This is a genomic window from Pseudomonas sp. 31 R 17, assembly GCF_900004915.1.
Taxonomy (GTDB): Bacteria; Pseudomonadota; Gammaproteobacteria; order Pseudomonadales; family Pseudomonadaceae; genus Aquipseudomonas; species Aquipseudomonas orientalis_A.
The window spans coordinates 1-52844 of sequence record NZ_CVTN01000039.1 but is presented as its reverse complement, the minus strand read 5'-3'; the positions used below and the strand labels follow the sequence as shown (position 1 = coordinate 52844).

Annotated in this window: 50 protein-coding genes and 3 pseudogenes; 24 read left to right on the top strand and 29 right to left on the bottom strand. The window is 60.5% G+C overall.

Annotated features, from left to right (window positions below):
- The 4 genes from BFP89_RS03380 to BFP89_RS03370 form a co-directional block, all read left to right on the top strand.
- Positions 1-1534, top strand: a 1534-nt coding sequence (locus BFP89_RS03380; protein WP_256097311.1) for an RHS repeat-associated core domain-containing protein, incomplete at its 5' end; no start/stop codon positions are given.
- Complete coding sequence (locus BFP89_RS29210; RefSeq protein WP_370671197.1) at positions 1450-1869, top strand: RNase A-like domain-containing protein; 420 nt, start codon at positions 1450-1452, stop codon at positions 1867-1869. The genes BFP89_RS03380 and BFP89_RS29210, both read left to right, overlap by 85 nt.
- Complete coding sequence (locus BFP89_RS03375) at positions 1866-2174, top strand: contact-dependent growth inhibition system immunity protein (protein ID WP_065884081.1); 309 nt, start codon at positions 1866-1868, stop codon at positions 2172-2174. Before BFP89_RS29210 ends, BFP89_RS03375 begins: the two co-directional genes overlap by 4 nt.
- A gap of 284 nt (positions 2175-2458) precedes the next feature.
- Positions 2459-2788, top strand: a complete 330-nt coding sequence (locus tag BFP89_RS03370; RefSeq protein ID WP_065884080.1) for a hypothetical protein — start codon at positions 2459-2461, stop codon at positions 2786-2788.
- Between the two features lie 85 nt (positions 2789-2873).
- Here the strand turns inward: BFP89_RS03370 and hemB are convergent, their stop codons facing one another.
- The 3 genes from hemB to BFP89_RS03355 form a co-directional block, all read right to left on the bottom strand.
- Positions 2874-3848, bottom strand: coding sequence for a porphobilinogen synthase (gene hemB / locus BFP89_RS03365; protein ID WP_065884079.1), 975 nt, complete (start codon positions 3846-3848; stop codon positions 2874-2876).
- Positions 3849-3965: 117 nt separating this feature from the next.
- On the bottom strand, positions 3966-4796 hold the full coding sequence (locus tag BFP89_RS03360) for a PhzF family phenazine biosynthesis protein (protein ID WP_065884078.1): 831 nt from the start codon (positions 4794-4796) through the stop codon (positions 3966-3968).
- A gap of 2 nt (positions 4797-4798) precedes the next feature.
- On the bottom strand, positions 4799-5497 hold the full coding sequence (locus BFP89_RS03355; RefSeq protein WP_065884076.1) for a glutathione S-transferase N-terminal domain-containing protein: 699 nt from the start codon (positions 5495-5497) through the stop codon (positions 4799-4801).
- A gap of 249 nt (positions 5498-5746) precedes the next feature.
- Here BFP89_RS03355 and BFP89_RS03350 point away from each other — a divergent pair, with 249 nt between their 5' ends.
- On the top strand, positions 5747-6448 hold the full coding sequence (locus BFP89_RS03350; protein ID WP_065884075.1) for a histidine phosphatase family protein: 702 nt from the start codon (positions 5747-5749) through the stop codon (positions 6446-6448).
- Between the two features lie 58 nt (positions 6449-6506).
- Positions 6507-7562, top strand: a complete 1056-nt coding sequence (locus BFP89_RS03345) for a permease (protein ID WP_065884073.1) — start codon at positions 6507-6509, stop codon at positions 7560-7562.
- Positions 7563-7733: 171 nt separating this feature from the next.
- Here BFP89_RS03345 and BFP89_RS29205 read toward each other — a convergent pair.
- The 5 genes and pseudogenes from BFP89_RS29205 to BFP89_RS03325 form a co-directional block, all read right to left on the bottom strand.
- A pseudogene (locus tag BFP89_RS29205) lies at positions 7734-7889 on the bottom strand (hypothetical protein); the annotation flags it as partial.
- 53 nt (positions 7890-7942) lie between these two features.
- Positions 7943-9046 carry a tRNA 2-selenouridine(34) synthase MnmH gene (mnmH, locus tag BFP89_RS03340; RefSeq protein WP_065884072.1) on the bottom strand — a complete coding sequence of 368 codons (1104 nt, stop codon included), beginning with the start codon at positions 9044-9046 and terminating at the stop codon, positions 7943-7945.
- Positions 9046-10080, bottom strand: a complete 1035-nt coding sequence (selD, locus tag BFP89_RS03335; protein ID WP_065884071.1) for a selenide, water dikinase SelD — start codon at positions 10078-10080, stop codon at positions 9046-9048. Before selD ends, mnmH begins: the two co-directional genes overlap by 1 nt.
- Before the next feature lie 93 nt (positions 10081-10173).
- Entirely contained in the window at positions 10174-10923 is a 750-nt protein-coding gene (locus tag BFP89_RS03330; RefSeq protein WP_065884069.1) for a TerC family protein, read from the bottom strand.
- A gap of 28 nt (positions 10924-10951) precedes the next feature.
- A complete protein-coding gene (locus BFP89_RS03325; RefSeq protein WP_065884068.1) occupies positions 10952-11203 on the bottom strand; it encodes a hypothetical protein in 252 nt (83 codons plus the stop codon).
- A 134-nt stretch (positions 11204-11337) separates the two neighbouring features.
- On the opposite strand from BFP89_RS03325, the gene nhaR reads away from it, so the two are divergent.
- Together nhaR and sstT are read left to right on the top strand one after the other, a co-directional pair.
- A complete protein-coding gene (gene nhaR / locus BFP89_RS03320) occupies positions 11338-12240 on the top strand; it encodes a transcriptional activator NhaR (RefSeq protein ID WP_065884067.1) in 903 nt (300 codons plus the stop codon).
- A 159-nt stretch (positions 12241-12399) separates the two neighbouring features.
- A complete protein-coding gene (gene sstT, locus BFP89_RS03315) occupies positions 12400-13620 on the top strand; it encodes a serine/threonine transporter SstT (RefSeq protein ID WP_065884065.1) in 1221 nt (406 codons plus the stop codon).
- A gap of 65 nt (positions 13621-13685) precedes the next feature.
- On the opposite strand, the gene BFP89_RS03310 is transcribed toward sstT, so the two are convergent.
- On the bottom strand, positions 13686-14195 hold the full coding sequence (locus tag BFP89_RS03310) for a DUF1993 domain-containing protein (RefSeq protein WP_057726249.1): 510 nt from the start codon (positions 14193-14195) through the stop codon (positions 13686-13688).
- 115 nt (positions 14196-14310) lie between these two features.
- On the opposite strand from BFP89_RS03310, the gene BFP89_RS03305 reads away from it, so the two are divergent.
- Positions 14311-14961, top strand: coding sequence for a YceH family protein (locus BFP89_RS03305; RefSeq protein WP_065884064.1), 651 nt, complete (start codon positions 14311-14313; stop codon positions 14959-14961).
- Between the two features lie 154 nt (positions 14962-15115).
- Here BFP89_RS03305 and BFP89_RS03300 read toward each other — a convergent pair whose 3' ends face one another.
- On the bottom strand, positions 15116-15934 hold the full coding sequence (locus BFP89_RS03300; RefSeq protein ID WP_065884062.1) for a shikimate 5-dehydrogenase: 819 nt from the start codon (positions 15932-15934) through the stop codon (positions 15116-15118).
- A 165-nt stretch (positions 15935-16099) separates the two neighbouring features.
- Here BFP89_RS03300 and BFP89_RS03295 point away from each other — a divergent pair, with 165 nt between their 5' ends.
- The 3 genes from BFP89_RS03295 (at position 16100) to BFP89_RS03285 (ending at position 17157) form a co-directional block, all read left to right on the top strand.
- Positions 16100-16453: a hypothetical protein gene (locus BFP89_RS03295; RefSeq protein ID WP_065884089.1), complete on the top strand. Its 354-nt coding sequence runs from the start codon at positions 16100-16102 to the stop codon at positions 16451-16453.
- Between the two features lie 235 nt (positions 16454-16688).
- Complete coding sequence (locus BFP89_RS03290; RefSeq protein WP_057726255.1) at positions 16689-16883, top strand: hypothetical protein; 195 nt, start codon at positions 16689-16691, stop codon at positions 16881-16883.
- A gap of 91 nt (positions 16884-16974) precedes the next feature.
- Positions 16975-17157: a hypothetical protein gene (locus BFP89_RS03285; RefSeq protein ID WP_065884060.1), complete on the top strand. Its 183-nt coding sequence runs from the start codon at positions 16975-16977 to the stop codon at positions 17155-17157.
- Here the strand turns inward: BFP89_RS03285 and BFP89_RS03280 are convergent.
- Positions 17154-18221 carry an AI-2E family transporter gene (locus BFP89_RS03280; RefSeq protein ID WP_065884058.1) on the bottom strand — a complete coding sequence of 356 codons (1068 nt, stop codon included), beginning with the start codon at positions 18219-18221 and terminating at the stop codon, positions 17154-17156. The two genes, BFP89_RS03285 and BFP89_RS03280, sit on opposite strands and share 4 nt — an antisense overlap.
- Positions 18222-18477: 256 nt before the next feature.
- Here BFP89_RS03280 and flgE point away from each other — a divergent pair, with 256 nt between their 5' ends.
- On the top strand, positions 18478-19788 hold the full coding sequence (gene flgE, locus BFP89_RS03275) for a flagellar hook protein FlgE (RefSeq protein WP_065884057.1): 1311 nt from the start codon (positions 18478-18480) through the stop codon (positions 19786-19788).
- Positions 19789-19856: 68 nt separating this feature from the next.
- Here flgE and BFP89_RS29640 read toward each other — a convergent pair whose 3' ends face one another.
- The 3 genes and pseudogenes from BFP89_RS29640 to BFP89_RS03265 all read right to left on the bottom strand — a co-directional run bounded on the left by BFP89_RS29640 (position 19857) and on the right by BFP89_RS03265 (position 23033).
- A complete protein-coding gene (locus BFP89_RS29640; RefSeq protein WP_370671199.1) occupies positions 19857-20612 on the bottom strand; it encodes a methyl-accepting chemotaxis protein in 756 nt (251 codons plus the stop codon).
- 102 nt (positions 20613-20714) lie between these two features.
- Positions 20715-21446, bottom strand: a pseudogene (locus BFP89_RS29635) (cache domain-containing protein); the annotation flags it as partial.
- Between the two features lie 267 nt (positions 21447-21713).
- Positions 21714-23033, bottom strand: coding sequence for a Na+/H+ antiporter family protein (locus tag BFP89_RS03265; protein ID WP_163002846.1), 1320 nt, complete (start codon positions 23031-23033; stop codon positions 21714-21716).
- A gap of 241 nt (positions 23034-23274) precedes the next feature.
- Here BFP89_RS03265 and BFP89_RS29630 point away from each other — a divergent pair.
- Both BFP89_RS29630 and BFP89_RS29625 read left to right on the top strand, forming a co-directional pair.
- Positions 23275-24564: pseudogene (locus BFP89_RS29630) on the top strand (HAMP domain-containing protein); the annotation flags it as partial.
- Between the two features lie 102 nt (positions 24565-24666).
- Positions 24667-25422 (top strand): methyl-accepting chemotaxis protein, encoded by a 756-nt coding sequence (locus BFP89_RS29625; protein ID WP_370671198.1) that lies wholly within the window; start codon positions 24667-24669, stop codon positions 25420-25422.
- Between the two features lie 486 nt (positions 25423-25908).
- Here the strand turns inward: BFP89_RS29625 and BFP89_RS03255 are convergent, their stop codons facing one another.
- The 4 genes from BFP89_RS03255 to BFP89_RS03240 are packed head-to-tail and all read right to left on the bottom strand — an operon-like array spanning position 25909 to position 28500.
- Entirely contained in the window at positions 25909-27222 is a 1314-nt protein-coding gene (locus tag BFP89_RS03255; protein WP_065884048.1) for a sensor histidine kinase, read from the bottom strand.
- On the bottom strand, positions 27219-27887 hold the full coding sequence (locus tag BFP89_RS03250; RefSeq protein ID WP_065884046.1) for a response regulator transcription factor: 669 nt from the start codon (positions 27885-27887) through the stop codon (positions 27219-27221). Before BFP89_RS03250 ends, BFP89_RS03255 begins: the two co-directional genes overlap by 4 nt.
- Positions 27887-28198, bottom strand: a complete 312-nt coding sequence (locus tag BFP89_RS03245) for a PepSY domain-containing protein (RefSeq protein ID WP_065884044.1) — start codon at positions 28196-28198, stop codon at positions 27887-27889. Before BFP89_RS03245 ends, BFP89_RS03250 begins: the two co-directional genes overlap by 1 nt.
- Positions 28198-28500: a PepSY domain-containing protein gene (locus tag BFP89_RS03240; protein ID WP_065884042.1), complete on the bottom strand. Its 303-nt coding sequence runs from the start codon at positions 28498-28500 to the stop codon at positions 28198-28200. Before BFP89_RS03240 ends, BFP89_RS03245 begins: the two co-directional genes overlap by 1 nt.
- A gap of 138 nt (positions 28501-28638) precedes the next feature.
- On the opposite strand from BFP89_RS03240, the gene BFP89_RS03235 reads away from it, so the two are divergent.
- From BFP89_RS03235 to codA, 4 genes are all read left to right on the top strand, one after another.
- Positions 28639-29718, top strand: coding sequence for a patatin-like phospholipase family protein (locus tag BFP89_RS03235; protein WP_065884041.1), 1080 nt, complete (start codon positions 28639-28641; stop codon positions 29716-29718).
- A gap of 76 nt (positions 29719-29794) precedes the next feature.
- On the top strand, positions 29795-30151 hold the full coding sequence (gene queD / locus BFP89_RS03230) for a 6-carboxytetrahydropterin synthase QueD (protein WP_065884039.1): 357 nt from the start codon (positions 29795-29797) through the stop codon (positions 30149-30151).
- Positions 30152-30367: 216 nt separating this feature from the next.
- Positions 30368-31636, top strand: coding sequence for a cytosine permease (codB, locus tag BFP89_RS03225; RefSeq protein ID WP_065884037.1), 1269 nt, complete (start codon positions 30368-30370; stop codon positions 31634-31636).
- Positions 31637-31701: 65 nt separating this feature from the next.
- On the top strand, positions 31702-32937 hold the full coding sequence (gene codA / locus BFP89_RS03220) for a cytosine deaminase (protein WP_065884035.1): 1236 nt from the start codon (positions 31702-31704) through the stop codon (positions 32935-32937).
- Positions 32938-32944: 7 nt separating this feature from the next.
- Here codA and BFP89_RS03215 read toward each other — a convergent pair whose 3' ends face one another.
- The 5 genes from BFP89_RS03215 to BFP89_RS29620 form a co-directional block, all read right to left on the bottom strand.
- Positions 32945-35083, bottom strand: coding sequence for a lipase family protein (locus BFP89_RS03215; protein WP_065884033.1), 2139 nt, complete (start codon positions 35081-35083; stop codon positions 32945-32947).
- Positions 35084-35097: 14 nt separating this feature from the next.
- The gene (locus BFP89_RS29200) at positions 35098-35877 is read right to left on the bottom strand and encodes a hypothetical protein (protein WP_065884028.1); all 780 of its coding nucleotides are present in this window, start codon (positions 35875-35877) and stop codon (positions 35098-35100) included.
- Entirely contained in the window at positions 35870-36706 is an 837-nt protein-coding gene (locus tag BFP89_RS03205) for a DUF4123 domain-containing protein (RefSeq protein ID WP_065884026.1), read from the bottom strand. The genes BFP89_RS29200 and BFP89_RS03205 overlap by 8 nt, the downstream gene beginning before the upstream one ends.
- Positions 36706-38724 carry a type VI secretion system tip protein TssI/VgrG gene (tssI, locus tag BFP89_RS03200; protein WP_065884024.1) on the bottom strand — a complete coding sequence of 673 codons (2019 nt, stop codon included), beginning with the start codon at positions 38722-38724 and terminating at the stop codon, positions 36706-36708. Before tssI ends, BFP89_RS03205 begins: the two co-directional genes overlap by 1 nt.
- A 292-nt stretch (positions 38725-39016) precedes the next feature.
- Positions 39017-39283: a hypothetical protein gene (locus tag BFP89_RS29620; protein ID WP_065884022.1), complete on the bottom strand. Its 267-nt coding sequence runs from the start codon at positions 39281-39283 to the stop codon at positions 39017-39019.
- Between the two features lie 167 nt (positions 39284-39450).
- Between BFP89_RS29620 and BFP89_RS03190 the strand changes: the two genes are divergently transcribed.
- Complete coding sequence (locus tag BFP89_RS03190) at positions 39451-40602, top strand: MFS transporter (RefSeq protein WP_065884020.1); 1152 nt, start codon at positions 39451-39453, stop codon at positions 40600-40602.
- Positions 40603-40656: 54 nt separating this feature from the next.
- Here the strand turns inward: BFP89_RS03190 and BFP89_RS03185 are convergent, their stop codons facing one another.
- From BFP89_RS03185 to bglX, 3 genes are all read right to left on the bottom strand, one after another.
- Positions 40657-41580 carry a hypothetical protein gene (locus BFP89_RS03185; RefSeq protein ID WP_242527105.1) on the bottom strand — a complete coding sequence of 308 codons (924 nt, stop codon included), beginning with the start codon at positions 41578-41580 and terminating at the stop codon, positions 40657-40659.
- Positions 41581-42179: 599 nt separating this feature from the next.
- On the bottom strand, positions 42180-42977 hold the full coding sequence (locus tag BFP89_RS29195; RefSeq protein ID WP_256097309.1) for a hypothetical protein: 798 nt from the start codon (positions 42975-42977) through the stop codon (positions 42180-42182).
- Between the two features lie 279 nt (positions 42978-43256).
- Positions 43257-45527: a beta-glucosidase BglX gene (gene bglX / locus BFP89_RS03175; protein ID WP_065884084.1), complete on the bottom strand. Its 2271-nt coding sequence runs from the start codon at positions 45525-45527 to the stop codon at positions 43257-43259.
- 179 nt (positions 45528-45706) lie between these two features.
- Here bglX and BFP89_RS03170 point away from each other — a divergent pair, with 179 nt between their 5' ends.
- Genes BFP89_RS03170 through BFP89_RS03160 form a run of 3 tightly spaced genes read left to right on the top strand, consistent with a single transcriptional unit; the run spans position 45707 to position 49254 of the window.
- Complete coding sequence (locus tag BFP89_RS03170) at positions 45707-46507, top strand: glucose 1-dehydrogenase (RefSeq protein WP_065884017.1); 801 nt, start codon at positions 45707-45709, stop codon at positions 46505-46507.
- The gene (locus tag BFP89_RS03165; protein WP_065884014.1) at positions 46500-48326 is read left to right on the top strand and encodes a glycoside hydrolase family 15 protein; all 1827 of its coding nucleotides are present in this window, start codon (positions 46500-46502) and stop codon (positions 48324-48326) included. Before BFP89_RS03170 ends, BFP89_RS03165 begins: the two co-directional genes overlap by 8 nt.
- 25 nt (positions 48327-48351) lie before the next feature.
- Positions 48352-49254, top strand: a complete 903-nt coding sequence (locus BFP89_RS03160) for an alpha/beta fold hydrolase (protein WP_065884013.1) — start codon at positions 48352-48354, stop codon at positions 49252-49254.
- On the opposite strand, the gene BFP89_RS03155 is transcribed toward BFP89_RS03160, so the two are convergent.
- Entirely contained in the window at positions 49243-50208 is a 966-nt protein-coding gene (locus BFP89_RS03155) for a GlxA family transcriptional regulator (RefSeq protein WP_065884011.1), read from the bottom strand. The genes BFP89_RS03160 and BFP89_RS03155 overlap by 12 nt on opposite strands.
- 92 nt (positions 50209-50300) lie before the next feature.
- Here BFP89_RS03155 and BFP89_RS03150 point away from each other — a divergent pair, with 92 nt between their 5' ends.
- A complete protein-coding gene (locus tag BFP89_RS03150; protein WP_065884009.1) occupies positions 50301-50981 on the top strand; it encodes a DJ-1/PfpI family protein in 681 nt (226 codons plus the stop codon).
- Between the two features lie 654 nt (positions 50982-51635).
- Here BFP89_RS03150 and BFP89_RS03145 read toward each other — a convergent pair.
- Together BFP89_RS03145 and BFP89_RS29190 are read right to left on the bottom strand one after the other, a co-directional pair.
- Complete coding sequence (locus BFP89_RS03145; RefSeq protein WP_241088524.1) at positions 51636-52442, bottom strand: IS3 family transposase; 807 nt, start codon at positions 52440-52442, stop codon at positions 51636-51638.
- Positions 52443-52468: 26 nt separating this feature from the next.
- Positions 52469-52774, bottom strand: a complete 306-nt coding sequence (locus tag BFP89_RS29190; protein ID WP_241088523.1) for a transposase — start codon at positions 52772-52774, stop codon at positions 52469-52471.
- Between the last annotated feature and the right edge of the window lie 70 nt (positions 52775-52844).

Below are 52844 nucleotides of genomic sequence, written 5' to 3'. Positions count from 1 at the left end.
ACTGGACTACCACCCCAACGGCCTGATCCGACAGGAAACCGGCTTCGACGGCCAACGCACCGCCTACGCCTACGACCTCAACGGCAACCTGCTGGAAAAGACCGAACACGGCGACGACGATAGTCAGCTGGTTACCCAATACGAGCGCGACCACGCCGGTCGTCTTGTAAGAAAAACCCTCCCCGATGGCAATACGGTCGACTACACCTACGACCGCCAGGGCAACCTCCTCAGCGTCGAAGACGGCCACTGGGCGCTGGCCTACGAGTACGACAAACAAAACCGTCTCACTGCTGAACATCAGGGCTGGGGCACCTTGCGCTATGGCTATGACGCCTGCGGCCAACTTCAGCATTTACGCCTGCCGGATAATAACTGTCTGACCTTCAACCACGACAAAGGCGGCCACCTGGCCACCGTCGAGCTAAATGGCTCACTGCTGACCTCCCACCTGTTCCATGCAGGTCGCGAACACCAACGCCAACAAGGCCAACTGCTCAGCCACTACCACTACGACGACCAAAACCGCCTGCACGCCCACGCCGTCACCCAGCAAGGAAACCACCTTTACCAACGCCAATACGACTACGACAAAGCCGGCAACCTCACCCGCCTGCTCGACACCCGCAAAGGCGAACACCGTTACCGCTACGACCCGCTAAACCGCCTGACCCGCGCCGATCACTCGCAAGACGTACAGGAGCGTTTCGGCCACAACCCCGCCGGCAATTTGCTTATGCAAGACAGGCCGGGCCCCGATATCGTGGCTGGCAATCGCCTGATGATCCAAGGCGATCACCATTACGACTATGACGCTTTTGGAAATCTAATAAGAGAACGGCGCGGCAAAGGTCATTCACTCGTCACCGAATACCGCTACGACTGCCAGCACCGGCTGATCGGCGTCACCAAGCCCAACGGCCAAACCGCGAGCTATCGCTATGACCCGTTTGGTCGACGTATCAGCAAAACCATAGAAGAGAAAACCACAGAGTTCTTCTGGCAAGGCGACAAGCTGATCGCCGAACACCATGCGGAACGCCATCGCAGCTACCTATACGAACCCGACAGCTTCCGTCCGCTGGCACTGCTGGAAAGCTTCGGGCCGGAAGAAACCACGCCCTATCACTACCAACTCGACCACCTCGGCACACCGCAGGAACTCACCAACCCCGACGGCGACATCGTCTGGTCCGCCCACTACCGCGCCTATGGCGAAATCAGCCGCCTCGACGTAGGCAAAATCGACAACCCGCTACGTTTCCAAGGCCAGTACTACGACCAGGAAAGTGGCCTGCACTACAACCGGCATCGCTACTACCACCCGAATATCGGTCGTTACCTGACGCCGGACCCTGTGAAGCTGGCGGGTGGGGCCAATGCATACCAGTACGCACCGAATCCTACAGGGTGGGTTGATCCGCTGGGGCTTAGCTGTAAGGTTGGCACTTGTCCTGGCTCAAAAGTAAGCGACCCAACAAAAAAAAATCCAATAGCTTACTCAATTCGCATGAAAAAGCGGGTGGTCACCTGATCAGGAAACACGTAAAACAGACTGACTCTCAGTTGGTAGAACGGCTTGAGGCGGAACCAAATATACCTGCCGCATCTACCTTCAAAACCCTAGACGACGCAGAAGCTCTTGTATCCAAAAGCTTGGCCTCGCGTAGCCAAGAAATATCAAAATTCCTAAAAGGAACGAAGGACAAGCATATTATTAGAGAACAATCGAGCCAACCCGTAGGATTGAGCGTTATAAGAGGCACTACAGATTCCATACCTGTTTATAAATTTTTACTCATTCTAATTCGAAAGCCCAAAATGCCAGATGGTTACCTTTTACTGACAGGATACCCAATAGAAAAATGAACAAACAACTAACTGAACTTCAACAATTTTTTGGAGCTTACTTTCATCAGGACTGGGTAGATGAACACGCCACAGCAGACGAGGTCATTGATAAATTTCTATTAGACTCATCTAGAGACATAACCATCACCGTAAAAAATGAAATTCTAGAGCTGATCGACTCCTATACAAACGAATCCAACTTCTTGGATAATTTGCTACATGAGCAGTACTGCTATTACTACTACCCAAACGAGTGGGCATCAGGTCTACTATGGTTGAACCATATCGTGAAAAAATTCGACACCTACTTACTCAATGAATAAATTCAGCGGATGTTCAAACAAAAGAAATGATGACTGAAAAAACTGAAAGCGCGGGCTGATTTGCTCGCTCTTTATCAAAACGATACTTGTGAGGCAGAGCGTCTAGCGTCGCCGCCCCAAACGCCACAGATGGGCTTAGTGGGCCGCGCCCTTAAATCCCCACGGATACCCTCAAAGCATCGGCGCCAGCGATGGCCTACCCAGTGTTGGATACGCATTGAATTGAGTGCTGGAACAATTCATGGCCATCCTATCTCAGAGCAAGAATTTCGGAGACTAACCAAATGATCTCGTTAGACTTCCTAAAAGGCAAAATCACTTACGATGAGCTATCTATGTTGCAGGATTGCGCGATTGAGCATCAAGCTCACCATCTGAAAGAGGACATGCTGCAGGTGGAATATCCAGACGGTTTCCTCATAGATGTGGGTTGGTATCCTTCGTTCGACGCAAATGGCCACTTTCAAATCAGGGTTGTCAGGGACTACGAGTGGGACCTGCCAGCGTTAACACTGACTGCGCAATCAATTGACGCACTAAAAGAAGTACTGGTTCTCGCACAAGGTTCGATTAATACAGGACGTCAAAAAGAAGCCACTTCACTGATCGCCTGATACCACACTCAATTGATTGCCTTTCTGCACGCCTCTACCTGTGACGAGAACGCTCGCTCGCCACAGGCAGATTAATTCAGCGCCCTTAAATCCCCGCCAACGCCAAATCCATCGCAAAATACGTAAATATCAAATCCGCCCCCGCCCGCTTGATCGAGCCCAGGGTCTCGCGCACTACGCGATCCTCGTCAATCGCCCCTGCCTGTGCGCCGAACTTGATCATCGCGTACTCGCCGCTCACTTGATACGCCGCCACCGGCAGGCGCGATGCCTCGCGGATGTCGCGGATGATGTCGAGGTAGGCGCCGGCCGGTTTGACCATCAGCGCATCGGCGCCTTCCTGCTCGTCGAGCAGCGATTCGCGTATGGCTTCGCGGCGGTTCATCGGGTTCATCTGGTAACTTTTGCGGTCGCCCTTGAGGGCGCTGCCGCCGGCTTCGCGGAACGGCCCGTAGAGGGCCGAGGCGAATTTGGTGGAGTAGGCCATGATCGGGATGTGGGTGAAACCGGCATCGTCCAGGGCGCGGCGGATGGCCTGGACCTGGCCATCCATCGCCGCCGAGGGCGCGATGACGTCGGCACCGGCGCGGGCGGCGGCCACGGCTTGTTTGCCGAGGTTGACCAGGGTCGCGTCATTGTCGACGTGGGCGCCGTGCATCACGCCGCAGTGGCCATGGTCGGTGTATTCGCAGAAGCAGGTGTCGGACATCACGATCATTTCCGGCACGGCGTCCTTGATGATCGACGACATGCGCGAGACCAGGCCGCGCTCCTTCCACGTATCACTGCCGCTGGCGTCCAGGTGGTGGGAAACGCCAAAGGTCATCACAGACTTGATGCCGGCACGGGCATAGCGCTCGATCTCGCCGGCCAGCTTTTTCTCAGGGATACGCAACACGCCCGGCATGCTGGTGATCGGCACGAAATCGTCGATTTCTTCTTCGACGAAAATCGGCAGCACCAGGTCGTTGAGCGTGAATTCGCTTTCCTGGAACAGGCCACGCAGCTCCGGAGAGCGGCGCAGGCGACGGGGGCGGGCTTGGGGGAACTGGCTGGTCATGGCTTTCCTGAAAAAGTGGCTGAAATCTTTGGGGCCAAAGCTTATGCCCCAAGCCCCGGCGGCACAAATGCCGAGGGGCCAACAGTGTATTGCGCAGCACGTAACAATTGCATTGATCTAGAGCTGTAAATGCCCTTCGATGCAGACGGCAACGGCGCCGCCCACCCAGATTTCACTGCCCTGGCGCTCGATGCGAATACGCCCCGCTCGCCCCATGGCGGTGCCTTGGCTGACCACGTAGCGCTCCGGCGCCAGGCCCTCGCCGAGCAGCCATTGGGCAAGCCCGGCGTTCAAGCTGCCGGTGGCCGGGTCTTCCTGAGCACCGTCGCCGGCGATGAAGGCGCGCACCTCAAACTGTGCGTCGTCCCCTGTGCCGGGCGCGATGACGCCAACCGCCAGTCCGAGCAACTGCGAGTAGTCAGGCCGCAGCGCCAGCACAGCCTGTCGATCAGCCAGCATCACCGCCAGCCAACCCGCGCCGTTATCCACCCACTGGCTGCGCACAATAGCGCCGGGCGCCAGGCCCAGCCCCACGCGCACACGCTCCAGCAGCGATGCCTCGACAACGCCGGAACGCAACAGCGGTGGCGCGATGAACGCCAGCTCGTCGCCTTCGCGTCGAATGCGTACCAGGCCGATTTCGCACTCCTGAATGATCTCTTGCCCAAGCGCAACACCGCCTGCCTGCAACCACGCGTGGCAACTGCCCAAGGTCGGATGCCCGGCAAACGGCAGTTCCTGCAAAGTTGTGAAAATTCTTACCCGGTAGTCGGCTCGTGGGTCACGGGGCGTCAGCAAAAACGTGGTTTCGCTGAGATTCGTCCACTTGGCGAAGTCGGCCATCTGCTGGTCCGTCAGGCTGTCGGCCCCGAGCACCACGGCAACTGGGTTGCCTTTGAGCGGCACACGGCTGAAGACATCCAGTTGTTTGAAATCGAAAATCGGCATGCTCAGCTCGGAATATTCAGGCCACGAATCACCGCTGGGCGTGCGACAAAACCGTCCAGCGCGCGCAGTACATTAGGGAAATCGGCGATGCCCACCAGGTCGCCCGATTCGTAGAAACCGATCAGGTTGCGAATCCAGGGGAAGGTGGCGATGTCAGCGATGCTGTAATCGTCACCCATGATCCAGGTGCGGCCCAGCAGGCGTTTTTCCAGTACCTGGAGCAAGCGCCGCGACTCGGCGGCATAACGGTCGCGCGGGCGCTTGTCTTCATAGGCCTTGCCGGCGAACTTGTTGAAGAACCCCAACTGGCCGAACATCGGGCCGATCCCGCCCATCTGGAACATCAGCCACTGGAGGGTTTCGTAGCGAGTGGCCGGGTCTTCGGCGAGCAACTGGCTGGTCTTTTCCGCCAGGTAAATCAGGATCGCGCCGGACTCGAACAGCGCCAGCGGCTGCCCGCTGGGGCCATTGGGGTCGATGATTGCGGGGATCTTGTTATTGGGGTTCAGCGACAGGAACTCGGGGGATAATTGGTCCTGGGTGTCGAAGCTGACCTTGTGCGCCTCATAAGGCAAGCCCAGCTCTTCGAGCATGATCGAGACTTTTACACCGTTGGGCGTAGGCAGCGAGTACAGTTGCAGGCGCTCCGGGTACTGCGCGGGCCATTTGCTGTTGATCGGGAAAGCGGCGAGTGCGTTCATCGAGGAAGTTCCTGAGCGGAAAATCCCCATGATAGTCATCTGCCCGGCGTCGTGCATGCGTCATCATCGAGCAACATTGCCTGGCTAGAATCCCCGTGGGCGAACCAAAATGCCCGAATGCACTCATAAGTGCGCTTGTTCGGTGAATGGAGGCACCTGGCTATACCGACATGGAACACCCTCAGACGCGCACCGCGCCACTGGGCCGGGCCTGTCAGCCTTAACCCGACGCAAGAAGACTCGAACCTAATGAAGATCAAGCCTCTGCGCCTTGTGCAACACATCAAACGTTATTCATACATCATGTTACCGCTGCTGCTGGTCACGGCGGGTATTGTCACGGCACTGGATGCCCGTGAAAGCCGCGCGCAACCGGTAGACGGCGTGCAAACCCTGGTATTTCTGCGCCACGGCGAAAAACCTGCCGGGGGCCTGGGCCAACTCAATTGCCAGGGCCTGAACCGTGCGATGAACCTGGCCAGCGTATTGCCGGAAAAATTCGGCAAGGCCGATTTCGTGTTCGCCGCCAACCCGACGCGCAATGTCGAGGAAGGTGAGCACGACAACTCCTACAGCTACATTCGCCCGCTGATGACCATCAGCCCCAGCGCAATCAAGCTGGGCCTGCCGGTCAACATCAAGTTCTCGGCAAACGACACCAGCGCCCTGGCCGATGAACTGGTCGAAGACAAGTACCACAACGCCACGATCTACACCGCCTGGTCCCACGGTTACCTGCCGGAGTTGATCAACAAAGTCGCCAGTGAAGCGGCGGGCGAAAAGCACACCATCACCGAAGACTGGTCCGGTAACGACTATGACTCGCTGTACGTGCTGACACTCACCTGGCACAACGGCAAGGCCTCCCTGCTCAGCCGCAACTACAAGCAGGGGCTCGATAATGGTGTGCAAACCTGCCCGGATCCAACCCAGGTCAGCGCAGATATCTGAAGGTTGAGCGTCAGGCGCGTATGATGCTGCGCTATTGACTCATCGGCGGAACATCTTCATGTCCAACCTCCCTTCTGCCCAGCCCAACCGGGGCTGGTCGTTCTGGTGCAAACCTGCGCTTTTTCTCCTGGTGGCCTGCGTCGGCCTCTACTACGTGAAATGGTCGCCCTACTACCTCAAGGCCTTTGTCGCGGCTGACAACCACAGCATCGGGGCCTCGATTCTCAATGACCAGCAAAGCTCGCCCCTCGCGGCGGCGCTGGCCTATGCCCAGGTGTATTTCCTGGCGATCTGGAAAGCCGCCGTGCTGGCGGTGATCCTCGGTTCGCTGCTGCAAGTGCTGATCCCGCGCGACTGGCTGCTGCGCCTGTTTGGCCGGGCCGGGCTGGGCTCGACCCTGCGTGGCGGGCTGTTCGCCTTGCCGGGGATGATGTGCAGTTGCTGCGCGGCGCCGGTGGCGGCAGGCATGCGCCGTCAGCAGGTGTCGGTGGGCGCGGCGCTGGCGTTCTGGATTGCCAACCCGGTGTTGAACCCGGCCACGCTGGTGTTCATGGGCTTTGTGCTGGGTTGGGGCTTTACCGCGTTGCGGCTGGTGGCGGGGATTGTGCTGGTGGTGGGTGTGTCATTGATCGCGCAGCGTATTGCGCGCCCGGACCAAGTGCCGGAAGCGGCGCTGGAGGCCGTGGCCGAGGTCAGCACTGCTGAGTCCGAACCCTTCCTGACGCGCTGGTTACGGACGTTGTGGCAGCTGTTCTGGAGCACCATCCCGGTGTATATCCTCGCGGTGCTGATCCTCGGCGCGGCACGGGTCTGGCTGTTCCCCCATGTGGACGGGGCGATGGCCGACAGCCTTGTGTGGCTGGTTCCGCTGGCGATAGTCGGCACGTTATTCGTGATTCCTACGGCGGCCGAGATTCCCATCGTACAAACCATGATGACCCTGGGCATGGGCACCGGCCCGGCCGTCGCCTTGCTGATGACCCTGCCGAGCATAAGCCTGCCGTCGCTGCTGATGCTGCGCAAGGATTTCGATGCGCGGGTGCTGGTGACGGTGGCCGGGCTGACCATGCTGATGGGAGTGGTGTGCGGGCTGATCGGGGCGGTGATTCTTTAGATTTCAAATGGGCTGACGACCCTTTCGCGGCCGTCGCCGTACCGCCATTTACTGTGGGAGGGGGCTTGCCCCCGATAGCGGTACATCAGTCGCAACATCAGTGGCTGACACTGCGCCATCGGGGGCAAGCCCCCTCCCACATTTTGATTTGCATGCATCCAGCGCAGTGCTTTACAACCAATGCCAGAACCGGCTCCAGACCCCTCGCCCCAACTCATCCTTGCATCCGGCATATTGCCGCGCGTACAGCTGCGAACGCGCCTGCACCTTGCTTGCCACCGGTAGCAGCCAGGCTTTGCCGGCGTAGGTGCGCTGGCGGTAGCCGCCCCTACAAAAAATCCTTAAGGCTTGCCCGCGAAGGGGTCTTTGAAACCTGCCAATCAACTGCGCCGAACACTACGCTCACGCAAGTATTCCACCACCGCCCCCTGCTCCCCGGCGAACTCGATCCGCGCGCCTTTCTTTTCACGCTGAAACGCATACATCGGGTCGTAATACTCGCGCAACAAGCCTTCGATCCACACGCGGTGCAGGTCCACTGCCCCGCTGCGTGCCTGTTCCGCCAGGGCGTCCTGCAAAATCGCCTGCAGCCGCTGAAAGCGTTCGCCGCCCAGGCGCTTATGGATATTGGCAAGGCTTTGGGTCAGACGTTCGGCAAACAGTGCCTGGCCATTTTCACCCAATACCTCAATGAACTCGGCGCACAGGTCGACCACATAATCGCGCAGGATGCGCTCGACGCGACCTTCAACGCTGTCTTCGAGCCACACCATCGGGAATGTCTGCATACCTTTGTGCAACGGCAGCGGCAGCGCGCAGCTGCCGATCATGCGGCTCTCGTCCTCGACCACGAACTGTTCGATGCCCGCCGCGCGTTTTTTGAGCACGTCCACCGCGAGGCGGTTTTCGAAGTCGATAGTGGAAGGCTGCGCCGTGGCGCGCTTGCCGAAGCTGGAGCCGCGATGGTTGGCATGGCCTTCCAGGTCCAGGGCGTTGCATAACTGACCGAGCACTTCGGTCTTGCCGGTGCCGGTCATGCCGCCAAGCAGCACAAAATCACAATGGGCAGTCGCCTGGTCCAACGTATCCAATAGGAAAGTACGCATGGCCTTGTAGCCACCACCGACACGCGGATACTCGATACCCCCTTCGGTTTTCAGCCATTGCTGCACAATCTGCGAGCGCAACCCGCCGCGAAAGCAGTACAGGTAGCCCTGTGGATTGGCCTGGGCGAACTGTGCCCATTGCTCGATACGCACGGCCTTGACCGCCCCCGACACCAGCTCGTGGCCCAAGACAATTGCAGCTTGCTGGCCTTGCTGCTTGTAGCGGGTGCCGACCCGCTGGCGCTCTTCGTCGGTCATCAGCGGCAGGTTGACCCCGCCGGGAAACGCGCCCTTGGTGAACTCGACCGGCGCGCGGGTATCCATCATCGGCCGGTCGTTGAGGAAAATGTCGCGGTAATCGGTGATATCAGTCGCCATCAAATCACCTCTACCGCGTTGGTCTGTCGCTCAAGCAGTTCGCCAATGGACTCGAGGACCAGGCCCAGTTCAGCGGCCACCGCGTGGAACTCGGCGTCGCCTTCGGGCGTGACGGCGATCAGCAAGCCACCGCTGGTTTGCGGATCGCACAGCACGCGCTTGTGCAGCTCCTGCACACGCCCGACCTTGCTGGCGTAGCTGTCGAAGTTGCGCAAGGTGCCACCGGGTACGCAGCCCTGGTCCAGGTAGTACTCGACGCCTGGCAAGCGTGGGACTTTTGCATATTCGATGCGGGCCGTGAGGTCGCTGCCGTCGGCCATTTCCACCAGATGGCCCAACAGGCCGAAACCGGTGACATCGGTCATCGCAGTCACCCCGGCCAGCTTGCCGAAGCGGCTACCGGGTTTGTTGAGGGTACACATCCAGTCGCGGGCCAGGCCGATGTCGGCCTCGCGCAACTTGCCCTTCTTTTCGGCAGTAGTGAGGATGCCGATGCCCAAGGGTTTGGTCAGGTACAGCTTGCACCCTGCGGTGGCGGTGTCGTTGCGCTTCATATGGCGTTTTTGCACGATGCCGGTCACGGCCAGGCCGAAGATCGGTTCCGGCGCGTCAATGGAATGCCCACCCGCCAGCGGAATGCCCGCAGCGTCGCACACCGCACGGCCACCGCGGATCACTTCGCGGGCGATCTCCGGCGCCAGCACATTCACCGGCCAGCCAAGAATGGCAATAGCCATCAACGGGTCGCCGCCCATGGCGTAGATGTCGCTGATGGCGTTAGTGGCGGCAATGCGGCCGAAGTCGAAGGGATCGTCGACAATCGGCATGAAAAAGTCCGTGGTGGATACCACGCCGCGTTCGTCGTCGATGGCGTAAACCGCCGCATCATCGCGTGAAGCGTTGCCCACCCAGAGGTTGGGATCGAGGTTTTGTGCGCCACTGCCGGCCAGAATCACCTCCAGCACCTGAGGCGAGATCTTGCAACCGCAACCCGCACCATGGCTGTACTGCGTAAGTCGAATCTGCTCGCTCATGGGAAACCTCTGACTATCGTGTAGGAAAATTCTACCAGATAGCCAAAAGCCAACCGCGCTCTAATGAACGCGGCCGGCTTTTCAGGTCAAGCGTTACTGCCGGGCAGCAAGCAAACGCGCGTGCCGGTTACGTCGGGCAATGTTCAGGCATTCGATTGCCGCCGAGAACGCCATGGCCGCATACACGTAGCCTTTTGGTACATGGGCGCCGAAGCCTTCGGCGATCAGCGTCATGCCGATCATGATCAGGAAACCCAGGGCCAGCATCACCACGGTCGGGTTGTCGTTGATGAACTTGGCCAAGGGTTCGGCCGCCACCAGCATCACGATGACCGAGGTCACCACGGCAATGATCATGATCGGCAAGTGTTCGGTCATGCCCACTGCCGTGATGATGCTGTCGATGGAGAACACCAGGTCGAGCAGCAGGATCTGCCCGATGGCGGCAGCAAAGCCGATGGCCACCGTATTGCCAACGCTGGCTTTCTCTTCGGGCGCCGGGTCCATGCTGTGGTGGATCTCGGTGGTTGCCTTCCACACCAGGAACAGGCCACCGGCGATCAGGATCATGTCCTTCCACGAAAAGGCCTGGCCGAACACTTCGAACACCGGCGCCGTCAGCTGCACGATAAACGCAATGGTGCTCAGCAAGCCCAGGCGCAATATCAGCGCCATGCTGATGCCAATGCGCCGCGCCTTGGCCCGATGCTGCTCGGGCAGTTTGTTGGTGAGGATCGAGATGAAGATCAGGTTATCGATGCCCAGCACGATTTCCATGACGATCAAGGTGGCCAGCGCGATCCACGCGGTGGGGCTGGCGGCCAGTTGTAAAAGATAATCCATAGGTCAGTCCTGACGTTGTGCTGGGAAATTAGGTTTCTTGGGTGGTCGATTCAGCGTCTTTTTCTGCCGGGTCATCCTTTTTTTGCGGACTGATCAAGCCTTGGGTCGCTTCACTCAATGCCTGTTCGGCGGCCTTCTGGGTGTCATCGATGGCTTGCTTGGCCGATTCGGTGGCCTTGCCCAGCACCTGCTGCGCGCTTTTCTCGACCTGATCACAACCGCTGATCATCACCAATGAAAGCGCAAGCAGCGACGCCGCGCCCAGGGAATTGAGTTTCATGATGTATTCCTCGTTAGAACCCCTGGGGCCAAATAGTGGCCCCGCGATAGCGAGGCATTCTATGCAGATGAACAGTTCAGAAAAATTCGTATTTTTCTCAGGTATACTTCGGTTTTTACGAAGTGTAGACGGTGATGCTCAATTATCGACAGTTGCATTACTTCTGGGTGGTGGCGAAGACGGGCAGCATCGTGCGCGCCTGCGAACAACTGAACCTCACGCCCCAAACCATCAGCGGGCAGATCAGCCTGTTGGAACAGACCTTTGGCATCGCCCTGTTCCAGCGCGTAGGGCGCCAGCTGGAGCTGACCGAAGCCGGGCGCCAGGCCCTGCCCTACGCCGAGCAGATGTTCCAGACCGGCAATGAATTGGAGGCGATGCTGCGCGCGCAGCCCAATGAGCAGCAGATTGTGTTTCGCGTCGGGGTGGCGGACGTGGTGCCCAAGTCCATCGTGTACCGCCTGATCGCGCCCACCATGGAGCTGAGCGAACCGATCCGCATCACGTGCCGTGAAGACAAACTCGAACGATTATTGGCCGACCTGGCGATCCAGCGCCTGGACCTGGTGATTTCCGACAGCCCGATGCCTACTCACCTGGACATCAAGGGCTACAGCCAGAAGCTGGGGGAATGCGGCATCAGCTTTTTTGCCACCCACGCGTTGGCCGAGCAACATGGCGGCGCGTTCCCGGCGTGTTTGCACGGCGCACCGTTGTTGATCCCCGGCGCGGAGACCGTGGTGCGCAGCCGTTTGCAGCGCTGGTTCGCCGATCAGCAGATCCAACCCAGGATCATCGGCGAGTTCGACGACAGCGCCTTGATGCAGGCATTCGGGCAATCCGGCAGCGGCATCTTTATCGCCCCCAGCGTGATCGCCGATGAAGTGGTGCGCCAGTACGGCGTGGCACTGATCGGCCAGACCGACGCGGTGACCGAATCGTTTTACGCCATCTCGGTGGAGCGCAAGGTCAAGCACCCGGGCATCGTGGCGATTACTGAAGGCGCCCGGCGCGAACTGTTTACCGCCCTGCCCTGAGCACGCTGCGGGCGCGATTTGGCAAATCCGACGGTGGCGGTGACGCAATGACGCAGCAAACGGGACTCGTCCTACAGCATGCTAGACTTTGCGCCTGCTTCCTACAGTACTTTCTCCCTGCAATGCTGTGCCCACTAAAAAAACTAGAGACAACCGTTTATGACTGCTGCCCCTTCTCTGCTGCAACGTTTAATGCGCGTCAGCCTGGTCACCCAAATCATCATCGGCCTGATCGCCGGCATTCTGCTGGCCCTGTTGCTGCCAGAGGCCGCCAAGGCCAGCGGCTTTATCGGCAAAGTGTTCGTCACGGCCCTGAAGGCTGTCGCGCCGATCCTGGTGTTCGTGCTGGTGATGGCGTCCATCGCCAATCATAAACACGGCCAGCAAACCCATATCCGACCGATCCTGTTCCTGTATTTGCTGGGTACCTTTGCCGCTGCCGTGGTCGCGGTGGTTGCCAGCATGATGTTCCCGTCTTCCCTGGTCCTGGCTACCCATGACGCCACCGTCAGCGCCCCCGGCGGTATCGGCGAGGTGCTGCAAAGCCTGCTGCTCAGCGTGGTGGATAACCCGGTCAACGCGCTGATGAATGCCAACTTCATTGGCATCCTGGCCTGGGCCATCGGCATGGGCATTGCCATTCGCCATGCAGGCGACACCACCCGCACGGTGCTCGACGACCTGTCCAACGGTGTGACCCTGATCGTACGCGTAGTCATCCGCTTCGCCCCGCTGGGGATATTCGGCCTGGTCGCCTCGACCCTGGCCACCTCCGGCTTCGGCGCCCTGCTCGGCTATGCCCATCTGCTGGTGGTATTGATCGGCTGCATGCTGTTTGTGGCGCTGGTGATCAACCCGGCCATCGTATTCTGGAAACTGCGTCGCAACCCTTATCCGCTGGTGCTGCTGTGCCTGCGCGAAAGCGGTATCACCGCGTTCTTTACCCGCAGCTCGGCGGCGAATATTCCGGTGAACCTGGCGTTGAGCAAACGCCTGGGCCTGCATGAAGACACGTATTCGGTGTCGATCCCCCTGGGCGCCACGATCAACATGGCCGGTGCGGCAATCACCATCACTGTACTGACGCTGGCAGCCGTGCATACGCTGGGCATCGCCGTGGACCTGCCTACCGCCGTACTGCTCAGCGTGGTCGCGGCCATCTGTGCCTGCGGGGCTTCGGGCGTGGCCGGCGGCTCGCTGCTGCTGATTCCGCTGGCATGCAGCCTGTTCGGCATTCCGAGTGAGATTGCCATGCAGGTGGTGGCTGTCGGCTTCATCATCGGCGTATTGCAGGATTCGGCGGAAACCGCGCTCAACTCGTCCACCGATGTGTTGTTCACCGCAGCGGCGTGTTTGGACAAGGATGCACAGCCGGCTTGAACACCAGCCATAAAAAAGCCCGGGACCGTTCATTGAAGAACGCTCCCGGGCTTTTTTGTGGGGGCTTAGAAAGCGCCCATGTAGTCACGCTTGCCCACTTCCACGCCGTTATGACGCAACAAGGCGTAAGCGGTGGTGACGTGGAAGAAGAACTGCGGCAGGCCGTACGTCAGCAGGTAGGACTGGCCGCTGAAGCGCTTCTCTTTCGGGGTGCCCGGACGGGTGACGATCTCGATGCCTTCCTTGCCGTCGATTTGCTCAGGCTTGATGGTGTCGACAAAGGCCAGCACTTTGGCGATCAACGCTTGCAGGTCGGCGAAGGTGACTTCGCTGTCTTCGTACTTGGGCACTTCAATCTCGGCCAGGCGCGCGCTGACACCTTTGGCGAAGTCGACGGCAATCTGTACCTGGCGCACCAGCTGGAACATGTCCGGGAACAGGCGCGCCTGCAGCAAGGCGTTCGGCTCGATGTTTTTGGCGCTGGCGTGGGCTTCGGCCTTGTTCAGCACATCGCTCAGGGCGTTGAGCATTTGCTTGAAGACTGGGATGGAAGCGGCATACAGGGAAATAGTCATGTCAGTCTCACGGTAATGGCAGGGTTGGAACCAGCGACGATTATAGCCATGCCTGCCGCTTGTCTTTTATTTTTTCCGGCTTAGGCTAGTGGATTCACTGCATAGGGAACGCGCGATGACCGCCGAGCACGACACCGACACTTCTGAGCCGCGCCTGAACAGCACGGAAATCCGCGTCCTGGGCTGCCTGATCGAGAAGCAGGCGACCAACCCGGAAACCTACCCCCTGACCCTTAACGCCCTGGTGCTGGCCTGTAACCAGAAGACCAGCCGCGAACCGGTGACCAACCTCAGCCAGGGCCAGGTTGGCCAAAGCCTGCGCGTACTGGAAGGCCAGGGTTTTACCCGGCTGGTCATGGGCAGCCGCGCCGACCGCTGGGAACACCGCGTCGACAAGGCGCTGGAACTGGTACCGGCGCAGGTCATCCTGATCGGACTGTTGTTCCTGCGCGGGCCGCAGACCGTCAACGAGTTGCTGACGCGCAGCGGGCGCATGCATGACTTTGAGGACGCCGAGCAAGTGGTGCATCAGCTCGAACGCCTGATTGCCCGCGGCTTGGCGGTGTTGGTGCCGCGCCAGGCGGGGCAGCGCGAGGATCGGTATACCCATGCGCTGGGCGACCCGGCGGATATCGAAGCGATTATTGCCGCGCGCGGGAACCCGGTGGAGCGTGGCGGCGCGGCCGTCGGCGCCGAGCGCATTGAAGAGCTGGAAGCGCGGATTGCCGCCCTGGAAGAACGCCTGACACAGTTGGAACAGGCCTGACGAGATTCAATCTTGCGCTAATGCCAGTCAGTTAAGCGTACACACCGTCTGTAGGAGCGAGTTTTCTCGCGAAAAACGTCAACGATAACGCGTGTTTTCTGAATGAACGCGGTGCCAGTGAGTCTTTCGCGAGCAAGCTCGCTCCTACAGGGCGTCAGCTCCGGGCGAAGGCCACCGCCGCCTGGAACTGCTCCTGCGTAGGGCGCACGCCGGTATACAGCACAAACTGCTCCAGCGCCTGGATCGCAATCACTTCAAGCCCGGTAATCACCCGCTTGCCCTTGGCCCGCGCACGCACGATCAAGGGTGTTTCAGCAGGGATCGCGACGACATCGAACACCGTCTCGGCGTTGTCCACGGCCTCGGCCGCAAATGCCAGCTGATCCGCTTCCGCCCCGCCGCTCATGCCGATCGGTGTCACATTCACCAGCAGCTGCGGGCGTAACTCGCCCAACTCAGCCTGCCATGCGTATCCCAGGTTCTGCGCCAGGGCCCTGCCCGCCGCTTCGTTGCGCGCCACGATCACACCCTTGGCGTAACCGCCATCGCGCAAGGCGCTGGCCACGGCCTTGGCCATGCCGCCGCTGCCGCGCAGGGCGAAGCTCGAATCTTTGGGCACCTGGTGCTTTTTCAGCAGCTGCTCGACGGCAATGTAATCGGTGTTGTAGGCCTTGAGACGGCCATCGGTGTTGACGATGGTGTTCAGCGAATCGATGGCTTGAACCGAGTCGTCAAGTTCGTCCACTAAAGCGATGGCAGCTTCCTTGAACGGCATGGACACACCACAGCCGCGAATGCCCAGCGCTCGTATGCCGCCGATCGCGCCAGGCAAGTCCTGGCTGCTGAAGGCTTTATAGTAGAAATTCAGGCCCAGTTGCTCATACAGATGGTTATGGAAACGCAGGCCGAAATTTCCGGGACGTGCCGACAGTGACATGCACAGCCGGGTGTCCTTGTTGGGGTGCATCTGCATGGGTAACTCCTTGAGGTAAGCAAATCGGTACAGACCTTACACAACCTTTACCTATTGGCTGTGCTGTTTTTTAGAAATACGTTGTCTTAAAAGTATCCCCGCGACAATCCTTGAGTCTATTGATTGCAGACCACAAGCGCAGGGGCTAACCGAGGAAAGATCATGATGCGTAAAGTCCCCAGGATTGCTTTGCTTATTGGCGCACTCGCTATGGCAGGCCAAGCTTCCGCTCACGGTGGTGGGTGGGGCGGCCCGGCCGTGTTGGGTGCGATTGTCGGTGCAGCCGTCGTCGGCTCCGTGGTTGCCAGCCAGCCTCGTGAGGTCTATGTACAGCAACAACCGGTGTACGTGCAGCCGCAGCCGGTGTATGCCGCTCCGCCGCCGGTCTACTACGCGCCGCCACCGCCGGTGTACGTGCAGCAACAGGTCTATTACCGCCCGGCGCCCGTCTATTACGGCCCGCCACGGGGTTATGGCTACTATGGCCCGCCTCACGGCTACTATCGCCACGGCTGGTAACCGCCGATCGGTGCACACGCCACAGGCCTCGCCCACACGCGGGGCCTTTTTTTTTGCGGCAAAGTCTGGATTTATGCTGCCAAGGTCGTTGTGAGGACGATGCTTGAGCGCCGATCCCACATCATCAGGTTGGAATCGCCTCTTGATCGACTCATACGAACGCTGTCATGTTTGTGTCACCAAGCCGTCTCAGTATTGATTCTGTCCACTCAATAACAATTAAGGACGATGGACCATGCCCACGCAAAATCCGCACCGCACCGCTGGCCTCTGCACGTCCAGCAAGGTCTACAGCGCCCTGACCGAACTCAAGCACCTGGAAGGCCACCGCAGCGCAAAGTTCCTGGCATTGCTGGCCGAAAGCCTGGTGCGCAAAGGCTTGCTCAGCGAACAGGAAGTGGTGCACATGCTCGATCAGGTGGTGGACTGACGCCTGGCATTGATGTCGACTATCGAGCCAGGTGATTTTTCCTTGGCGCCGGCGCACCGTAAGGTGACCTCCATAACGTTTGGAGGTACTTATGCCCACTGTTCAGATCATGTCCGTCATCGGCAGCGCCGTTCCCGCCCCTCTTCGCAAGCGGGGCCTGCTCGCCTGCTGGTACGTGGTAAGCGATGGCGAGCCCATCAGCGGCCCGCTCACCTCGTTATCCGACGCCCAGATGCAACGCCAGCTGGCAGCCGGCTACAGGCTTGAAGCCTAGGGCAACGGCAGCTTGACGCGTGGCTTGGTTTCGACAAACAACGCCCAGCAGGACATGAACAGCGCCGCGACCAGCGGCCCGATCACGAAACCATTGAGGCCAAACACCGACAGCCCGCCCAGGGTCGAGATCAGGATCAGGTAATCCGGCATCTTGGTGTCCTTGCCCACCAGGATCGGGCGCAGCACATTGTCCACCAGGCCGATCACGAACACGCCGAACAAGGCCAGCACAACGCCCTGCCAGATCGAACCGCTCAACAGGAAGTACGCGGCCACCGGTCCCCAGACAATCCCGGCGCCCACCGCAGGCAGCAGGGACAGAAACGCCATCAATACCGCCCAGAGCAACGCGCTGGGAATATCCAGAAACCAGAAGATCAAGCCCCCCAGCGCACCCTGGGTGACAGCCACCAGCACGTTGCCCTTGACCGTAGCCCGCACCACCCGATTGAACTTGAGCTGCAGGCGACGCTTTTGCGGCTCGGCCAGCGGCACCGCCGTGCGCACCTTGCGTACCAGCTCCGGGCCGTCGCGCAGCAGGAAAAACAGCAGGTACAGCATGATGAAGAAGCTCACCAGGAAATCGAACGTGCCCTGGCCGAAGCTGAATGCCTGGGAGGCGAAGAACTGGCTGCCCTGCATCGCGCCCTTGACCACCTTCTCGCGCAGGCCTTCCAGGTTGCCCATGCCGAAACGGTCCAGCAGGTGCTGGAAATACGGCGGCAGGAAATGCTTGAACTGCTCGATATAACCGGCCACATCCAACTTGCCGCTTTCGACGTTTTTATAGAGCGTGGCGCCCTCTTGCACCAGCAAGGCGCTGGTAATGATCACCGGCAAAATCGCGATCACCAGGCACACCAGCAAGGTGGTCAGGGACGTCAGGTTGCGGTTCCAGCCAAAGCGCTGCTGCAGGCGGCGCTGCATGGGCGCAAAGATGATGCCGAGGATCACCGCCCAGAACACCGCGCCGTAGAACGGCAGCAATATCCAGATAAAGGCGACCGTGACCAGGGCCAGCAGTAACAACAAGGTTTTGAATTGCAGATTGGTTTGATTCATGTCCGATCCATGTCAGAAAAGCAGAGCGCGCATGTGCGCCCTGCTGCTTAGTCCGCTGCCAGCGCTGCGAGTGCCATCTTTGTTGCAAGGGTAGACGCAGATCAATCGTGCTGATGCGCGACCTCTGACGTCGCACCGGGTAAATAAATCCAGGCCTCCACCCTCTCTCCACACAACCTCCCACAAACATCCATGCGCGTTGTACACACTCAGCCCTTCCCCGCCTTGAACAGCAACGGCACCCCAAGGAGTTGATATGTCTTTCAATACTGGCCTTAGCGGTCTGCACGCCGCCAACAAGCAGATGGACGTGACGGGCAATAACATCGCCAACGTCGCGACCACAGGCTTCAAGTCCTCCCGTGCGGAATTCGCCGACATCTATGCCGCCTCCAAACTGGGTACCGGCCAGAACAGCATCGGCAACGGGGTGAACCTGGCGACCGTGTCTCAGCAGTTCACTCAGGGCGACGTCAACGGCAGCGGCGGCATTCTCGACATGGCGATCCAGGGCAGTGGTTTCTTCGTCCAGAAGGGCAGCGACGGCTCGCTGGCCTACACCCGCAGCGGTGCCTTCCGTGCCGACAAAGACGGCTACATCACCAACAACACGGGCACCTCGCGCCTGCAAGGCTACGCGGCGGATGCCGATGGCAAGATCATCAAGCGTGGCCTGACCGACCTGCAACTGAACCTGTCGAACCTGCCGCCGAAGGCCTCCACCAAGGTGGACTCCACCAGTAACCTGAACGCCTCGGAACGGGTGATCGACCAGGCGGCCAAGCCATTCAACCCGACCGACACCAGCACCTTTACCACTCAATACAGCACGACGTTGTACGACGCCCAGGGCAACGCGCACCCGATGGTGCAGTACCTGGTGAAAACCGACGGCAACAAGTGGAACGCCTACACCTTGATTGACGGTCGCAACCCTGATGGTTCGGCGCCAACCGGCACGCCATCGACCCCACCGGTGCCGTCGACATTGACCTTTGATGGTGCAGGCAGGCTCACCAGCGTGGTCACCGCAGGCGTATCCGATAAAATCCTGACCATTACCGGCTGGGTCCCTGGCACTGTGACGGGAGGTGTGTGGAAAGCAAACGGCGCGACTGCCAATCCGACCGGGATCGCCGTCAACATCGCCAACACCACCCAATACAATTCGCCCACTTATCGCAACCCACCGTTCACCGATGGCTACGCCACCGGCCAGATCACCGGCCTCAAAATCGACGGCAACGGCGTACTGTTCGCCACGTTCAGTAACCAGCAGAGCAAGGCTGTCGGCCAGATATCGCTGGCGAGCTTCAACAACGAACAAGGCCTGCAGCCTGGCGGCGGTACAACCTGGCGAGAGACCTTCGCTTCGGGTCAACCCGGTTACGACGCCCCGCAAACCGGTACGCTGGGTTCGATCAAGGCCAACGCCCTGGAAAACTCCAACGTCAACCTGACCAACGAGCTGGTCGACCTGATCAAGGCCCAGAGCAACTATCAGGCGAACGCAAAAACCATCTCGACTGAAAGCACCATCCTCAAGACATTGATTCAGATGAGCTGATGCCGTACAGCCTGTGAACCTCTCACGCGTTGCCGCGTAAAAAAACGGTGGAGCCAAGCCTGGAGTGATCAGATCCTGAACTGACCGACCAACTGCCCCAGGCGTTGACCCAGATCCGCCAGGCTGCGGGACGTCTGGGCGCCGAGTCGGGTTTCATCGGCCACGCTGTCCACCGCCACGGCAATCTGGTGCACGCTGCGGTTGATTTCCTCGGCCACGGCGGTTTGCTCTTCGGCGGCGCTGGCGATCTGCGCGTTCATGGCGTTGATGGTGCCGATCAACTGCGCCATGGTGTCCAGCGATGCCCCGGCCTGGTTGGCCTGGGCCGACGTGCCGTCACCGGCATCGCTGGAGCGGCGCATGGCGTCGACGGCGGCTTCGGTGCCTTTTTGCAGGCGGTCGATCATGCCCTGGATTTCCTGGGTGCTGGTCTGGGTGCGGCTGGCCAGGGCGCGTACTTCGTCGGCAACCACGGCAAAGCCCCGCCCGGCCTCCCCGGCACGCGCAGCTTCAATCGCCGCGTTCAGCGCGAGCAGGTTGGTTTGTTCGGCAATCGAGCGGATCACACTGAGTACGCTGACAATCGACGACACATCCTGCTGCAGGCTGTCGAGGGACACCCCACTGCTGCGGATATCGCTCACCAGCGCATGGATCTGCGCGATGCTGCCGTCCACGACGCGCTTGGCGGCCTGGCCCTCGGCATCGGTCTGCTGCGCGGCAACGGCGGCGCCCTGGGCACTGCGCGCCACTTCATGTGCGGCGGACGACATCTGATTGATTGCGGTGGCGACCTGGTCGGTTTCGTGACGCTGACGCTCCATGGCGGTTTCCGAACGCTGGGCTTGCTCGGACACCTGGCTTACCAGGCCGGTGAGTTGCGCGGTCATTTCAGTGATCTGACGAACCAGGCCGTGAATCTTGTCGACAAAGCGGTTGAACGCGCCGGCCAGGTCGCCGAGTTCATCCTGGCTGGTAATGGCCAGGCGGCGCGTCAGGTCACCTTCGCCGGCGGCAATATCGTCCAGGTTGGCCTTCATCAGGCTCAGTGGGCGCAGAATGGTGTTGGCCACCAGCAGGCCGACAGCGGCGATCACCAGCAACACCACGGCGGCCACACCGAGAATGCTCAACAGCACGCCCTCCATGCGCGCGTGGACCTTGGCCTCGACCACTGCGACCTGGGCTTCGATGCCATCCAGGTTGACCGAGGTGCCGATGACCATGTCCCACTTGGGCAGGTATTCGGTGTAACCGAGCTTGGGCACCAACTCGGTCTGGCCGGGCTGGGTCGAGCTGTATTGCAAATAGTGGGTGCCGTCCTTGCCGACTTTGACCAGGTCGCGGTTGACGTAGACGCCGTTGGGGTCGCGATTGTCCTTGAAGCTCTTGCCCACGCCGTCCGGGCTGTTGCCCTTGAACAGGCGGATGGTCTCGGAATCGTAGCCGAAGAAGTAGCCGTCCTTGCCATAGCCGGTGTTGGACAGCAACTTGACCACCTGCGCCCGCGCCGCCGTATCGCCGGGGGCAGCGGCGTCGTAGAGCGGTTTGATGGTGGTCATGGCCACTTCGACATAACCCTGCAGGGTAGCCTTGGCATCGGTGAGCAGGCGCTGGCGGGTTTCATCCACCTCGTTGCGCGCCTGGCCCTGCAGCATCCACACGGTGGTCAGGCTGATGACCAGGGCGAACAGCAACACCGGCACGACGGCAAGGGACAGGACTTTGGCCTTGAGGCTCAGACGCATGGCTTTTCTCTCTTATTAGGGGCGACTTGAGAGGTTAGCGGCCAAATGCGTCATTTCTGTAGGAGCGAGCTGGCTCGCGAAGGTCGCCAACGATAACGCGTGCATTCCGGATGAACGCGTTATCTGGGCGTTTTTCGCGAGCCAGCTCGCTCCTACAGTGAGGTGAGGGAGCTGATGTCAGAGCGTCATCGCCGCCAGCCAGCCAAACGCCAGCAGCGGCAGGTTGTAGTGCAGGAAAGTCGGCACCACGGTGTCCCAGATATGATGGTGCTGGCCGTCGATATTCAGGCCGGAGGTCGGGCCGAGGGTGGAATCGGAGGCCGGTGAACCGGCGTCGCCCAACGCGCCGGCGGTGCCGACGATGCACACGATCGCCACCGGGCTGAAGCCCAGTTGCACACACAACGGTACGAAAATCGCGGCCAGGATCGGCACCGTGGAAAACGACGAACCGATGCCCATCGTCACCAACAGCCCCACCAGCAGCATCAACAACGCCCCGACTCCACGGCTATGGCCGATGAACGCCGCCGAGGTTTCCACCAGCGAGCGCACATCACCTGTGGCCTTGAGCACTTCGGCAAAGCCCGACGAGGCGATCATGATGAAGCCGATCATCGCCATCATCTTCATGCCTTCGGTGAACAGGTCATCGGTCTCGCGCCAGCGCACGATGCCCGACACCGAGAAAATCAGGAACCCGGCCAAGGCGCCGATGATCATCGAGTCCAGCCACAGTTGAATGATGAACGCCGAGGCAATCGCCAGCCCGGCCACCAGCAGGGTCAATGGGTTGTACTGCACCGCCACCTGCTCGACACGCTCGATCTTCTCCAGATCGTACACGCGTTTTTTGCGATAGCTGATAAACACCGCCACCAGCAGCCCGACCACCATGCCCAGCGCAGGCAGGCTCATGGCATGGGTCACGTTGACCTGGCTGATGTCCACACCGCTCTTGGCCACGTTGGCCAGCAGGATCTGGTTGAGGAAGATATTGCCGAAGCCCACCGGCAGGAACATGTACGGGGTGATCAAGCCGAACGTCATGACGCAAGCGATCAGGCGGCGATCCAATTGCAGCTTGGTCAGCACATACAACAGCGGCGGCACCAGCAGCGGGATGAACGCGATGTGGATGGGCAGGATGTTCTGTGAAGCAATCGCCACCGCCCCGAGCAGGCCGATCAGCAGCCATTTGACGTGGTTGCCGCCGCTGGCTTCCTGGCGATCGACCAGCAGCAGCGCTTTGTCCGCCAAGGCATGTGCCAGGCCGGATTTGGCAATCGCCACTGCGAAAGCGCCGAGCAAGGCGTAGGACAAAGCCACCGTCGCACCGCCGCCCAAACCGCTGTTAAACGCCTTGAGCGTGGCGTCGATCCCCAGCCCTCCGGTCAAGCCGCCCACCAGGGCGCCCACAATAATGGCGATGACCACATGCACACGGGACAGGCTGAGCACCAGCATGGTGCCGACCGCGGCGATAACAGCGTTAATCATGGTTACCTCAAGACAGAAACATAAAAGACAGGCATGCCCGCGCCGCAGCGGCCATTGAAGGCGCTGCCGGCGTACGGGCTCAAAGAGGTCTTATTAGAGGGCCCGCACTTTGCAGCAGCCGGCCGGCCATGTCAAAAAGCTGTGACCCCGGGCAGGTTTAAATTGACTGTTTGAATAAAGAAAAAACGCGCGCAGCCGATAACGGTGTCTCTATGTGTATTCATGTAAGGATGTCCCGATGTCGCTCAGGCAGCTCTCCATTCAATGGAAAATTACCCTGCTCGCGGGCCTGTGCCTGCTGGGGATCGTGACCCTGCTGGTGGGTCTGTCGCTGTATCGCATGGCGCAGAGTTCCGAGCAGGTCAAGGCATCCAGCATGCAGATGCTCGATGAAGCCGCCCAGGCGCGTATCGAGGCTCAAGGTGAAGTGCAGGCGCTGGGCATTCGCCAGCAGTTCATGGATGCCTACCAGTACGGCCATGGGTTTTCCCGCCAGGTGCTGTTTTTGCGCGAGCAGGCGGAAAAACGCTTCCTGGATGCCTTCGACACCCGCGAAGACCTGACTCGCCAGGTCCGCGCCGCGCTGCAGGCCAACCCCGACCTGCTGGGTTTGTCCCTGGTATTCGAAGCCAATGCGCTGGATGGCAAGGATGAGCTGTTCGCCAACCAGGCGGAGCTGGGCAGTAACGACAAAGGCCGCTTCGCCCTGTACTGGTCGCAGCCGACGCCCGGCAAAATCACCTCCATGGCGCTGCCCGAAAGCGACATGACCGACACGTCCATCGGCCCCAGCGGCGAAAAAGCCAACGCCTGGTTCACCTGCCCGCGCACCACCCTCAAGCCCTGCGTGATCGAACCTTACTTTTATGTGATCGACGGGCAGAACGTGCTGATGACCAGCATCGTCTTCCCGCTGATGGTCAACGGCAAAGTCATTGCCTCGTTGTCGGTGGACATCAATCTCAACAGCTTGCAGGCCGTGAGCCAACAGGCCAGCCAGAAGCTCTACGACGGCCAGGCCCACGTCAGCATCCTGAGCCCCACCGGCTTGCTCGCCGGCTACAGCCCGGACGCCAGCAAACTCAGTCAACGCCTGGACCAGGTCGACCCCGCCAGCGGCGCACAGCTGATCAGTGCCCTGGCGAGCGGCACACAGATCCGCAGCCTGCGCACCCACCACCAACTCAAAGTGCTGGCGCCCTTTGCACCGATCCCGGACGGCAAGCCATGGGGCGTGCTGCTGGACGTACCGAAAAAAGTCCTGGTGGCGCCGGCCGAGGCGCTCAAGGCCCAGTTGGATGCCGACAATACCCAGGGCACCCTGCTCGAACTTGGCCTGGGCCTGCTGGCCGCCGTGGTCGGTTTGATCCTGGTGTGGCTGATGGCGCGCAGCGTGACCCGGCCGATCCTCGGCGTGGCACATATGCTCGAAGACATCGCCAGCGGCGAAGGCGACCTGACCCGCCGCCTGGCCTACGACAAACAGGACGAACTGGGCCAACTGGCCGGCTGGTTCAACCGTTTCCTCGACAAGCTGCAGCCGATCATCGCCGAGGTCAAACAATCGGTGCAGGACGCCCGTGGCACCGCCGACCGATCCGCCGCGATCGCCAGCGAAACCAGCGCCGGCATGGAGCAGCAGTATCGTCAGGTTGACCAGGTGGCCACGGCCTCCCACGAAATGAGCGCCACCGCCCAGGACGTCGCCCGCAGCGCAGCCCAGGCAGCGCAAGCGGCCCGCGATGCCGACCAGTCCACCCGCGACGGCCTGACCGTGATCGATCAGACCACCAGCAACATCGGCCTGCTGGCGGCTGACATGAGCACCGCCATGGGCCAGGTTGAAGGCCTGGCGAGCAACAGCGAAAAAATCGGCTCGGTGCTGGAAGTGATTCGCGGAATCGCCGAGCAGACCAACCTGCTGGCGCTCAATGCCGCCATCGAGGCCGCCCGCGCCGGTGAGGCCGGCCGTGGGTTTGCCGTGGTGGCCGACGAAGTGCGCAACCTGGCACGGCGCACCCAGGAGTCAGTGGAAGAAACCCGCGTGGTGATCGAGCAATTGCAAAGCGGCACCCAGGAAGTCGTCGGTGCCATGGGCAACAGCTATCGTCAGGCTCAAGGCAGTGTCGAGCAGGTCGGCCAGGCGGTCACCGCACTGCGCCAGATCGGTGACGCCGTCACCGTGATCAGCGACATGAACCTGCAAATCGCCAGCGCCGCCGAAGAGCAAAGCGCCGTGGCCGAGGAGATCAACAACAACGTGGCGACGATTCGCGACGTCACCGAGTCGCTGTCGGAACAGGCCAATGAATCGGCGCGCGTGAGCCGGGCGTTGAACAACCTGGCGAATCAGCAGCAGGGGTTGATGGATCAGTTCCGGGTGTAACCACGCCGATCCAATGTAGGAGCGAGCTTGCTCGCGAAAAACGTCAACGATAACGCGTGCTTCCTGAATGAACGCGGTGCCTATAAGTTTTTCGCGAGCAAGCTCGCTCCTACACAAAGCAGCCGCGCCCACCCGTAACCACGATGCGAAGCGAGCCGCTTTTGATCTTGATCTTAGGCGCCCCGTTAAACCACGCTGGCCGAACCTAGGCGAGGTGCCGAGTGGTGGGGCAAGAGCGTTTTGCTTACTTTTGCGCTTTTCAAAAGTGAGCCGCTGTAAAAGCGGAACCCTAAGTGGCCGTGACCTAAATAATGGATATGTACTCGGTCTGATCCAAGATACTGGCCAGCCCAGAGGCCGCCATCGGGGGCAAGCCCCCTCCCACATTGGATTGTGGAGCATCAGTAAGATAGTCATAAGCTGACAAGTAGCAACGGGGGGCAAGTCGAATCGTCGCACCACCCCTCCCACAGTTTTAGATTGGCACTACCGCCTGGGCAATTCGATCAGCACCTTGAGCCCACCCAATTCACTTTCCTGCAACTGCAGCACCCCGCCCCACACTTCAACAATATCGCGCACGATGCCCAGCCCCAGGCCGTGGCCATCAATCTGTTCATCCAGGCGTGCGCCACGGCTGAACACCTGTTCACGCTGGATCTCCGGAATGCCCGGGCCATCGTCTTCGACCGCCAACCGATAGCCGTGCGGCGCCTCACTCACGCTCAGTCGAACTTCGGCATCCGCCCATTTACACGCGTTGTCCAGCAGGTTGCCGAGCAGCTCCAGCAAATCTTCCCGGTCCCAGGGCAGTTGCAGGCCGGGGGCGACGTGGTAGCTGAGGTCCAGATGTTCGCCGTGGATCATGCGCAGGGTGGCCAATAGCCCCGGCAGTTCCTTTTCACAGTCGAACAACGCCCCCGGCAAGGTTTCACCGGCCAGGCGCGCGCGATTGAGCTCGCGGTTGAGGCGCTGCTGCACCTGTTCAAGCTGATCGCGCAACAACTTGCTCAACTGCGGCTGATCCCTGAGCGCCTCGCTTGATGCGGCACTCAGCATCACCGCCAATGGGGTCTTCAGCGCGTGCCCCAGGTTGCCCAGGGCATTGCGCGAGCGTTTGAGGCTGTCTTCGGTGTGCGCCAGCAAATGGTTGATCTGCGCCACCAGCGGCTCCAGCTCCGCCGGCACCTGGGTGTCCAGTTGCGAACGCTGGCCCTGTTGCAACTGAGCAATCTGATTGCGCGCGGTTTCCAGCGGGCGCAAGGCGCGGCGTACGGTGATGCGCTGCAATACCAACACCACCAGCAACGCCGCCAGCCCTAGTACCAGGCCGATCTGGCGCATCAGGCGGAAACTTTCCCGCACCGGCGTGTAGTCCTGCGCCACGCTGATGGAAATCGACTGGCCGAAGCGTTTGTAGTCCGAGCGCAATACCAACAGTTTCTGGCCTTCAGGCCCCAGTTGCAGGTTGCCCTTGAGACCGGCCTCGGGAAGCGTCGGCAGTTCCTGGTCCCACAATGAGCGGGAGCGCCAGTGCGTGTCGGCAAAATCAATGCGGAAATAGTGCCCCGAGAATGGCCGTTGATAGGCCGGTGACAGGCGCTGCTCGTCCAGCTGCACACCGTTGGGTCCACGCACCAGTGCCACCAGCAGGTTCTCGCTGTCATTGCGCAGCCCGGCCTCCAGATAGCGCTGCAATCCGGCCTCGAACAGCCACAGGCTGGTTTGCGCCAGCACTACGCCGACGATCACCATCACGCTGATCAACCCCAGGCTCAAGCGCCGCTGGATCGACTTCATGCAGGGCTGGCGCCAAACCGGTAACCCTGGCCGCGCCGGGTTTCGATCACACTGCGTCCCAGTTTGCGGCGCAGATGGTTGACGTGGACTTCCAGCACGTTGGAATCGCGCTCGGTCTCGCCATCATAGAGATGCTCGGCCAGATGGCTTTTGGACAGGATCTGTTCGGGGTGCAGCATGAAATAGCGCAACAGGCGGAACTCGGCGGCCGTGAGCTGGATCTCGTCACCGTCGCGCAGCACGCACTGGCGGCCTTCGTCCAGGTGCAGACCGGCGGCCTGCAGGGTCGGTTGGTTGGCATGCCCGTGGGCCCGGCGCAACAACGCCTGGATGCGCAGGTGCAGCTCTTCGGGGTGAAAAGGCTTGCTCAGGTAATCATCGGCACCGGCCTTGAGCCCCTCGATGCGTTCCGCCCAGGAATCACGCGCCGTCAGCACCAGCACCGGCGTGGCCAGGCCTGCGGCGCGCCATTGCCCCAGCACCTCGAGCCCCGGCAAGCCCGGCAGGCCAAGGTCGAGGATGATCAGGTCATAGGGCTCGCTGCGGCCCTGGTACGCCGCGTCGCGTCCATCGGCCAGCCAATCGACCGCATAGCCTTGACGCTGCAGGCCGGCCAGCAGCTCATCGGCCAGCGGGACGTTGTCTTCCACCAAAAGCAGGCGCATCAGTCTTCCTTATCCTTGATCAAGGTACCGTCGGTGGCGTCGAGCTTGATTTCGCGCACGACGCCTTCGGTGGTCACCAGTTCCACTTCATAGGCATATTTGCCATGCTTGAGTTCCAGCTCCGCCTCCAGCAGCCTGCCACCTGGGTAGCGTGACATTGCCTTGTGCAACAGGAGCTCCAGCGGCAGGATCACGCCTTGCTGTCGCAGCGCCAAGGCTTCATCCTGATTGAGGTCGCGAGCGGCCAGGCTTGAGCAAAAGGCCAGGAGCGCCAGCAGCACCAGACTACCGGCGCGTCGATATAGCGTCATTACGTGTCCTGATGATTCTTGAGGACGTGCCCGGTGAGCGCGTCCAATTCAATGTCCCATTCAAGGCCGTGGGCATCTTCCAGTTCGATCTGATAGATGTACTTGCCGTATTCCTCGTCCAGGTCGGTGCCCAGCAAGGTCGACCCCGGATGCAAGGCCAGGGCGGCGGCTTCAAGCTGATCGAAAGCGACAATTGTAACAGTGCCGGGCAATTTCAGCGGTTTGTCGGGGTCCATTGCCCAGGCCGGCGTGACCGAGAACGCAATGATACCGGCGGCGACCAGCGCTGTGAGGCGCTTCATGATAAGTCTCCGTTTCAGGATGTTTTTCCTACGCCTGATCACGGTACGCGCGGCAACTTAATTGAAACTGAATTGCCACCATGGCAATTTTCTGCAGGAGCGAGCTTTGTTCCTGCAATCGCTCTGACAGAGAACGGTATGACAGCTATTCACATCAAGTTCCCCGCCCTGACGCTCAGGGCCGGCAAACGCGCCTTTGCGCGCATTCGTGAGCAAGGTCTTGCACCCGCCGACGTTGGCATCCTCCCGGGTGCGGCCGGCGGCCCCAAGGCCCTGGGTATACAGGGCCTGGACCTGGCGCTGTTCGGCGACTGGTTGCCACGCATGCCTCGGGAACGCGCGCTGATCGGTGCGTCCATCGGTTCCTGGCGGTTTGCCAGCGCGTGCCTGCCCGACCCGGTGCAAGGCTTGCTCGACCTGGGCCGCCTGTACAACGAACAGCGTTTCGCCAAAGGCGTGACCATGGCCGAAGTCAGCCAGAGCTGCCGGCGCATGCTCGACGACCTGCTGGCCGGCCGCGATGCACAGGTGCTGAACCACCCCGACTACCGCCTGAACATCATGGTCGTGAAAAGCCATGGCCTGCTCGCCGATGACCATCGAGGCCGGCTGGGCCTTGGCCTGTCATCGGTGATTGCCGATAACCTGCGCGGCCGCGCACGGCTGTCGCGGCATTTCGAACGCCTGATCATCCACGATCCCCGCCAGGCGCCTCCGGTGCATGCACTGGAGGATTTCCCGTCGCGCTTCCTTGAACTGCAAATGGGCAACCTGCGCCAGGCGCTGCTGGCATCCGGCTCGATTCCCATGGTGATGCAAGGCGTGCGCGACCTGCCCGGCGCAGGCGTTGGCACCTACCGCGACGGCGGCCTGCTGGACTACCACCTCGACCTGCCCTACTGCGGCGACGATATCGTGCTGTACCCGCACTTCACCGACCGCGTCATTCCGGGCTGGTTCGACAAAGGCCTGCCGTGGCGGCGCAGCAACCCACAGGGCTTGCAGGATGTCCTGCTGCTGGCGCCGTCAAGGGACTACCTGGCCCGCCTGCCCCACGGTAAATTGCCGGACCGCAGCGACTTCAAGCGCTTCATGGGCGACGACGCGAGCCGCAACGCCTACTGGCAGACGGCAATGAGCGAGAGTCGACGGCTGGGCGATGAGTTCCTGCAGTTGGCGGACAACGGAGGCCTGGGCGAGCGTTTGCAAGCACTTTGACCCAGCGGTATGCGCGGCGACGGGTCAAGCTGTTAAACTCGCCGCCTGCCAGATACCTGACCGAGCTGAAAATACCGTGGAAATCTTCAAAGAGTTTACGTTCGAATCCGCCCACCGCCTGCCCCACGTCCCGGACGGCCATAAATGCGGGCGCCTGCACGGGCATTCGTTCAAGGTGGCGATCCACTTGAGCGGCGACCTGGATCCCCATACCGGCTGGATTCGCGACTTCTCGGAAATCAAGGCGATCTTCAAGCCGCTCTACGAGCGTCTGGACCACAACTACCTCAATGACATCCCCGGCCTGGAAAACCCCACCAGCGAAGTGCTGGCCAAGTGGATCTGGGTTGAATTGAAACCCTTGCTGCCGGAACTCAGCGCGATTCGCATCCATGAGACGTGCACCAGCGGCTGCATTTATCGCGGCGAATAAGCGATCCAGCGTTGAAGAACCACCTGCGGGTGGTTTTTTTACGCCTGGACTCAGCTGATCCAATTTGTTTCACGACTGCACTGCTTTCGCGCTCGAAACGCCACCTGGAACCGTCGCGCCGACCATCTCCCTGCGCTTGACGGTGGGTACACCGTTGCCGAAGGCTTGGCACGCTCGGTGCAACAGGCCTGCGTCTTCATTCAGGGAGCAAGGCACATGACCCAGCAAGAATCCGGCAACGATTACCCGCTCAGTGAAGTGCCGCTGCATGCGCGCAAGGGCCTTGCGTCCACGGCCATGGTGCTGCTGGGGTTCACGTTTTTTACGGCAACGATGTTTGCCGGCGGCAAGCTGGGGGTGGCCTTCAGTTTTACCGGCATGCTCGGCGTCGTGGCCCTGGGTAACCTGCTGCTGGGTATATACGCCGCAGGGCTGGGGTACATCGCCTTCAAGAGCGGCCTGAACTCGGTATTGATGGGGCGGTTCTGCTTTGGCGAAATCGGCAGCAAGCTCAGTGACCTGATCCTCGGTTTCACCCAGATTGGCTGGTATGCCTGGGGCACCGCCACCGCCGCCGTGGTGCTGGGCAAGTATTTCGCGTTGAGCCAGGGCAGCGTGCTGGCCTTGATGGTGATGTTTGGCCTGATGTTCTGTGCGACCGCGTACGTGGGGTATCGCGGGCTGGAAATCCTGTCTTATATCGCGGTGCCCGCCATGGGCCTTTTGCTGTTGCTGTCGATGTGGGTCGCCACCGTCAAGGTCGGCGGGCTGGACGGCCTGCTGGCCGTGGTGCCGACCGCCGAGTTGGACCTGTCCACGGCGATCACCCTGGTATTCGGCACCTTTGTCAGCGGCGCCACCCAGGCCACCAACTGGACGCGGTTCTCCCGCTCGGCCAGGGTTGCGGTGCTGGCCAGCCTGATCGGTTTTTTTATCGGCAACGGCCTGATGGTGCTGATCGGCGCCTACGGCGCCATCGTCTATCAGCAACCGGATGTGGTGGAAGTCCTGCTGTTGCAGGGTTTCGCCATGGCGGCGATGGCCATGTTGCTGCTCAATATCTGGAGCACCCAGGACAACACCATCTACAACTTCGCCGTCGCCGGTTGCAACCTGCTGCGCACCCGGCGGCGCAAAACCGTGACCCTGGCCGGTGCGGTGATCGGCACCCTGCTCGCCCTGCTGGGCATGTACGACATGCTCGTGCCGTACCTGATTCTGTTGGGCACGGTGATCCCGCCGATTGGCGGGGTGATCATGGCGGACTTCTTCTATCGCTATCGCGGCCAGTACCCACGCCTGGCAGATGCCCGCCTGCCCGCGTTCAACTGGGCCGGGCTGACGGCGTACGCGGTAGGTACGCTGCTGGCGTTCAACTCGCCCTGGGTTGCACCGCTGGTGGGGATCGCGGCCGCGTCGCTCACCTACGTACTGCTCAGCGCCGTACTGCGCGTGCGCGCACCGCTGGCTGACGCCAAGGCATGAGCCTGGGCACCGCCAATGGTAATCTGACGGTCGCCTGATTGAATTTAGCCAAGAGGAACTTGACCATGCACATCATCAATGCCCGCCTGCGCGACCGTGAAGGCCTGCATGATCTGCACCTGGAACACGGCCGGATCGCCAGCATCACCGCGCAAACAGGCGTACCGATGTTAATGGCCGGCGATCTGGATGCCGCCGGCAACCTGGTGATCCCGCCCTTCGTCGAACCGCACATCCACCTGGATGCCACGCTCACCGCCGGCGAACCCCGCTGGAACATGAGCGGCACCCTGTTCGAAGGCATCGAATGCTGGGGCGAACGCAAAGCCACCATCACCGAGGAAGACACCAGGACTCGCGCGAAGAAAACCATCCAGGCCCTCGCCGCCCACGGTATCCAGCATGTGCGCACCCACGTTGACGTGACCGACCCGGACCTCACCGCGCTCAAGGCCATGCTGCAAGTGCGTGAAGAAAGCGCGCACCTGATCGACCTGCAAATCGTGGCCTTTCCCCAGGAAGGCATCGAGTCGTTCCGCAATGGCCGTGAACTGATGGAAGAAGCCATTCGCCTGGGCGCCGACGTCATCGGCGGCATCCCCCACTTCGAGTACACCCGCGATCAAGGGGTGAGTTCGGTGAAGTTCCTCATGGACCTGGCCGAACGCACCGGCTGCCTGGTAGACGTGCATTGCGACGAAACCGATGACCCGCATTCACGCTTTCTTGAGGTGCTGGCCGAAGAAGCGCGCAGCCGCGACATGGGCGCCCGCGTCACCGCCAGCCACACCACCGCCATGGGCTCCTACGACAACGCCTACTGCGCCAAACTGTTTCGTCTGCTGGGCCATTCCGGCATCAGCTTCGTCTCCTGTCCCACCGAAAGTATCCACCTGCAAGGTCGCTTTGACAGCTTCCCGAAACGCCGAGGGGTCACCCGCGTCAACGAACTGCTCGAAGCCGGCATGAACGTGTGTTTCGGCCAGGACTCCATCGTCGACCCCTGGTATCCCTTGGGCAACGGCAACATCCTGCGGGTATTGGAAGCCGGTTTGCACATCTGCCATATGCTCGGCTACCGCAACCTGCAGAGCGCCCTGGACCTGGTCACCGACAACAGCGCCAAGGCCATGGCGCTCGGCGACCGCTACGGCCTGGCACCCGGCCGACCGGCCAACCTGTTGGTGCTGTCGGCAGACAGTGACTATGAGGTGATTCGCAGCCAGGGCCTGCCGTTGTATTCGATCCGCAACGGCAAGGTGCTGATGAAGCGTCAGCCGGCCCAGGTTGAATTTATGTAACGCGGCGCTAGACGATCGAGTCGATGTCCAGCACTTGCGCTTTGCCCAGGTCGCTGTGGATGGGTGAAGGGATACTGGCAACCTGGGACAACACTCGGTTTTCCCGGTGCGTGAACCAGCGCTTGAGGCCCTGTTGCAGGTGGGCGCCCTGGGCGTGGCTGCCATACACATCGCGCCCATCAAGACGGCGCCAGCGCAGGCTGGCCAGGCGCTCGCGACTGGTATGCAAGCGGTCGATCTCTGCATTCAAAGCGTCGTTATGCTCATGGCTACGGTCGTTGGCCGGCCGCATGCGGGCCAGTTCGCGGCGTTTGGCCCTCAGTTGCTCGCGCATGTCTTCGAGCGCTCGATCAAGCCACTCCAATTCCCTCGCAGTGACCAGAGGACCCTGGCTATCCAGGGTTTGCTGCCAGCGGCGCAATGTCGCCCAGGCCGCAGGAATATAGCTGGCGGTCATGAAGTGCTGGTTGGCCTGGAAGAGCTGCCTCAACAGGTTGTCGCGGTCGGGCATGTCGCCGTGCAACCGCAACGCCCGATTGCAGCCCAGTTCCTGGATCGATTCACAGCCAGGTTTCCATAGCACCGAAGAATGCGTGCCATCCGGGAGTGTGATAGGCATGAAGTGCTGTTGTTCGCCATGGTGCTGGTAGGCATTGCCACCGACGCGCACCAGGCCGGCGGCGAACAGCAAACCGCCGGCCGTGGGCGCACTGAACAGGGTGACAGCCCCGGGCACCCACAGCTTGGCAGTGGTGTTCATCCACGGCGCCGGGACACTGGGGACAGGGTCGTTATGGTTGACGATTCGATGGTGAACCAGGGCAGAGGCGCCGGCGATAAATTCGGAATCGGCGGCGCGGGGGGCACCGTAGGTGTAGAGGAGTGGGTTGTAATGGGCGTCCGGGATTCGGCGCAGTCCTTCAGCCAGCAGCAGGGCGATCGCGCCACCCAGGCTGTGGCCGCAGATGACAACACGTTGACCGATGTGATATCGCGAAAGGTAATCCAGAACAAAGTGAAACGTGGCTTGGAATGCTTGGTAAAAACCTCGGTGAGCTTTACCTGCGCCTTCGAGGAAAGGGACTTGATGAGCATCTGCGTCGCGTAAAGCGTCCGCGCCACTGGCAGTGCCACGGACAGCTATGAGTACAACCTCATCGTGATGGCAGATAAAAGCTTGCGTGTCAGTTCCGGATTCAACGTCGTTAAAAAAATGTATACGCTGCGGATGCTCACCAGGCGGGTGATTGCGCTCATATAATTCAGGGTCGAAAGGCAGAATCTCAAAGCGACGAGAGTAGGCTACGTCTTCATACAGTGGATAAAACCGCTGTACTTGTTTTGAGTCGAACTTCCAAGCCTCCCGGTAGCATGACAACTGTTCTACAAACACGTTTCCTATGCTCGGGTTCAGCGGAAAAGTGACCGTATCCGCAACTCCGGTTGGGGGATCCTGACCAAATTCGCAATAACTCAATGTGGCCATGAGCGCCAACTGGTAAAGGTTCAGTGCACAAAACTGATCATCAGTGGAAATAATTGGCCGTAGCGCTCGTAAAGGACGCACCTCCAAAACCGTAAATTGGTTTGGGAATAGCACCACCCCTTTGAATAAGGACTCAGGAGGACCAAACCCCAGGTCCGCCATCATCTTGAGCGCATTGCGCGTGGGCCGGTGAGCCCCAGACGACGTTGGAGGTAAGTGGGCTTTGTACCGAACCAAATCACTTACCTCCACCTGATAAAAACAGTCTGCTTTTTGCCGTGCCGGGTTACCGTCGACACATGGGCCATCGCTGCTTAGAAAAAAAGTTTGCTCCGCGCGTACTTGAAGCTCCGTAATGGGCAAAGGGTAGTCAAGCCGTTTCATAAGCGTGATATAGGGTATTTCTGTTCCCGAATAAGGCTCATCCATCATGAGAACTACCGGGCCACAATAGATACCCTCCAGCCTGGTAAAACCATCCCCATCCAGCCGCCCCCTGTATTGTTTCCCAACACTGTCCTGGAGAGTATAAAGCAGACCACCGTAGGCCTTGCCGCTCCCGGTTTCATCAACGAGCCCCAAAGACAACCAATCTCCGCGTAATGGGCAAGCGGGCATCCTGTCGTTAAAAAACTGCTGCTTCCATGCATCCTGTTTCATCAACCTTTTCCCTATCAATCACACGTTGGATAAACGCTGCATAAGCGCCCATCTGGCATTTTGAAAGTCTTGAAATCGGAAACATTGCCGCGACAAAACCCGAACAAATCCTCCTCACTTTCGCCCCTGCAGCGTTTCCAGCCACGGGCAACTTTTACCCAGTTATCACCAAAAGCGGGTTGCTCCTCTTCCGTGAACGCCAACACCATCCTCAACGTTTTCCCGGACAGTCCGTCACGGTGCACATGCCCCCCAGGCCGCGCCCTCGTGAGCTTTCCCGCAGCATCCTGTGATTTGCACCAAAGGCTTTTAATTAGGGCATGTCTGGGGCCAGCGGTACGAAATAACCATTGGCATTGCCCAGGAAGCTCTTGAACTCCCGTCTCAGGCATCAAAGGCATTCCAGGCTCCCAGCTATCGTGAAAATAGATAAGGGCATAGTCCCTTCCGATATCCGACCAACGCTGCCCCCAACTGGCATTAATTACGAAAACGAGGCTGCGCAATACGAGAGGGCAGCCATTTACCTGTTCCGTTAATGGCACCTCAAAGCTGACCCTATTGGCGACGGGTTTTCTGACAGCCTTGAATATTTTGAGCTCAGGTCGCCTACCCTTTCTTACAGGCAGTTTGCAGCGTTCACCTGATGCTGGTGCGTATGAAGCGTCACCTAACGCGTCAAACCCCGCCGGCAAATCCACCTCCAACGTAAAGCTATCCGCCGCCCTCCCCGCACACCCCGTTAGCCACAGCATCCCAACGCCAAGCAACACTTTTCCCATCCACCTACGCATTCCCAAGCCCTTCTGTGCACCACTGTTCCCGCACCCGCTCAAAATGCTGTGCAGGTGTCTCGCCCTCCAGCGGCTGCCAGCGAATGACACTGCTCCGGGTCGCCTCCTCCAGCCGGCGCACCACCAGGAATTCGAGTTGCTCAGGCGACCGCCATCGCCAGGCACGGGCCTGTTCCAGCACACCGGCCAACCAGATCCTGGGGTCGTGAAACTCCACCAGGGCCGCCAGGTCTTCACTGCGTTCGGCCAGCAGGTAGCGCAGGATATTGGCCTGGAGAATGGCCGACGCCCGGGGATTGGGCACCTGCAACCAGGGCGCGGGATCGGGCACCGGGTAAGCACCCGGCGCGGGGTTGTCGTGGCTGCACCAACGTCCCTCATGCCAATAGCACACGCTGGTCAGCGGGCCCAGGTAGACCGGCCATTGCTCTGCCGGCAGATACGCCAGGGCACGGGCCAGGGTGCGGTTGTCGTGAAAACGGTACAGGGCCTTTTCGCCTTCTGGCCCAACCAGCAGGCGCTCACGCCAATGTCGGACCACAATGGCCAGGTCATCGTTGGGCAAACTGCCCAACCACCCTCGATTAGCCTCGGGGTGTTGCAGAAGATCGACCAGCGCAGGCTCGCCTATCTGCTCCACCAGCAGGATCACCGGGCCCTTGCTCGCCAGTTCCGCTGCCGCGGTTTCAGCATAGAGCGGGCAATAGTGCGAGAGATCGCGAGCCGCCATGAGCGACTGGCAGCGCTCGTTGCTGGCTTCGAGTATCAGGCACAGGTGACACCCCGCCTGTTGCTGCTGCGCCATCCATTGATAAGGCTCGTGCTGCATCACGCGGCCCTCCCGGTGCTGGCGCATTGACCTTCGCGACAGCGCTCGCATAAGGGGCAAAAATCCGCATCCAGTTGGCCGGCCATGTCCGTGATAAGGCCCTGCACCACCGACACCTCTGGGGGGCTCGCAACAGACGAAGGGTTGGCCGACCTTGCAACGGCTGGCGAACCACCGACAGTAATGGGCCGGCTGCTGAAAATCCCGCCGGCCTGAATCTGCAAATGCTCGCCGCCCGCCTTGAAACTCAACTGGGCGCCCGCATCGATGACAAGGCTGGCCCCCGCCTTCAGGTGAATCTGTTGACCGGCTTCGATCACCATGACCTGGGCCACCTGGGTGTGGCTGTCGCCTTGCACGGCGAGGTGATCACTTGCCTTGAGCACAACGCTGCGCTCGCCCGTGATGTGGCGCTGCTCACCGCCCTCGAGACGAACCGTGCTCAAGCCTCGGATGACTTCACTGCGCTCACCGAGCACCTGCAAACGGCTGTCATGGCCCACGTGCTGCTCCAGGTCACGCTGGGCGCGCAGGTAGATCAGTTCCTCACCACGGCGATCTTCCAGGTGCAGCTCGTTACCGCCCGCGCCACCCGGGACACTGCAACTACGCAACACGCTGCGGGTCTTGTGCTGCGGCAGGGAAAAGGCCGGCATGTGCAGTGCATTGGGCAGGCAACCATTAATCACCGGCTGGTCCGGGTCTCCCTCAAGGAAGGTCACCAGCACTTCCATGCCCACTCGTGGAATCAGCATGGCGCCAAACCCGGAACCGGCCCAACCGGTTGCGACCCTCACCCAGCCGCTGCTTTTATCCTCCGACCTGTCCAGCCGATCCCAATGAAACCGCACCTTCACGCGACCATACGCGTCGCAGTGCACCTCCTCGCCCGCAGGCCCCGTAACCGTCGCCGTCTGGCTGCCATTAATGGAGGCCTTGGGATGTTTGAGGGGTGGCCGATGCACGGCACGCCAAGGGGTCGCAGTGAAACGGTTGCTATACCTCACGAAGGTATCCGTATCCCCAGCCGCTTGCTCCAGGACCTGGGGCTGATAGCCATCGTGGCGCACCGAGGTAAGCAACCAGAGGTCATTGCAGGTCGGGTCCGGATGGTCTTGCAATTCAAGAAAGTGACCACTGCGCAGCAGGGGCTGGTCACTGCTGCCCGACGCGCGCTGGCGGTCGGACTGATGCCGCTCCAGACTGCGACGCGTCAATTGCGCCCCGCGTGCACGGCGGGTGAAACCTGCCGGGTAACGGTAGTCCTCAAGGGCTGTGCCCGGTGCATCGCCGGAGGCTTCCTGCAGCCGCAGCGACGGGTGTTCGAAGTCGTGATCACGGCGCACCGTTCGCCGACTGCGGGTTTCCAGGCGTATATCGAAGCGCTGGACCCCGTTGGTTGCGGCCATCGGATCAAGGGTCGAGCAGTACCGCTGCATCGGCAGGCGCTGAAACACCGTCTGATCATCACCAAACACCAGGAAATGACCGTCGGCACGATGACGGAAGTGGTAATGGATACCCTCTTCCTCGCACAGTCGCTGAATGAAGTGCAGATCAGTCTCCCCATACTGCACGCAAAAGGGCCGAGGCGGATAAATCACCGGGCCGAGCTCGAAGGCATAGGCATCTGCAAGGATGCCGTGTTGCTCAAGCACGCTGGCGATAATCTGCGGCACGCTACGCTGCTGGAAAATCCGCTGGTCAAGGCGATGGGCCAGGCACGCCAGGCGAGGTGCGAGCGTGAGGTGGTAACGGGTGAGCCGGGCCCCCCGGCCATCACGGCCGATGGCGTAGACCAGCCCGTGCAGGCCTTGATCCGTTGCGCCCAGATCCAGATAGGCCGGCTGATGCAGCAACGCCTCCAGATCCAGGTCAGGGTTTTCGCTGACGACTTGCACCTGTATGAAATACGGTTGATCAAGACACTCACTGCCTTCGAAAGCGAGTACCTGCAAATTGGCAGTGACGCCTGGAATCATTAATTTGAAACGTGACGAAACAAACGCGTCAACCATCCGTTGTTACCCGCCCTCAATAACCCGCTGATTAAAAGCTCTCCTCGTTGATTGCCGGAATGCTGGCCGAGAAAAAGCGCCTGAACGCTCTGAAGCTTAGCGATTTCAGGAAAAAAACGGCCTTTTGAAAATAAAACAGAAGATTCGTACGGCGAGAATGGAAGTGTCCTTTACGAAATAAAAGACCCATGCCAATAAACACATAATCAACAACAGAACTTTCTTACATCAGTACTTCTCAAGATAGATATCCGACAGGGAAAAAGCCGACACTTATTGCCGTGTAAGTTGCCTATGCCTGTGGGTATGCAGTTCCGAAAAGACTGACGCTCGACAGTGTTCCATCCTCAACCTGCAAAATAAGGCCCTGATCGGTCCACGCCTGTCGCGCCTTCGCGGCGAGGTCGGCGCTGTCTGGCAGTTCCACACCCCGGCGACGCAAGTATTCCGGGCTGACAACCCCATAGATATTGCCGCGCGCATCATAGAAACGCGTCACGCTGAAAACGGCCTGAGAAATCTCATCGATCTGCTCGTCGGTTAACTGAAAAGAAGGCAACAGCGTATTACAGAACACTCACCTGCATACAGTCGACAGCCTTTGCGTGGACATATCGTAACGCTCAGCGCGCTGATCCCCAGGGAACCCGGCTCGCCCGACGAGGCCTGATGTGCAAGGATGTCACGCCGGACATCGTTCGTTAAACGCAACGCCAAGGATTATTCATGACTGCCATCCCCACTTCCGCCCCCGTGGTTCCCGGGCGGCTGGAGCAAATGTCCACCCGTATCGCTTTTTTCATCGCCGGCTTCGGCATCGCGGCCTGGGCGCCGCTGGTGCCATACGCCAAGGCACGCGCGCAACTCAACGAGGGCACGCTTGGCCTGTTGTTGTTGTGCCTGGGGGTGGGGTCGATTCTCGCGATGCCCGTGGCAGGGGTGCTGGCGTCGCGCTTTGGCTGCCGGCGCGTGTTGACCGCCGGCACGATCATGATCTGCCTGGCGCTGCCGATGCTGGCCACCGTGAGTTCGATTCCGCTGTTGATGGCGGGGTTGTTCCTGTTTGGCGCAGGGCTGGGTACCGTGGATTCGACCGTCAACCTGCAAGCGGTGATTGTTGAACGCGCCAGCGGGAAAACCATGATGTCGGGCTTCCACGGCTTGTTCAGCCTGGGCGGCATCGTGGGTGCGGCCGGGGTCTCCGGCCTGCTGGGGCTGGGCTTGTCGCCGCTGCAGGCAACCCTGGTAGTGATCGTCATCATGGTAGTGGCGCTGCTCAAGGCCGCGCCGCATTTGCTGCCCTACGGCAGTGAAAGCTCGGGGCCGGCGTTTGCCATTCCCCACGGCGTGGTGCTGTTTATCGGCTGCTTGTGTTTCATCGTCTTCCTGGCCGAAGGCGCGGTACTGGACTGGAGCGCGGTGTTCCTGAGTGACGAGCGCGGGCTGGACCCAGCGTATGCCGGCCTGGGCTACGCGGCATTCGCCCTGACCATGACCGCCGGGCGCCTGACCGGTGACATTATTGTGCGGCGCCTGGGCGCTACCCGAGTGATCGTGGGCGGTGGCACGCTGGCAGCGGCCGGTGTGTTCCTGGCAACGCTCTCCCCTGCCTGGGAAATGGCGCTGCTCGGGTACGCGCTGGTCGGCGCCGGCTGCTCCAATATCGTCCCGGTGCTCTATACCGCTGTCGGCAAGCAGAACGTGATGCCGGAACACATTGCCGTGCCCGCCATTACCACGCTGGGCTACGCAGGCATCCTGGCGGGGCCGGCAGTGATCGGGTTCATTGCCCATGGCAGCAGCGTGGCAACCGCCTTCCTGCTGATCGGAGGGTTGCTGGTGGCGGTGGCAATCAGTGGGAGGATACTGCGCGTATAAACCTCTGTATGAGCGGCTTGCTTCCTGCAACCCGCTCATGCCTCTGCGGCGCCTTCAGTTGCCCTTTTCCTTCTTGTCGTTTTCCAACCATCGATCGATGCTGTAGTTCTTCAGCCAGCCATCATTGTTACGACTTCCCGTGAGTTCGTAGCCATTGGCCTTATAGCTGTCCAGCGAGTCCAGCAAGCCGGGTCTTTCAACGATATTTTTGGCGAGGTACACCAACTGTTCGCTGTATTTCTTCTTCGGGAAACCGTTGGCGGGGTCTCGCACAACATTACCTTTACTGTCCAGTTCGTCAGGGTCCTTGCTCATTTCAACAAGCGTGTCTGTTTTTACAAATCGGTGTTTATCGAAGGGCCAGACGAAATCTTCCGATTTATCCCGCAGCTGGTCGAACATCCCCCTGAATGCGGTAACGACCTGGGCATTGGACTTACTATGGAACGGGTCCGCACTTTGAGTATTGGGGCTGGTGTTACCGGTGAGCCGATCGGAAGCGTTGGCCAGGCTTTCAGGCGTGATTTTACCGCCATCCACCAGAATCGCTTCGTTGAGCCTGGGGCGATTGAGTATCTCCCTGGCCAACATGATGGTGCGTTCGGAAACGCTGCTTTTGTGCACATCCTCACCGGCAATTTTTTGCAGCCCACTCTGGGTCAGATGGCCATCTGTCTTGAACTTATCGAGCATGGGAAAGTTACTGTTGAGGTCTGTCGCCAGCAGGTGGTCATCCGAGCTGGTATAGGGGTTTCCCACATTCGACATGCCGCCATACAAGCCTTGACCGTCGAAATGCCGACTGGCGCCATTGACCATCAAGCTGTTCGAGAAAAAACCCGAGTCCGTTGCCAGCGGCTGCTGAGTACCGATCGCCTTGTCGACGACGCTGAGTCGCGTGTAACCACCGCTGGCCGACGCAGGCTCCTGATTCGGTATGAAAGGTATTCCAGAGCCTGGATTAATCCCGTTCGTCATGTTCATTCCCACCCTATTAGATTCCATCAACTGAACCTGGAGTGCCCAGTCTTCGAACGCGCGTCGACTGTCAGCACCAGACAAGCATCGGATGTGTGGCAACCTAAAAATAATGGTTCCTATCAGCCCTGGGCATGCGCCGGGTAAAACTTGAGCGTTTGTAACCGACCAGGCTGGCCCGTCACGGCCGACGTGAAAATTTGCTCCACAGCGTTTCAAGCAATGACCACGCGGACCGGGGCGCCGGCCCGTCCTCCGCAGCGCGCGAGCCCCTGTCGAAATCCTCGGTCGTAGGCGCCTTGAAACTGAACTTCGGCGAAGACGTGAGGTTGAGCCCCTTTGCCTGGGATTTGCCTGGGCTTGGTGCCGAAGTTGCCGGAGCAGGCAGGCTTGCAACAGCGTACTGGGAGTGAGACTGGCGAGGTTCAAATGATGTCGAATTCATAGGCCATTACCTGTTCCAGTAGACGAAGGCATCCAGGGGCAGGACCCATGGATGCTCTGTTCGTGGTAAATCCTTGCAAATGGTTCCCGCATCGCCGACAGGCGATAGCGCGGCCGGACATCCACCAGCCGATGCAACACAGTGGGGCCAGGTCTCAGCGCAGCAGCCGATACAGATCGTCTCGGGTGATCTTGCCGTCGCGCAGGAACCCGAAAACGTTGTCCATCGAGCCCTTGAGCTCCGAACGATTCATGATTTCCCTCGACAGTTGGGTGATGCTGTCGGTTGGCCCATGACCATAAAGCGGGCGCGAGGCGTACTTTGCAAACGTATTGACATCGATGGCGTTTCTGTCGGCGCTCCACCACGGCCCTTTCAACGCGTTGAAGTTATTCAACACATTCTGGGCAAGTTGCTTGTCGTCCTGAAGCTTCAGTGGATTGGACGAAAGAATGAATTTACTGATGTCGTCCTTGGAAAAGGACTGATCCAAAGCACCGGTTCCGCTATTTCGATCCAGGGCTTGCGTCAGGCCCGGGCGCTTGAGCACCTCCCTGGCCAGTCTGATATTCGAATCGCGCTCCGGGTTACCGGTCAGGGGCCGACCTGCCAGGTTATTGAGATGCTCAGGCGTAACGGTCGGGGCGTACCAGGGTTTGAAGGCGTTGTATTTATTCAACAGCCCCTGAGCCAGCACCTCGTTGCTCTGCTTGCCGTAGTAAGGGTCCGGCAGCGTGGGGTTGGGCCGTGGAGGCGGGCCTGGATTGAAGGCGGATTTCGAAGACTGCGTTGCGCTATCGAAAACCGGGCCGGACTGACTCGCCGATGGCTCGAAACTCGGGCCGGTCGCGCCTGCTGCCTTGGCCGCCGGGCTGGCCTGCGCGCCTGCAGAGGGCTGCGCAAAGTTGTCCGTTGATGGGGTGTACGCTTGATTGGATGCGGATACCGACATGTGGTGCTCCAGTTCTGATTTAGGGCGGTGCCTTGCTGCTGCAGCCGTGCCAGCGATCAATAAACCGTGGCGCAGGTCTGCACCAGCAGGCATTTGCTGTGTGGCAAAGCCATGGCATTGGGTTCCTCGACGTGTTGAAAACTTCTGAATGCGGGTAGGAAGGTGGTCGTGACAGATGAAGAGCGAACCGCGAAATGTTCCCCATCCGAATGGGCGACGCGTACGCGGCGCTGTGAGGGAATGCCTGGGAAATCAGGGGCGATTCAACGTTCGATCGCTTTACTCACCCAAGACAAAACGCTGTTCAATCACATTTCTGGAGTCCAGCCCTACCTGTACGATAAATTCACCAGGCTCGGCGACGTGGCGCAACTGAGCGTCATAGAACTTCAACGCTTCTTCGTTCAGCCAAAAATCAACGACTTTTCGCTCACCCGCCTTAAGCATGACTTTTTCAAACCCCTTCAGCTCTTTGACCGGTCGACTGACCGAAGCCACCACATCGCGCACGTATAACTGCACCACCGTTTCACCCGATCGTGTACCGGTATTGGTCAGCGCAACGCTGACTTTCAGTGGCTGACCGCGCGGCAATACGGTGCTCGCCAATTGCAGATTCGACAGGTTGAAATCGGTGTAGCTCAAACCGTAACCAAAGGGAAAGAGCGGCCCCGCCTCTTCGTCGATATATTGCGTGGTGTACTTGTAGGGCGCAGCCGGGTTGTAGGGCCGCCCGGTGCTCAAGTGGTTGTAATACACCGGGACCTGGCCGACGGAGCGAGGGAAGCTCATCGGCAGCTTACCCGCAGGGTTGTAGTCACCGAATAACACATCAGCCACGGCATTGCCGCCCTCGGTGCCGCTGTACCAGGTTTCCAGCAGCGCATCGGCTTGCTGGTGTTCGGTTGTGAGGTCCAACGGGCGGCCATTCACCAGGACAATCACCAGGGGTTTGCCCAAGGCTTTCAGCTCCCGGAGCAGTTGTTTCTGGCTGTCGGGCAAGTCGATTCGCGCGCGACTGCTTCCCTCGTCATTGAAGCTCCAGGGCTCGCCCACCACCGCCACCGTGACGTCAGCCCGACGGGCAATCGCCACGGCTTCAGCCAGCAGCGCATCCGGTGCCCGCGCATCCCTGTTCAACGGCGTGCGGTAGCGCTGCATGCGGGCGATCAACCCGCTATCGTCGCTGACGTTGGCGCCCCTGGCATAGAGCAGGGTTGCCTTGCCTGCCACGGCGCGGGCTATGCCGTCATGGATACTGACCACTCGTTGCGCGCCGCAATCACCGCAATAGCTGCCCAACAGGTCCCGCTGGCTCTTTGCCAGGGGGCCCACCACGGCGAGGGTGCCGTGCTTGCTCAGCGGCAGGGTGTGTCGAGCGTTTTTCAATAGCACGAAGGTTTTGCGCGCAATGTCGCGGGCGGCCTCACGTTGCAGTCGCGATTCGATCGGTGCCGACGGCGCGCGCCGCAACTTGCGATATGGATCGTCGAATAATCCCAGTGCATATTTCATCTCCAGGACTCGGCGTACCGACGCGTCCAGGTCCTCCACCTTCACCGCACCCGACCTGACGGCTGCCGGCAGTTCGTCGACGTAGGCACTGTCACATAACGCCATGTCAACACCGGAGCGTAATGCCAGGCCTGCAGCCTCCGCCGGCCGGGCCGCCACGGCGTGGTCGACCAATTGGCCAATCGCGGCGCAGTCGCCCAGCGTCACGCCTTCAAACCCCCACTCTTGACGCAGTACCTGCTTGATCAGCCAGGGGTTGGCCATCGCCGGGACGCCCCCTACGGCATTGAAAGCAATCATCACCCCGCCCGCGCCCGCCTCCACGGCGGCGCGATAGGGCGCGAAATAATACTGGTACATGCTGGCCGTGCTCATCTCGACACTGTTGTAATCCCGACCGCCCTCCACCGCGCCATAGAGGGCGAAATGCTTGACGACCGACATCACGCTGTCGGCGCCGTGAAGGTCCGTGCCCTGATAGCTTTTCACCAGGGTTTCGGCGATGCGCGAGGCCAGGAAAGGGTCTTCGCCATAGCCCTCTGAAACCCTGCCCCACCGAGGGTCACGGGCGATGTCCACCGCAGGGCTGAACGTCAGATTGATGCCCGCTGCGCTGGCCTCCCGGGCACTGACTTTCCCCACGGTAGCGATCGCCGACATATCCCAACTCGCGGCAAGCGCCAGGCTTACCGGAAAGATCGTATGCAGGCCATGCACGACGTCCTGCACGACGAACAACGGTATCTTCAGGCGGCTGCGCTCCACCGCCTGGCGCTGCAACGCCACGCCCACCTGCCAGGATGGCATGCCACCCAGCCCGCTGGCCGAGCCATTGGCGATCAGTTCAAGTGTCTCGGGCGCCGCTTTATCCGCATCGACACCGACACCGACGATATTCAGTTGGCCAGCTTTCTCTTCCAGCGTCATTTGCGCCAGCAGTTGATCGATGAAAACCTCTTTTCCAGCGCTGGCCTGCGCGGTCGCCAGCAGGCAACAAGAGCCTGCCAGCACCCCTACCCACCACCTTGTGTCCATGGTATCCATCCCAGGGCAATCCAACACGCGTAGTGTTCAACTGAGGATGGAGAGGCGTCTACTGTCAGAAATCACAGTTCCATTGGTTGTTCCCCGTCGTCCCGCGCAGCGACATTGCTGAACTTCCATTGCCCCGCATCAGTCAGCACAAGGGACTCTCATTAAACAGCGGGTGGGTGATGCAGATTTCCTTGCAGCAACAAGTGGCGCTGGTCACCGGCGCCAGTTCCGGTATCGGCGCAGGCGCCGCCAAGGCGCTGGCCGAAGCCGGAGCAGCCGTGGTGCTTAACTACAATTCCCAGGCGGCACCGGCGGAGGCGCTGGCGGCGCAGATCAATGCCAATGGCGGCCAAGCCATTGCTCTTGCTGGCGATGTGTCGAAAGAAGCCGACGTCGAACGCCTGTTCGCCCAGACCCTCGACGCCTTCGGCCACCTGGATATTCTCGTCGCCAACTCCGGCCTGCAAAAAGACGCCAACCTGGTCGATATGAGCCTTGAGGACTGGAACACCGTGATCGGCGTCAACCTCACCGGCCAATTTCTCTGCGCGCGCGCCGCCGTGCGGATTTTCAACCGCCAGGGCGTGCGTGAGGGCGTGTCCCGCGCCGCCGGCAAGATCATCCACATGAGCTCGGTCCACCAGGTAATTCCCTGGGCCGGGCACGTGAATTACGCAGCGTCCAAGGGCGGTGTGGAGATGCTGATGCGCACCCTCGCCCAGGAAGTCAGCGAGCAGCGCATTCGCATCAACGGGATTGCGCCGGGGGCCATTCGCACGGCGATCAATCGTGCAGCCACCGAAGGCGCCGCCGAACAGGAGCTGCTCAAGTTGATTCCCTATGGCCGCGTCGGCGATGTGCAAGATGTGGCGAATGCGGTGGTGTGGCTGGCCAGCGACGCGTCCGATTACGTGGTCGGCAGCACGCTGTTCATCGATGGCGGCATGAGCCTTTATCCGGAGTTTCGTGGCAATGGTTGATTTGAAAAACGAACCACAAAGTGCCATCGATGCCCACGGCATCATCGGCGACATGCGCAGCGCAGCCTTGGTGAATGACCGGGGCAGTATCGACTTTTTCTGCTGGCCGGAATTCGACAGCCCGTCGATCTTCTGCGCGTTGCTCGACAGCCCCGAAGCCGGCACCTTCCAGCTCACCCCGGACCTGCCCAATGCACGCCGCGAGCAGATCTACCTGCCCGACACCAATGTGCTGCAAACCCGTTGGCTGAGCGATGCGGCGGTGGTGGAAATCACCGATTTGCTGGCCGTCTCCGAAGAGGTCGATGACCTCCCATTATTGATCCGCCGCGTGCGGGTGGTCAGCGGCACGGCGACCTTTCATCTGCGCTGCGCCGTGCGCCATGACTATGCCCGCGCCAAGACCCACGCCAAGGCGGTCGATCAAGGCGTGTTGTTCAACGCCGACGGTCAGCCCGGACTGCGGCTGGCGGGCAGCCACCCATTGACCCTCGATGATCATGTGGCCACGGCCAGCTTCACCCTGGCCCAGGACGAGAACGCTGAATTCGTCCTCGGCGGCCAGGACGATCCCCGCGTGACGAACGCCTGCACCGACCTCTACCTGGAACGCACCTTGAAGTTCTGGCGCAGTTGGATCAGTCAATCGAACTACCGCGGACGCTGGCGTGAAATGGTCAACCGCTCGGCCCTCGCGCTGAAGTTGCTGACCTCGCGCAAACACGGCGCAATCATCGCCGCAGCGACCTTCGGCCTGCCCGAGACGCCCGGCGGCGAGCGCAATTGGGACTACCGCTATACCTGGATCCGCGACGCTTCGTTTACCGTCTACGCGTTCATGCGCCTGGGTTTTGTCGAGGAAGCCAACGCCTACATGCGCTGGCTCAAGGGGCGGGTCAGCGACTGCTGCGGCCAGCCGACCAAAATCAACATCCTGTACGGCATCGATGGCCGCCAGGAGTTGCCGGAAACCACCCTGGATCACCTCAGCGGCCATGGTGGCGCGCAGCCGGTGCGCGTGGGCAATGAGGCGTTCGACCAGGTGCAGCTGGATATCTACGGCGAACTGATGGACGCGGTGTACCTGGTCAATAAATACGGCGAGGCCATCTCCCACGAAGGCTGGAAGCACACCGTGGAAGTGGTCGATCAAGTCTGCGAAATCTGGAACCGGCAAGACGTCGGCATCTGGGAAATGCGTGGCGAGCAGCATCACTTCCTGCACTCGCGCCTGATGTGCTGGGTGGCCGTGGACCGCGCCATCCGCCTGGCCTCCAAGCGCTCGTTACCGGCACCCTTCGCGCGTTGGGACCAGACCCGCCAGGCGATCTATGCCGATATCTGGAGCAACTTCTGGAACGAAGAGCGTGGGCATTTCGTGCAGCACATCGGCAGTACCGCCCTCGACGGCTCGATGCTGTTGATGCCGCTGGTGCGCTTCGTTGCCGCCACCGATCCACGCTGGCTGTCGACCCTGGAGGCGATCCAGAAAAGCCTGGTCCGCGATGGCATGGTCTATCGTTACCGCAACGACGACAGCCAGATCGATGGGTTGCAAGGCACGGAAGGCGCGTTTGCCGCATGTTCGTTCTGGTACGTCGAATGCCTGGCCCGCGCCGGCCAGGTGGAAAAAGCCCATCTGGAGTTCGAGCAACTGCTGCGCTACGCCAACCCGCTGGGGCTTTACGCTGAAGAGTTCGACAGCCAGGCCCGGCACCTGGGGAACACGCCCCAGGCATTGAGCCATTTGGCGCTGATCAGTGCGGCGACGTTTCTGGACCGTAAACTCAGTGGTGCGAAAACGGTATGGCAACCCTGATTTTCCCCCTGCTCAGGAGCCGATCATGACCACCCTTGCCCCGTTGCTCTACGTGCGCACGTCCATGCTCGATGTTGCCTATGAAACCCACGGCCCGCTCGACGGTGAGCCGGTGATCCTGCTGCACGGTTTCCCCTACGACCCTCGCGGCTACGACGAGATCGCGCCGGGCCTGGCCGAACAGGGTTATCGCGTGTTGGTGCCCTACCTGCGCGGTTATGGCCCGACGCGGTTTATCAACGAACAGGTCATGCGTTCCGGTCAGCAGGCGGCGCTGGGCAAGGACTTGCTGGACTTCATGGATGCGCTGTCCATCCCCTGCGCCGCCCTGGCCGGTTATGACTGGGGCGGGCGGGCCGCGTGTATCGTCGCGGCGCTGTGGCCGGAACGGGTGCGCGGGTTGGTGACCGGCGATGGCTACAACATCCAGGACATCGCCCAGTCACTCAAGCCGCGAGCACCTGAGACAGAACACCGCCTGTGGTACCAGTATTACTTTCACACCCAGCGCGGCGTGGATGGCCTGACCGCCAACCGGCGGGAACTGTGCGAGCTGTTGTGGTCGTTGTGGTCGCCGTCCTGGACACGCGGGCCGAGCCTGTACGGGCAGACCGCGCCATCGTTCGACAACCCGGACTTTGTCGAGGTGGTGATCCATTCCTACCGCCATCGCTTCCAGTACGCGCCGGGCGACCCGGCGCTGGCGTTCATCGAGCAGGCACTGGCGCAACAACCGCCGATTACGGTGCCGAGCATTTCGCTGTGCGGTGCCGATGACGGCGTGGGGCCGCCACCTGCGCAAGACGACGATATCGAGCATTTCAGCGGTTTTTATCGACGGCACGTGCTGCCCGGCGTGGGCCACAATATTCCCCAGGAAGCGCCACAGGCCACCCTGGCCGCGCTGCTGGAATTGCTACAGCGGTGAAAATCGCTCGCGGTAGGCCTGGGGCGTCACCGACAGGGCCCGCAGGAAGCTGCGCCGCAGGGTCTCTTCACAGCCAAACCCGCACTGCACGGCGATGCGCTTGATCGAGGTGCTGCTGTCGGCCAATTGCCGACGCGCACTTTCAACACGCAGCAGCTCCACCGCCCGCGCCGGGGTCTGGCCGGTTTCGGCGCGGTAGTGGCGCACAAAGCTGCGCTCGCTCATGCCGGCCTGAGCGGCCAGGGTGGCAATACTCAAATCCAACGTGAGATTTTCGCCGATCCAGGCATGCAACTCGGCAAAGCGGCTGTCGCTCTGTTGCAGGGATAACGTCACGCTGAATTGCGACTGCCCGCCGGGACGTTTGAGAAACACCACCAGGTGCCGCGCCACTTCCAGGGCGACCGCGCGCCCCAGGTCCTCCTCCACCAGGGCCAGGCACAGATCGATACCGGCGGTCACGCCGGCCGAGGTCCACAGCGCGCCTTGCCGGATAAAAATCGGATTGGACTCCACCGTCAGTGCGGGAAACTTGCGCGCCAGTTCTTCACAGCGCGTCCAGTGAGTGGCCACGCGGCAACCGTCGAGCAAGCCACTGGCGGCCAGCAGAAACGCGCCGGTGCAGACCGAGGCCATGCGCCGGGTGTGCCGCGACTTTTCCCGCACCCAGTGCACCAGCGCCGGGTCTTCGGCGGCGCCGTACACGCCCCAGCCGCCGGCGATCACCAGCGTGTCGCACGCCTGATCGACGGCGGGCAGCGGATCGGCCAACAGCGCCAGGCCCGCAGACGTCACCACCGGTTTGGCCTGGTCAGCGATCACATTCACCGCATAGGGCAACGGCAGACCGCGCTGGCGGGCCAGGTCATTAGCCGACGCAAACACCTGCAAAGGCCCGGTGACGTCGAGTACCTGGGCATTATCGAAAGCGAGGACATGAATGACTCTGGGCATAGTTTGGCGAGATCTGTGGGCTTAATGGCGTATGCGCCAAAGCCTAGGCCTCTACAGTGAAGTCGTCCACCCTCTTTATCGGAGCGTCATCCATGACCTTGCACATCGGCTTTCTGCTATTTCCCGGCATCCAGCAACTGGACCTGACCGGCCCCTACGACGTGCTCGGCTCACTGCCGGACGTGAAGCTGCATTTGGTGTGGCAGGACCTGGCACCGGTCATCTCCAGCACCGGCCTGGTGTTTACGCCGACCATGACCTACGCCGACTGCCCGAAACTCGACGTACTGTGCGTACCCGGCGGCTCGGGTGTGGGCGCACTGATGGAAGACCCCGGCACCCTGGACTTCCTCAAGGCCCAGGCACAAACCGTGCGCTACATGACCTCGGTGTGCACCGGCTCGCTGGTACTGGGCGCGGCGGGTTTGCTGCGCGGCCGCAAGGCCACCACCCACTGGGCCTACCACGACCTGCTTGCGCCACTGGGCGCCATCCCCGTGCAAGCGCGCGTGGTGCGCGACGGCAACCTGTTTACCGGGGGCGGAATCACCGCCGGCATCGACTTTGCGCTGACCCTGGCGGCAGAGTTGTACAGCGAAGCGGCGGCGCAACTGGTGCAATTGCAAATCGAATATGCACCGGCCCCACCGTTCGACTCGGGCCGCCCGGATACAGCGCCCACGCACGTACTGGAAGAAGCCAACAAGCGCACGGCAGAATCGCGCAGAGTGCGTGCAGAGATTGTCGCGCGGGCGGCTGCGCGCCTGGGTTGAGCTGGCAGCCGAGCTCCCACTGGCGCATAAATGACCAAATGTGGGAGGGGGCTTGCTCCCGATGGTGGTAGGTCAGTTGATATATCCGCTGCTGACACTCCGCCATCGGGGGCAAGCCCCCTCCCACAGTGTCCGCATTCCAATGCCTGGATTCGGCGGCGGTGGTTGAGATGCATGGCTGACGGCGTTCAACGGTGGGGAAGAAATGTGGGAGGGGGCTTGCCCCCGATGGTGGTGGGTCAGCTGATACATCCGCTGCTGACACTCCGTCATCGGGGGCAAGCCCCCTCCCACAGTGTCCGCATTCCAATGCCTGGATTCGGCGGCGGTGGTTGAGATGCATGGCTGACGGCGTTCAACGGTGGGGAAGAAATGTGGGAGGGGGCTTGCCCCCGATGGCGGTGGGTCAGTTGATACATCCGCTGCTGACACTCCGTCATCGGGCAAGCCCCCTCCCACAGTGTCCGTGTTTCAGTGCCTGGATTCGGCGGTGCCGGTTGAGATGCATGGCTGACGGCGTTCAACGGTGGGGGAGAAATGTGGGAGGGGGCTTGCCCCCGATGGCGGTGGATCAGCTGATACATCCGCTGCTGACACTCCGTCATCGGGGGCAAGCTGAACTGGTCTAGTAATTCCGGACATTCTTTTCGGTTCTCACACTGCGAGCTTTTCCGCCGCTATCGGTGAGTGGTAGCCGTTGTAGCTGTGGCGCCTTACGCTGTTGTAGCGCGCCACATATCGGTTGATATCTGCCCGAGCCTCGTGCTCTGAACTGTAACCGCCCTCAGGCACCCATTCCGACTTTAAGCTGCCAAAAAAACGCTCCATTGGGGCGTTATCCCAGCACTGACCTTTGCGACTCATGCTTTGCTTCAACTCGTGTACCTGCAGTTCAGCCCTGAATTTATGACTCGTGTACTGGCAGCCCTGGTCGGAATGAAACAGCACGCCTTTGGGTCGCCCTCTCAACTCAATAGCCATGCGCAGTGACTCGCTTGCCAGCGTCGCATCGGCGAGCAGTGAATACGACCATCCCACCACTCGGCGCGCGAACAAATCCAACACCACCGAAAAGTAGAGCCATCGCTTGCCGAGCTGGATATAGGTGATGTCCGCACACCAGACCTTGTTGATGTCAGCGACATAAAACTCACGCTCCAGCTCATGCTCAGCCACCAAAGACTCAGCGCCTGACGACTTGTACTTATGTGGCCGGCGTTGTCGGCTAGCAATTCCAGCCTCTTTCATCAAGCTACGAGCCATGTAGCGCCCCACCTGATGGCCTGCACCTCGTAGGTCTTCAGAAAGAGTTCGTGCCCCAGCCGATCCTCTGGACGCCTTGTGATACTTAATCAGAACAACCTTAAGCGCTTCGCGCTCAAGATCGATTTTTCCCTGACGCTGACGCCAGGCGTAGTAGCTGCTGCGGTTGACTTCAAAAACACGACAGCAATCTGTAATGCCGTACTGTTCGCCTAGCTCGCTGATCAGAGGGAATGATCTTTGGAGTCCAAAAGCAGGAGAACACTGGCCTTTTTTAGGATTTCGATATCCCGGTCTTTTTGCCTGAGCAGGGCCTGGAGTTCTTGAATTTTCTTCTGTTCGGCAGTAATTGCCTTGGTGCCCGTCATCGTCGATCCGGCGCGCTCTTTACGCACCTGTTCGACCCAGCGGCGCAACGCCGTAGGGCCAATATCCAAACTGGCGCAAACTTCGGGAACAGACATATTTTGATCAAGCACCATGCTTGCAGCGTTGAGTTTGACCTCACTGGAATAGGACTTTCGCATCATCTATACACCTCAGGTCTGGGCGCCATCATAGCGCCCTATTGATGTGTCCAAATTCATTAGACCAGTTCAA

Excerpts from the sequence above, each read along its gene's own strand:
- BFP89_RS03375 (WP_065884081.1), top strand. The coding sequence starts at position 1,866 with ATGAACAAACAACTAACTGAACTTCAACAATTTTTTGGAGCTTACTTT.
- BFP89_RS03370 (WP_065884080.1), top strand. The coding sequence starts at position 2,459 with ATGATCTCGTTAGACTTCCTAAAAGGCAAAATCACTTACGATGAGCTA.
- hemB (WP_065884079.1), bottom strand. The coding sequence starts at position 3,848 with ATGACCAGCCAGTTCCCCCAAGCCCGCCCCCGTCGCCTGCGCCGCTCT.
- BFP89_RS03360 (WP_065884078.1), bottom strand. The coding sequence starts at position 4,796 with ATGCCGATTTTCGATTTCAAACAACTGGATGTCTTCAGCCGTGTGCCG.
- BFP89_RS03355 (WP_065884076.1), bottom strand. The coding sequence starts at position 5,497 with ATGAACGCACTCGCCGCTTTCCCGATCAACAGCAAATGGCCCGCGCAG.
- BFP89_RS03350 (WP_065884075.1), top strand. The coding sequence starts at position 5,747 with ATGAAGATCAAGCCTCTGCGCCTTGTGCAACACATCAAACGTTATTCA.
- BFP89_RS03345 (WP_065884073.1), top strand. The coding sequence starts at position 6,507 with ATGTCCAACCTCCCTTCTGCCCAGCCCAACCGGGGCTGGTCGTTCTGG.
- mnmH (WP_065884072.1), bottom strand. The coding sequence starts at position 9,046 with ATGGCGACTGATATCACCGATTACCGCGACATTTTCCTCAACGACCGG.
- selD (WP_065884071.1), bottom strand. The coding sequence starts at position 10,080 with ATGAGCGAGCAGATTCGACTTACGCAGTACAGCCATGGTGCGGGTTGC.
- BFP89_RS03330 (WP_065884069.1), bottom strand. The coding sequence starts at position 10,923 with ATGGATTATCTTTTACAACTGGCCGCCAGCCCCACCGCGTGGATCGCG.
- BFP89_RS03325 (WP_065884068.1), bottom strand. The coding sequence starts at position 11,203 with ATGAAACTCAATTCCCTGGGCGCGGCGTCGCTGCTTGCGCTTTCATTG.
- nhaR (WP_065884067.1), top strand. The coding sequence starts at position 11,338 with ATGCTCAATTATCGACAGTTGCATTACTTCTGGGTGGTGGCGAAGACG.
- sstT (WP_065884065.1), top strand. The coding sequence starts at position 12,400 with ATGACTGCTGCCCCTTCTCTGCTGCAACGTTTAATGCGCGTCAGCCTG.
- BFP89_RS03310 (WP_057726249.1), bottom strand. The coding sequence starts at position 14,195 with ATGACTATTTCCCTGTATGCCGCTTCCATCCCAGTCTTCAAGCAAATG.
- BFP89_RS03305 (WP_065884064.1), top strand. The coding sequence starts at position 14,311 with ATGACCGCCGAGCACGACACCGACACTTCTGAGCCGCGCCTGAACAGC.
- BFP89_RS03300 (WP_065884062.1), bottom strand. The coding sequence starts at position 15,934 with ATGCAGATGCACCCCAACAAGGACACCCGGCTGTGCATGTCACTGTCG.
- BFP89_RS03295 (WP_065884089.1), top strand. The coding sequence starts at position 16,100 with ATGCGTAAAGTCCCCAGGATTGCTTTGCTTATTGGCGCACTCGCTATG.
- BFP89_RS03290 (WP_057726255.1), top strand. The coding sequence starts at position 16,689 with ATGCCCACGCAAAATCCGCACCGCACCGCTGGCCTCTGCACGTCCAGC.
- BFP89_RS03285 (WP_065884060.1), top strand. The coding sequence starts at position 16,975 with ATGCCCACTGTTCAGATCATGTCCGTCATCGGCAGCGCCGTTCCCGCC.
- BFP89_RS03280 (WP_065884058.1), bottom strand. The coding sequence starts at position 18,221 with ATGAATCAAACCAATCTGCAATTCAAAACCTTGTTGTTACTGCTGGCC.
- flgE (WP_065884057.1), top strand. The coding sequence starts at position 18,478 with ATGTCTTTCAATACTGGCCTTAGCGGTCTGCACGCCGCCAACAAGCAG.
- BFP89_RS29640 (WP_370671199.1), bottom strand. The coding sequence starts at position 20,612 with ATGGAGCGTCAGCGTCACGAAACCGACCAGGTCGCCACCGCAATCAAT.
- BFP89_RS29625 (WP_370671198.1), top strand. The coding sequence starts at position 24,667 with ATGGAGCAGCAGTATCGTCAGGTTGACCAGGTGGCCACGGCCTCCCAC.
- BFP89_RS03255 (WP_065884048.1), bottom strand. The coding sequence starts at position 27,222 with ATGAAGTCGATCCAGCGGCGCTTGAGCCTGGGGTTGATCAGCGTGATG.
- BFP89_RS03250 (WP_065884046.1), bottom strand. The coding sequence starts at position 27,887 with ATGCGCCTGCTTTTGGTGGAAGACAACGTCCCGCTGGCCGATGAGCTG.
- BFP89_RS03245 (WP_065884044.1), bottom strand. The coding sequence starts at position 28,198 with ATGACGCTATATCGACGCGCCGGTAGTCTGGTGCTGCTGGCGCTCCTG.
- BFP89_RS03240 (WP_065884042.1), bottom strand. The coding sequence starts at position 28,500 with ATGAAGCGCCTCACAGCGCTGGTCGCCGCCGGTATCATTGCGTTCTCG.
- BFP89_RS03235 (WP_065884041.1), top strand. The coding sequence starts at position 28,639 with ATGACAGCTATTCACATCAAGTTCCCCGCCCTGACGCTCAGGGCCGGC.
- codB (WP_065884037.1), top strand. The coding sequence starts at position 30,368 with ATGACCCAGCAAGAATCCGGCAACGATTACCCGCTCAGTGAAGTGCCG.
- codA (WP_065884035.1), top strand. The coding sequence starts at position 31,702 with ATGCACATCATCAATGCCCGCCTGCGCGACCGTGAAGGCCTGCATGAT.
- BFP89_RS03215 (WP_065884033.1), bottom strand. The coding sequence starts at position 35,083 with ATGAAACAGGATGCATGGAAGCAGCAGTTTTTTAACGACAGGATGCCC.
- BFP89_RS29200 (WP_065884028.1), bottom strand. The coding sequence starts at position 35,877 with ATGCGTAGGTGGATGGGAAAAGTGTTGCTTGGCGTTGGGATGCTGTGG.
- BFP89_RS03205 (WP_065884026.1), bottom strand. The coding sequence starts at position 36,706 with ATGCAGCACGAGCCTTATCAATGGATGGCGCAGCAGCAACAGGCGGGG.
- tssI (WP_065884024.1), bottom strand. The coding sequence starts at position 38,724 with ATGGTTGACGCGTTTGTTTCGTCACGTTTCAAATTAATGATTCCAGGC.
- BFP89_RS03190 (WP_065884020.1), top strand. The coding sequence starts at position 39,451 with ATGACTGCCATCCCCACTTCCGCCCCCGTGGTTCCCGGGCGGCTGGAG.
- BFP89_RS03185 (WP_242527105.1), bottom strand. The coding sequence starts at position 41,580 with ATGACGAACGGGATTAATCCAGGCTCTGGAATACCTTTCATACCGAAT.
- BFP89_RS29195 (WP_256097309.1), bottom strand. The coding sequence starts at position 42,977 with ATGTCGGTATCCGCATCCAATCAAGCGTACACCCCATCAACGGACAAC.
- bglX (WP_065884084.1), bottom strand. The coding sequence starts at position 45,527 with ATGGACACAAGGTGGTGGGTAGGGGTGCTGGCAGGCTCTTGTTGCCTG.
- BFP89_RS03170 (WP_065884017.1), top strand. The coding sequence starts at position 45,707 with ATGCAGATTTCCTTGCAGCAACAAGTGGCGCTGGTCACCGGCGCCAGT.
- BFP89_RS03165 (WP_065884014.1), top strand. The coding sequence starts at position 46,500 with ATGGTTGATTTGAAAAACGAACCACAAAGTGCCATCGATGCCCACGGC.
- BFP89_RS03160 (WP_065884013.1), top strand. The coding sequence starts at position 48,352 with ATGACCACCCTTGCCCCGTTGCTCTACGTGCGCACGTCCATGCTCGAT.
- BFP89_RS03155 (WP_065884011.1), bottom strand. The coding sequence starts at position 50,208 with ATGCCCAGAGTCATTCATGTCCTCGCTTTCGATAATGCCCAGGTACTC.
- BFP89_RS03150 (WP_065884009.1), top strand. The coding sequence starts at position 50,301 with ATGACCTTGCACATCGGCTTTCTGCTATTTCCCGGCATCCAGCAACTG.
- BFP89_RS29190 (WP_241088523.1), bottom strand. The coding sequence starts at position 52,774 with ATGATGCGAAAGTCCTATTCCAGTGAGGTCAAACTCAACGCTGCAAGC.